The sequence below is a fragment of the Williamsia serinedens genome, from assembly GCF_024171725.1.
Classification (GTDB): domain Bacteria; phylum Actinomycetota; class Actinomycetes; order Mycobacteriales; family Mycobacteriaceae; genus Williamsia_A; species Williamsia_A serinedens.
The window spans coordinates 57,672-115,342 of sequence record NZ_JAMTCG010000007.1 but is presented as its reverse complement, the minus strand read 5'-3'; the positions used below and the strand labels follow the sequence as shown (position 1 = coordinate 115,342).

Annotated in this window: 56 protein-coding genes (2 of these 56 cut by a window edge); 35 read left to right on the top strand and 21 right to left on the bottom strand. The window is 71.3% G+C overall.

Annotated features, from left to right (window positions below):
• Window positions 1–1,478 carry the 3' end of a DNA polymerase III subunit alpha gene (gene dnaE, locus LX12_RS18530; RefSeq protein ID WP_253656070.1) on the top strand. 2,065 nt of this gene lie to the left of the window's left edge, so only the last 1,478 of its 3,543 coding nucleotides appear in the window; the start codon falls outside the window, past its left edge; its stop codon occupies window positions 1,476–1,478.
• Window positions 1,479–1,502: 24 nt separating this feature from the next.
• On the opposite strand, the gene LX12_RS18525 is transcribed toward dnaE, so the two are convergent.
• Entirely contained in the window at window positions 1,503–1,724 is a 222-nt protein-coding gene (locus tag LX12_RS18525) for a hypothetical protein (RefSeq protein WP_253656069.1), read from the bottom strand.
• Window positions 1,725–1,882: 158 nt separating this feature from the next.
• Between LX12_RS18525 and LX12_RS18520 the strand changes: the two genes are divergently transcribed.
• Entirely contained in the window at window positions 1,883–2,326 is a 444-nt protein-coding gene (locus tag LX12_RS18520; RefSeq protein WP_253656068.1) for a nitroreductase family deazaflavin-dependent oxidoreductase, read from the top strand.
• Window positions 2,327–2,356: 30 nt separating this feature from the next.
• On the top strand, window positions 2,357–3,733 hold the full coding sequence (ilvA, locus tag LX12_RS18515) for a threonine ammonia-lyase IlvA (RefSeq protein WP_372505090.1): 1,377 nt from the start codon (window positions 2,357–2,359) through the stop codon (window positions 3,731–3,733).
• A 165-nt stretch (window positions 3,734–3,898) separates the two neighbouring features.
• On the opposite strand, the gene LX12_RS18510 is transcribed toward ilvA, so the two are convergent.
• The 7 genes from LX12_RS18510 to LX12_RS18480 form a co-directional block, all read right to left on the bottom strand.
• A complete protein-coding gene (locus tag LX12_RS18510; RefSeq protein WP_253656067.1) occupies window positions 3,899–4,909 on the bottom strand; it encodes an LLM class flavin-dependent oxidoreductase in 1,011 nt (336 codons plus the stop codon).
• Window positions 4,910–4,949: 40 nt separating this feature from the next.
• A complete protein-coding gene (gene treZ, locus LX12_RS18505) occupies window positions 4,950–6,689 on the bottom strand; it encodes a malto-oligosyltrehalose trehalohydrolase (RefSeq protein ID WP_253656066.1) in 1,740 nt (579 codons plus the stop codon).
• Window positions 6,690–6,770: 81 nt separating this feature from the next.
• Complete coding sequence (locus LX12_RS18500) at window positions 6,771–7,880, bottom strand: ABC transporter ATP-binding protein (RefSeq protein ID WP_253656065.1); 1,110 nt, start codon at window positions 7,878–7,880, stop codon at window positions 6,771–6,773.
• Between the two features lie 40 nt (window positions 7,881–7,920).
• The gene (locus LX12_RS18495; protein ID WP_253656064.1) at window positions 7,921–8,799 is read right to left on the bottom strand and encodes a carbohydrate ABC transporter permease; all 879 of its coding nucleotides are present in this window, start codon (window positions 8,797–8,799) and stop codon (window positions 7,921–7,923) included.
• Window positions 8,799–9,755, bottom strand: a complete 957-nt coding sequence (locus tag LX12_RS18490) for a carbohydrate ABC transporter permease (protein ID WP_372505089.1) — start codon at window positions 9,753–9,755, stop codon at window positions 8,799–8,801. Before LX12_RS18490 ends, LX12_RS18495 begins: the two co-directional genes overlap by 1 nt.
• 3 nt (window positions 9,756–9,758) lie before the next feature.
• Entirely contained in the window at window positions 9,759–11,114 is a 1,356-nt protein-coding gene (locus LX12_RS18485; RefSeq protein ID WP_253656339.1) for an ABC transporter substrate-binding protein, read from the bottom strand.
• On the bottom strand, window positions 11,114–12,115 hold the full coding sequence (locus LX12_RS18480; protein ID WP_308214036.1) for a sugar-binding transcriptional regulator: 1,002 nt from the start codon (window positions 12,113–12,115) through the stop codon (window positions 11,114–11,116). Before LX12_RS18480 ends, LX12_RS18485 begins: the two co-directional genes overlap by 1 nt.
• Before the next feature lie 135 nt (window positions 12,116–12,250).
• Between LX12_RS18480 and LX12_RS18475 the strand changes: the two genes are divergently transcribed.
• Both LX12_RS18475 and LX12_RS18470 read left to right on the top strand, forming a co-directional pair.
• On the top strand, window positions 12,251–13,261 hold the full coding sequence (locus LX12_RS18475; RefSeq protein ID WP_253656063.1) for an NAD(P)-dependent alcohol dehydrogenase: 1,011 nt from the start codon (window positions 12,251–12,253) through the stop codon (window positions 13,259–13,261).
• Window positions 13,258–14,730, top strand: a complete 1,473-nt coding sequence (locus LX12_RS18470) for a mannitol dehydrogenase family protein (protein ID WP_253656062.1) — start codon at window positions 13,258–13,260, stop codon at window positions 14,728–14,730. Before LX12_RS18475 ends, LX12_RS18470 begins: the two co-directional genes overlap by 4 nt.
• Before the next feature lie 275 nt (window positions 14,731–15,005).
• Here the strand turns inward: LX12_RS18470 and LX12_RS18465 are convergent, their stop codons facing one another.
• The 4 genes from LX12_RS18465 to LX12_RS18450 all read right to left on the bottom strand — a co-directional run bounded on the left by LX12_RS18465 (window position 15,006) and on the right by LX12_RS18450 (window position 23,455).
• Complete coding sequence (locus LX12_RS18465; protein ID WP_253656337.1) at window positions 15,006–16,403, bottom strand: xylulokinase; 1,398 nt, start codon at window positions 16,401–16,403, stop codon at window positions 15,006–15,008.
• 7 nt (window positions 16,404–16,410) lie between these two features.
• Window positions 16,411–18,723: a malto-oligosyltrehalose synthase gene (gene treY / locus LX12_RS18460; RefSeq protein ID WP_253656061.1), complete on the bottom strand. Its 2,313-nt coding sequence runs from the start codon at window positions 18,721–18,723 to the stop codon at window positions 16,411–16,413.
• 4 nt (window positions 18,724–18,727) lie between these two features.
• Window positions 18,728–21,097: a glycogen debranching protein GlgX gene (glgX, locus tag LX12_RS18455; protein WP_253656060.1), complete on the bottom strand. Its 2,370-nt coding sequence runs from the start codon at window positions 21,095–21,097 to the stop codon at window positions 18,728–18,730.
• Window positions 21,098–21,202: 105 nt separating this feature from the next.
• Window positions 21,203–23,455, bottom strand: a complete 2,253-nt coding sequence (locus LX12_RS18450) for an acyltransferase family protein (RefSeq protein WP_253656059.1) — start codon at window positions 23,453–23,455, stop codon at window positions 21,203–21,205.
• Window positions 23,456–23,577: 122 nt separating this feature from the next.
• Here LX12_RS18450 and LX12_RS18445 point away from each other — a divergent pair, with 122 nt between their 5' ends.
• From LX12_RS18445 to LX12_RS18420, 6 genes are all read left to right on the top strand, one after another.
• Window positions 23,578–24,900 (top strand): adenosylmethionine--8-amino-7-oxononanoate transaminase, encoded by a 1,323-nt coding sequence (locus LX12_RS18445; protein WP_253656058.1) that lies wholly within the window; start codon window positions 23,578–23,580, stop codon window positions 24,898–24,900.
• A 13-nt stretch (window positions 24,901–24,913) separates the two neighbouring features.
• Window positions 24,914–26,095: an 8-amino-7-oxononanoate synthase gene (locus LX12_RS18440; protein ID WP_253656057.1), complete on the top strand. Its 1,182-nt coding sequence runs from the start codon at window positions 24,914–24,916 to the stop codon at window positions 26,093–26,095.
• Window positions 26,092–26,778, top strand: a complete 687-nt coding sequence (bioD, locus tag LX12_RS18435; protein ID WP_253656056.1) for a dethiobiotin synthase — start codon at window positions 26,092–26,094, stop codon at window positions 26,776–26,778. Before LX12_RS18440 ends, bioD begins: the two co-directional genes overlap by 4 nt.
• A gap of 93 nt (window positions 26,779–26,871) precedes the next feature.
• Window positions 26,872–27,918: a biotin synthase BioB gene (gene bioB / locus LX12_RS18430; RefSeq protein WP_253656055.1), complete on the top strand. Its 1,047-nt coding sequence runs from the start codon at window positions 26,872–26,874 to the stop codon at window positions 27,916–27,918.
• 6 nt (window positions 27,919–27,924) lie between these two features.
• A complete protein-coding gene (bsaP, locus tag LX12_RS18425) occupies window positions 27,925–28,182 on the top strand; it encodes a biotin synthase auxiliary protein BsaP (RefSeq protein ID WP_372505087.1) in 258 nt (85 codons plus the stop codon).
• A complete protein-coding gene (locus LX12_RS18420) occupies window positions 28,179–28,853 on the top strand; it encodes a DUF2567 domain-containing protein (RefSeq protein WP_253656054.1) in 675 nt (224 codons plus the stop codon). The genes bsaP and LX12_RS18420 overlap by 4 nt, the downstream gene beginning before the upstream one ends.
• On the opposite strand, the gene LX12_RS18415 is transcribed toward LX12_RS18420, so the two are convergent.
• Window positions 28,809–29,498, bottom strand: a complete 690-nt coding sequence (locus tag LX12_RS18415; RefSeq protein ID WP_253656053.1) for an NUDIX hydrolase — start codon at window positions 29,496–29,498, stop codon at window positions 28,809–28,811. The two genes, LX12_RS18420 and LX12_RS18415, sit on opposite strands and share 45 nt — an antisense overlap.
• Window positions 29,499–29,613: 115 nt before the next feature.
• Between LX12_RS18415 and nadA the strand changes: the two genes are divergently transcribed.
• The 21 genes from nadA (at window position 29,614) to LX12_RS18310 (ending at window position 48,640) form a co-directional block, all read left to right on the top strand.
• On the top strand, window positions 29,614–30,627 hold the full coding sequence (gene nadA, locus LX12_RS18410; RefSeq protein ID WP_308214035.1) for a quinolinate synthase NadA: 1,014 nt from the start codon (window positions 29,614–29,616) through the stop codon (window positions 30,625–30,627).
• Window positions 30,624–31,520 carry a carboxylating nicotinate-nucleotide diphosphorylase gene (gene nadC / locus LX12_RS18405; RefSeq protein WP_372505086.1) on the top strand — a complete coding sequence of 299 codons (897 nt, stop codon included), beginning with the start codon at window positions 30,624–30,626 and terminating at the stop codon, window positions 31,518–31,520. Before nadA ends, nadC begins: the two co-directional genes overlap by 4 nt.
• Window positions 31,521–31,661: 141 nt before the next feature.
• Complete coding sequence (locus LX12_RS18400; protein ID WP_253656052.1) at window positions 31,662–32,711, top strand: NAD(P)-dependent alcohol dehydrogenase; 1,050 nt, start codon at window positions 31,662–31,664, stop codon at window positions 32,709–32,711.
• A 168-nt stretch (window positions 32,712–32,879) separates the two neighbouring features.
• Window positions 32,880–34,211 (top strand): histidinol dehydrogenase, encoded by a 1,332-nt coding sequence (hisD, locus tag LX12_RS18395; protein WP_253656051.1) that lies wholly within the window; start codon window positions 32,880–32,882, stop codon window positions 34,209–34,211.
• A complete protein-coding gene (locus tag LX12_RS18390; RefSeq protein WP_253656050.1) occupies window positions 34,208–35,353 on the top strand; it encodes a histidinol-phosphate transaminase in 1,146 nt (381 codons plus the stop codon). Before hisD ends, LX12_RS18390 begins: the two co-directional genes overlap by 4 nt.
• Window positions 35,350–35,970, top strand: a complete 621-nt coding sequence (gene hisB / locus LX12_RS18385) for an imidazoleglycerol-phosphate dehydratase HisB (protein WP_253656049.1) — start codon at window positions 35,350–35,352, stop codon at window positions 35,968–35,970. Before LX12_RS18390 ends, hisB begins: the two co-directional genes overlap by 4 nt.
• Window positions 35,967–36,602, top strand: a complete 636-nt coding sequence (hisH, locus tag LX12_RS18380) for an imidazole glycerol phosphate synthase subunit HisH (RefSeq protein WP_253656048.1) — start codon at window positions 35,967–35,969, stop codon at window positions 36,600–36,602. The genes hisB and hisH overlap by 4 nt, the downstream gene beginning before the upstream one ends.
• On the top strand, window positions 36,599–36,853 hold the full coding sequence (locus LX12_RS18375) for a hypothetical protein (protein WP_253656047.1): 255 nt from the start codon (window positions 36,599–36,601) through the stop codon (window positions 36,851–36,853). The genes hisH and LX12_RS18375 overlap by 4 nt, the downstream gene beginning before the upstream one ends.
• Window positions 36,850–37,593, top strand: a complete 744-nt coding sequence (priA, locus tag LX12_RS18370) for a bifunctional 1-(5-phosphoribosyl)-5-((5-phosphoribosylamino)methylideneamino)imidazole-4-carboxamide isomerase/phosphoribosylanthranilate isomerase PriA (protein WP_253656046.1) — start codon at window positions 36,850–36,852, stop codon at window positions 37,591–37,593. Before LX12_RS18375 ends, priA begins: the two co-directional genes overlap by 4 nt.
• Window positions 37,593–38,426 carry an inositol monophosphatase family protein gene (locus tag LX12_RS18365; RefSeq protein WP_253656045.1) on the top strand — a complete coding sequence of 278 codons (834 nt, stop codon included), beginning with the start codon at window positions 37,593–37,595 and terminating at the stop codon, window positions 38,424–38,426. The genes priA and LX12_RS18365 overlap by 1 nt, the downstream gene beginning before the upstream one ends.
• A 22-nt stretch (window positions 38,427–38,448) precedes the next feature.
• Window positions 38,449–39,222, top strand: coding sequence for an imidazole glycerol phosphate synthase subunit HisF (gene hisF / locus LX12_RS18360; RefSeq protein ID WP_253656044.1), 774 nt, complete (start codon window positions 38,449–38,451; stop codon window positions 39,220–39,222).
• Between the two features lie 27 nt (window positions 39,223–39,249).
• Window positions 39,250–39,606 (top strand): phosphoribosyl-AMP cyclohydrolase, encoded by a 357-nt coding sequence (gene hisI, locus LX12_RS18355; protein ID WP_253656043.1) that lies wholly within the window; start codon window positions 39,250–39,252, stop codon window positions 39,604–39,606.
• Window positions 39,607–39,616: 10 nt separating this feature from the next.
• Window positions 39,617–39,799, top strand: a complete 183-nt coding sequence (locus LX12_RS18350; protein ID WP_253648827.1) for a tautomerase family protein — start codon at window positions 39,617–39,619, stop codon at window positions 39,797–39,799.
• A 6-nt stretch (window positions 39,800–39,805) separates the two neighbouring features.
• Window positions 39,806–41,350 carry an anthranilate synthase component I gene (locus LX12_RS18345; RefSeq protein WP_253656042.1) on the top strand — a complete coding sequence of 515 codons (1,545 nt, stop codon included), beginning with the start codon at window positions 39,806–39,808 and terminating at the stop codon, window positions 41,348–41,350.
• Window positions 41,347–42,108, top strand: a complete 762-nt coding sequence (locus LX12_RS18340; RefSeq protein WP_253656041.1) for a TIGR02234 family membrane protein — start codon at window positions 41,347–41,349, stop codon at window positions 42,106–42,108. Before LX12_RS18345 ends, LX12_RS18340 begins: the two co-directional genes overlap by 4 nt.
• A 129-nt stretch (window positions 42,109–42,237) precedes the next feature.
• Window positions 42,238–43,056, top strand: a complete 819-nt coding sequence (gene trpC, locus LX12_RS18335) for an indole-3-glycerol phosphate synthase TrpC (protein WP_253656040.1) — start codon at window positions 42,238–42,240, stop codon at window positions 43,054–43,056.
• Between the two features lie 4 nt (window positions 43,057–43,060).
• Window positions 43,061–44,341 carry a tryptophan synthase subunit beta gene (trpB, locus tag LX12_RS18330; RefSeq protein WP_253656039.1) on the top strand — a complete coding sequence of 427 codons (1,281 nt, stop codon included), beginning with the start codon at window positions 43,061–43,063 and terminating at the stop codon, window positions 44,339–44,341.
• Window positions 44,338–45,132, top strand: a complete 795-nt coding sequence (trpA, locus tag LX12_RS18325; RefSeq protein WP_253656038.1) for a tryptophan synthase subunit alpha — start codon at window positions 44,338–44,340, stop codon at window positions 45,130–45,132. The genes trpB and trpA overlap by 4 nt, the downstream gene beginning before the upstream one ends.
• Complete coding sequence (lgt, locus tag LX12_RS18320) at window positions 45,129–46,202, top strand: prolipoprotein diacylglyceryl transferase (protein WP_308214034.1); 1,074 nt, start codon at window positions 45,129–45,131, stop codon at window positions 46,200–46,202. The genes trpA and lgt overlap by 4 nt, the downstream gene beginning before the upstream one ends.
• A gap of 117 nt (window positions 46,203–46,319) precedes the next feature.
• Window positions 46,320–47,738 carry a pyruvate kinase gene (gene pyk / locus LX12_RS18315; protein ID WP_253656037.1) on the top strand — a complete coding sequence of 473 codons (1,419 nt, stop codon included), beginning with the start codon at window positions 46,320–46,322 and terminating at the stop codon, window positions 47,736–47,738.
• A gap of 35 nt (window positions 47,739–47,773) precedes the next feature.
• Window positions 47,774–48,640 (top strand): acyl-CoA thioesterase, encoded by an 867-nt coding sequence (locus tag LX12_RS18310; protein ID WP_253656036.1) that lies wholly within the window; start codon window positions 47,774–47,776, stop codon window positions 48,638–48,640.
• Here the strand turns inward: LX12_RS18310 and LX12_RS18305 are convergent.
• Window positions 48,615–49,280 carry a hypothetical protein gene (locus tag LX12_RS18305; protein WP_253656035.1) on the bottom strand — a complete coding sequence of 222 codons (666 nt, stop codon included), beginning with the start codon at window positions 49,278–49,280 and terminating at the stop codon, window positions 48,615–48,617. The genes LX12_RS18310 and LX12_RS18305 overlap by 26 nt on opposite strands.
• A 142-nt stretch (window positions 49,281–49,422) precedes the next feature.
• Between LX12_RS18305 and LX12_RS18300 the strand changes: the two genes are divergently transcribed.
• Window positions 49,423–50,289, top strand: a complete 867-nt coding sequence (locus LX12_RS18300; protein ID WP_253656034.1) for a DUF892 family protein — start codon at window positions 49,423–49,425, stop codon at window positions 50,287–50,289.
• Between the two features lie 67 nt (window positions 50,290–50,356).
• Here LX12_RS18300 and LX12_RS18295 read toward each other — a convergent pair whose 3' ends face one another.
• Both LX12_RS18295 and LX12_RS18290 read right to left on the bottom strand, forming a co-directional pair.
• Window positions 50,357–50,791, bottom strand: a complete 435-nt coding sequence (locus LX12_RS18295) for an SRPBCC family protein (protein WP_253656033.1) — start codon at window positions 50,789–50,791, stop codon at window positions 50,357–50,359.
• A gap of 40 nt (window positions 50,792–50,831) precedes the next feature.
• Window positions 50,832–52,445, bottom strand: coding sequence for a phytoene desaturase family protein (locus LX12_RS18290; protein WP_253656032.1), 1,614 nt, complete (start codon window positions 52,443–52,445; stop codon window positions 50,832–50,834).
• A 101-nt stretch (window positions 52,446–52,546) separates the two neighbouring features.
• On the opposite strand from LX12_RS18290, the gene LX12_RS18285 reads away from it, so the two are divergent.
• Both LX12_RS18285 and LX12_RS18280 read left to right on the top strand, forming a co-directional pair.
• Complete coding sequence (locus tag LX12_RS18285) at window positions 52,547–53,425, top strand: SDR family NAD(P)-dependent oxidoreductase (protein WP_253656031.1); 879 nt, start codon at window positions 52,547–52,549, stop codon at window positions 53,423–53,425.
• Window positions 53,426–53,480: 55 nt separating this feature from the next.
• Window positions 53,481–54,497 carry an iron-containing redox enzyme family protein gene (locus tag LX12_RS18280; RefSeq protein WP_253656030.1) on the top strand — a complete coding sequence of 339 codons (1,017 nt, stop codon included), beginning with the start codon at window positions 53,481–53,483 and terminating at the stop codon, window positions 54,495–54,497.
• Window positions 54,498–54,537: 40 nt separating this feature from the next.
• Here LX12_RS18280 and LX12_RS18275 read toward each other — a convergent pair whose 3' ends face one another.
• The 5 genes from LX12_RS18275 to LX12_RS18255 all read right to left on the bottom strand — a co-directional run.
• The gene (locus tag LX12_RS18275) at window positions 54,538–54,705 is read right to left on the bottom strand and encodes a CDGSH iron-sulfur domain-containing protein (protein WP_301284820.1); all 168 of its coding nucleotides are present in this window, start codon (window positions 54,703–54,705) and stop codon (window positions 54,538–54,540) included.
• Between the two features lie 20 nt (window positions 54,706–54,725).
• On the bottom strand, window positions 54,726–55,451 hold the full coding sequence (locus LX12_RS18270) for a HemK2/MTQ2 family protein methyltransferase (protein ID WP_253656028.1): 726 nt from the start codon (window positions 55,449–55,451) through the stop codon (window positions 54,726–54,728).
• A gap of 97 nt (window positions 55,452–55,548) precedes the next feature.
• Entirely contained in the window at window positions 55,549–56,319 is a 771-nt protein-coding gene (locus tag LX12_RS18265) for a TauD/TfdA dioxygenase family protein (RefSeq protein ID WP_253656027.1), read from the bottom strand.
• Window positions 56,316–57,350, bottom strand: coding sequence for a D-alanine--D-alanine ligase family protein (locus LX12_RS18260; protein ID WP_253656026.1), 1,035 nt, complete (start codon window positions 57,348–57,350; stop codon window positions 56,316–56,318). Before LX12_RS18260 ends, LX12_RS18265 begins: the two co-directional genes overlap by 4 nt.
• A gap of 1 nt (window position 57,351) precedes the next feature.
• On the bottom strand, window positions 57,352–57,671 hold the 3' end of the coding sequence (locus tag LX12_RS18255) for an ATP-grasp domain-containing protein (protein ID WP_253656025.1). It continues 991 nt past the right edge of the window; 320 of the gene's 1,311 nt are visible here — the last part of the coding sequence; the start codon falls outside the window, past its right edge — the gene reads right to left on this strand; it ends in the stop codon at window positions 57,352–57,354.

Below are 57,671 nucleotides of genomic sequence, written 5' to 3'. Positions count from 1 at the left end.
ACCCCGAGCTCGCCGAGCCCCTGAAGGAGATCCTGGCCGACACCTACGGCCTGATCGTCTACCAGGAGCAGATCATGCAGATCGCGCAGAAGGTGGCCGGGTACTCGCTCGGACGCGCCGACATCCTGCGCCGCGCGATGGGCAAGAAGAAGGCCGAGGTCCTCGCCGCGGAGTTCGAGGGCTTCGAGGCCGGCATGAAGGCGAACGGGTTCTCCTCGCCCGCGATCAAGGCGCTGTGGGACACCATCCTCCCGTTCGCCGGGTACGCGTTCAACAAGTCGCACGCCGCCGGGTACGGGTTGGTGTCGTTCTGGACGGCGTACCTCAAGGCGAACTTCCCCGCCGAGTACATGGCCGGCCTGCTCACCTCCGTCGGCGACGACAAGGACAAGGCCGCCATCTACCTCGCCGACTGCCGTAAGCTCGGGATCACCGTCCTACCACCGGATGTCAACGAATCGCAGCGCAACTTCGCCGCCGTCGGCACCGACATCCGCTTCGGTCTGGCCGCGGTGCGCAACGTCGGCACCAACGTCGTCTCGGCCATCCTGCGGGCGCGCGACGAACGAGGGAAGTTCACCAGCTTCTCGGACTACCTCGGCAAGATCGACGTGACCGCCTGCAGCAAGAAGGTCACCGAGTCGCTCATCAAGGCAGGGGCGTTCGACTCGCTCGACCACCCGCGCAAGGGCCTGTTCCTCATCCACTCCGACGCCGTCGACGCCGTCCTCGGCACGAAGAAGGCCGAGGCCGTCGGCCAGTTCGACCTCTTCGGCGACGCCGGTGGCGACGACGCCGTCGTCGACGACGTCTTCGCGGTGAAGGTCCCCGACGAGGAGTGGGACACCAAGCACAAGCTCGCCCTCGAGCGGGAGATGCTGGGGCTCTACGTGTCCGGGCATCCGCTGGGCGGGATCGAACACATCATCTCGGCGCAGACCGACACCTCGATCACCAGCCTGCTCGAGGGCAACGTCCCCGACGGCGCGCAGATCGTGATCGGCGGCATCATCTCGGCGGTCACCCGACGCGTGAACAAGAAGGGTGAGCCCTACGCGGTCGTCACACTCGAGGACATGGTCGGTGGTGTGGAGGTGTACTTCTTCCCGCGCGCCTTCCAGGCCTACGGCATGGACATCACGCCCGACGCCGTCGTGCTCGTCAAGGCCCGCATCAACAAGCGCGACGACTCGACGATGATCAGCGCCAACGATCTCGCCGTGCCGGACCTGTCGCACGCGGGCGAGTCCCGTCCTGTGGCCGTCAGCATGTCGACGCGGCTGTGCACGCGGGACCGCGTCGGCGAACTGAAGCGAGTTCTCGCGCGGCACCCGGGTACCGCGGACGTGCACGTACGGCTCATCTCGGGGGACTCGACGACGTTGCTGCGTCTCGACGACACCTACCGGGTCACGCCGAGTTCGGCGCTGATGGGTGATCTCAAGGCGCTGCTCGGTCCGAGCTGCCTGGCCGGCTGACCCGCCCGCGCGGCGGCGCGGGCGTCAGGCGCGCAGGTGCGCGAGCCGCAGGCCCCACCAAGAGACGGTGGCGGAGGCGGTGGTGACCCACACGGTGAGTTCCGGCGACCGGGTGACGGTCAGGACCGCGGCCGCGACCACGAGCGCGACGAGCAGCGCATGGACCTTGTAGGCGGGCCACGGCACGCCTGCGACGTCGACGGACGGGACCGCGCGGACACCCTGCGTCGTCTCGATCGTCGTCATCGTCGCCTCCTGCCGCGTTCGAGGGCCGCCGTCGACGGGTATGGCACCGGAATGCCGGTGTTCCCGCCGCGTTGACCCCAGTGTAGGACAACCCGCGTCGAAAAGTTCGGTGCACCGAACTCTGGTGTCGCGGGCCACCGGACGACGAGAGGACGATCATGCCGTTGCAGGGTGAATATGCGCCGAGCACCAGTGACTGGGCACGCGAGCAGGCCGAGAAGATCGAGGCGTCGGGCGGCACCGAGGGAACCGACATGAACGGCATGCCGGTCGTGCTCCTCACGACCGTCGGCAACAAGAGCGGGAAGCTCCGCAAGACGCCGCTGATGCGCGTGGAGCACGACGGGAAGTACGCGGTCGTGGCGTCGCTCGGCGGCGCGCCCAACCACCCCGTCTGGTACTTCAACGTCGTCGCGAACCCCCACGTCGAGTTGCGCGACGGCGAGCAGGTGTTCGACATGGTCGCGCGCGAGGTGTTCGGCGGCGAGAAGGCGCAGTGGTGGGAGCGGGCTGTCGAGGCCTACCCGCCGTACGAGGACTACCAGAAGAAGACCGACCGGGAGATCCCGGTGTTCGTCCTGGAACCTGCCGTCGCGGAGTGAGGCAGGATCCCACCGTCGACGGATGAGACGATGGGACGCGTGAGCACAGCGACGCGACAGGAGACCGGCGACGGCGTCGACGGCGGCGCCCGGTTGACGGCCGCCGACGTCCGGGCCGCCGCGGTCCGCGTCCGTGACGTCGTCGACCGCACGCCGTTGCAGCGCAACACGCGGCTCTCCCGCGCGACGGGCGCGTCGGTGCTGGTGAAGCGCGAGGACCTGCAGACGGTCCGGTCGTACAAGATCCGGGGCGCCTACAACACGATGGCGCAGTTGTCGGCCGAGGAACTCGCCGCGGGCGTCGTCGCGGCCAGTGCCGGCAACCACGCGCAGGGAGTGGCCTACGCGTGTCAGGCGATGGGCGTGCAAGGTCGCATCTACGTCCCCACCACCACCCCGAAGCAGAAGCGCGACCGTATCGGGTGGCACGGGGGAGACGCCGTCGAGCTGATCCCGGTCGGCGACACCTATGACGCCGCCGCAGCAGCGGCTCAGGCCGACATGCTGCGCACCGGCGCCACGTGGATCCACGCCTTCGACGACGTCCGCACCGCCGCCGGACAGGGCACCATCGCGGCCGATATCCTCGACCAGCTCGGCTCCGCGCCGGACGTCGTCGTCATCCCCGTCGGCGGCGGTGGCTGTCTCGCCGGGATGGCGACGCTGCTGCGCGACGCCCATCCGGATGTCGTGATCGTCGGCGTCGAGCCCGCCGGGGCGGTGTCGTTGTCGGCGGCGCTCGTGCACGGGGGTCCGGTCACCCTCGGTGACATCGACCCGTTCGTCGACGGTGCCGCGGTCAAGCGCGTCGGCAGCGTCGTCGTCGACGCCCTGGCGCCGATGGCCCCCACCGTCGCGGCACATCCCGATCTGCCCGCCTCGGCGACCGTCCAGCCCGCCGAGCGTGTCCTGGCGCCGGGGTCGACACACATCGTCCACGTCGACGAGGGTGCGCTGTGCTCGACGATGCTCGAGCTGTACCAGGACGACGGCATCATCGCCGAGCCCGCAGGCGCGCTGTCCGTCGCCGCGCTCGAACACCTTGCGCTGCAACCGGACTCGACGGTGGTGTGCCTGCTGTCGGGCGGCAACAACGATGTCTCGCGCTACGGCGAGATCATCGAGCGCTCACTGGTGCACAAGGGACTCAAGCACTACTTCCTGGTCGACTTCCCGCAGGAGCCGGGTGCGCTGCGGGGATTCCTCGACGAGGTGCTCGGACCCGATGACGACGTCACCCTGTTCGAGTACGTCAAGCGCAACAACCGGGAGACCGGAGCGGCGCTGGTCGGCATCGAGTTGGGTTCGGCTGACAGCCTGCCGTCGCTGTTGGACCGCATGAACGCGTCCCGGCTCGGCGTCGAGCGGCTTGAACCCGACTCACCGGCCTATCGCTACCTGACCTGACCTGAATCGAGTCTCGACCCGCGTCGAGTGGGCGCTTCCCGACGTTCGTTGGGCGTTTCCGGACGCCGACTGGGCGGTTCCGGACGGGCGGAGCGACCCGACCGCCCACTCGACGTCGGTAACCGCCCACTCGACGAGTGATCATGGGCGGTTCGGCGGGACCCGTCAGGCGTGGGCGGGCGCGAGGATGTCGGCGACGATCTGGTGGGACTCCAACCGCGCATCGAAGTCGGCCAGCATCGAGCTGACCATGATCTCCTGCACGCCGGTCGACTCGACCAGGGCGCCGATGTCGTCGGCGACGCGCTGACGACCGCCGACGATCCACGCCGACGCGGAGTCGCCGATCGCGGCCTCCTGCATCGGGGTGAGCGGCTCGGCGAGGGCCTGCGCGACGGTGGGGTACCGGCCGGGGCGGGAGCCGTCGCGCAGTCGGGCCATCGCCAACCGGTGCGGCGCGGCCTGCTGCCGCGCGGCCTCGTCGTCGGCGGCCGCGACGACGGTGACGGTCAGCATGGCGTACGGCTCGTCGAGGACGCCGGGCCGGAAGCTGTCGCGGTACACCGCGAGCGCGTCGTACGTGGCGGCCGGGGCGAAGTGCCGGGCGAACGCGAACGGCAACCCGAGCAGCCCGGCGACCTGCGCGCTGTAGGTCGACGACCCGAGCATCCACATCTGCACGGCCGCACCCTCGCCGGGGACGGCGGTGATGGCGGAGTAGGGGTGCTCCGGCGGGAACTGGCCCGCGAGGAACGCGCGTAGCTGTGCGAGTTCCTGGGGGAAGTCGTCGGCGGAGAGGTTCGCGGCACGCCGCAGCGCGTGTGCGGTCACCTGGTCGGTACCGGGTGCACGTCCGATGCCGAGGTCGATGCGATCGGGGAACAGCGCGTCGAGGGTGCCGAACTGTTCGGCGACGACGAGCGGGGCGTGGTTCGGGAGCATGATGCCGCCGGAGCCGACGCGGATGGTCTCGGTCGCGCGGGCGACCTGGCCGATCATGACCGCCGGGCTGGAGCTGGCGATGCCCGGCATGTTGTGGTGCTCGGCCAGCCAGAACCGGCGGTACCCCAGCTGTTCGGCCGCGACGGCCAGCGCGATCGACTGGTTCAGGGCTTCCGAGACCGACGACCCGTCGACGACGGGCGCGAGATCGAGGACGGAGAACGACACACTCATACCGGAGACAACACCTCCGCTTGAACCGATATTTCGGTTCTCAGGGTACGAGCCGACGCCCGACGACGACGTTGTGGCCGGGGGAGGAGATGCCGGACTCCGACACCTCGACCGCCTCCCACGCCAGCAGCGGCTCCACCGGGATCGGCACGGACGTCGGGCCGTCGCCGAGGACGCAGATCGTGCTCACCGCACCGCGGTGCAGCGCGAACCACCCGCGTTCGACGTCGTAGGACGCCGAGAGCGTGTCCCACCGGTCGTCGGTGAGGTCGGGCACGGACCGCCGCAGGGCGATCAGCGCGCGGTAGAAGTCGAGCAGGCGAGCCTGGTGCGGCTGCGCGGGCTCCGACCAGTCGAGCTTCGACCGCAGGAACGTCTCGGGGTCCTGCGGGTCGGGGATCTCCGCGGCGTCCCATCCGTGGTCGGCGAACTCGGCCTTGCGGCCCTCGGCGGTGGCCTTCCCCAGCTCCGGCTCGGGATGAGAGGTGAAGAACTGGAACGGCGTCGTCGCGCCCCACTCCTCGCCCATGAACAGCATCGGGGTGTACGCCGACGTGAGGATCAATGCCGCCTTGATCGCCAATTGGCCGTAGTCGAGATATGCCGACGGACGGTCGCCGATCGCGCGGTTGCCGATCTGGTCGTGATCGCACGTGTAGACGACCATCTGCGACGGCGCGACCCGCTCCGGATCGATCGGTCGGCCGTGCCGACGGCGTCGGAACGACGAGTACGTCATCGCGTGGAAGAACCCGCGCGTGAGTGCGGTCGCGAGGCAGTCGAGGCTGCCGAAATCGCCGTAGTAGCCCTGGCGTTCGCCCGACACCGTCGTGTGGACGGCGTGGTGGACGTCGTCGTCCCACTGCGCGGCGAGACCGTAGCCGCCGTCGCGCCGCGACGTGACCAGCCTCGGGTCGTTCAGGTCGCTCTCGGCGATGAGCGACAACGGACGTCCCAGCGCGGTCGCCAGGGCGTCCGTCGCGACCGCGAGCTCCTCCAGCAGGTGGATCGCGGTGTGGTCGACGAGGGCGTGCACGGCGTCGAGCCGGAGACCGTCGACGTGGAAGTCGCGCATCCACCGCAGCGCGTTGTCGATGATGTGGGCGCGCACGGCGTCGGAGTCGGCCTGGTCGAGGTTGAGCGACTGACCCCAGGTGTTGGCGCCCTCGGTGAGGTAGGGGCCGAAGCGGGGCAGGTAGTTCCCCGACGGCCCGAGGTGGTTGTAGACGACGTCGAGGATCACGCCGATGCCGGCGGCGTGCGCGGCGTCGACGAACCGCCGGAAACCGTCCGGCCCGCCGTAGGGTTCGTGCACCGCGTACCAGGCGACGCCGTCGTAGCCCCAGTTGTGCACGCCGTTGAACCCGTTGATCGGCATCACCTCGACGAACTCGACGCCGAGGTCGACGAGGTGGCCCAGGCGGTCGATCGCGGCGTCGAACGTGCCGTCGGGGGTGAACGTCCCGATGTGCATCTCGTAGATCACCGCGCCGGCGATCGGCCGGCCCGCCCACGCCTGGTCGCTCCATCCGAACGCGGTGGGGTCGTCGAGCGCGCCCGCGGAGTGCACCCCCTCGGGGAGTCGGGGTGCACGAGGGTCGGGGAGGACGTCGTCGTCGGAACCGTCGAGGACGTAGCCGTATCGGCCGGAGCCCGGTTCGACGTCGGCGACGGCGCTCCACCACTGGCCGTCGCGCGCCATCGGGGTGACGGTGCCGTCGTGCCACAGCCCGACGCTCTCCGCCGTAGGTGCCCACACCGAGAACGTCTGCTGCGTCACCAGCTCAGCCTACGGAGCGGTGGGTACCCCCGCGCGGCGGGACGTGGGCACGCCGCGCGGGGGTGGTCGGGTCCGGGGCGCTCAGTCGCCGAGGCGCGCGCCGGTGTCCGCCGCGAACATGTGCACGGTGGGATCGGTCTGCCGGAACCGCACCTGCTCACCGAGTTTCGCCGGCGCGCGATGCGGCGTGCGTGCCACGAGGGTGACGGGTCCACCGTCGAGCGTGCGGACCGCGTGGTCGTCGACGGTGGCGTACACGTAGGTCTCGCTGCCCAGTTCCTCGAGCAGGGCGACGGTCGCGGGAATGCCCTGACCGTCGTCGGACAGGCCCAACGCCTCCGGCCGCACACCGACCAGGACCTCGGTCGCGCCGGCGCGGTCGGCGGCGGCGAGGGCGGTCCGCTCGATCGCGAGGGTGGCCCCGCCGACGGAGACACCGCCGTCGGTCAGCGGCGCCGAGAACAGGTTCATCGCCGGGGAGCCGATGAAGCCCGCCACGAACGCGTTGACGGGGCGGTCGTAGAGCTCGGTGGGGGTGCTGAACTGCTGAAGCTTGCCGTCGCGCAGCACGGCGACGCGGTCGCCCATCGTCATCGCCTCGACCTGGTCGTGGGTGACGTAGACGGTCGTCGTACCGAGTCGCCGTTGAAGAGCGGCGATCTGGGTGCGGGTCTGCACGCGCAGCTTGGCGTCGAGGTTGCTCAGCGGCTCGTCCATGCAGAACACCTGCGGCTCACGGACGATCGCGCGGCCCATGGCCACGCGCTGGCGCTGACCACCGGACAGCTTGCCGGGCTTGCGGTCGAGATAGTCGGTGAGGTCGAGCAGCTTGGCCGCCTCGGCGACCTTCTGCTTGCGCTCCTCGACGCCGAAACCGCGCATCTTCAGCGCGAAACCCATGTTCTCGCCGACGGTCTTGTTCGGGTACAGCGCGTAGTTCTGGAACACCATCGCGATGTCCCGGTCCTTGGGTGCGACGCCGACCATGTTCGTGCCGCCGATCGTGATCGCGCCGCTGTCGATCTCCTCGAGGCCGGCGAGCATGCGCAGGGCGGTGGACTTGCCCGAGCCGGACGGGCCGACGAGGACGACGAACTCGCCGTCGGCGATGTCGAGGTCGAGGGAGTCGACGGCGAGTCGGTCGGCGCCGGGGTAGACGCAGCAGGCCTTGTCGTAGGTGATGGAAGCCATGGTGTTCTCCTGTGTGCGTGAGGGTCTGGGGTGTGTGGGGCTACTTGATGGCGCCGAAGGACAGGCCGCGGACCAACTTGTTCTGCGCGATCCAACCGGCGATCACGACGGGGAGTGCGGCGAGCACCGAGGCGGCGGACAGTTGGGCCCAGAACAGTCCCTGTCCGGACATGAAGCCGGTCAGGAACACCGGCATCGTCTGCGCGTTGACCGCGGTCATGTTGACCGCGAAGAAGAACTCGTTCCACGAGAAGATGACGCAGATCAGTGCGGTGGCGGCGATCCCGGGGGAGATCAGCGGGAGGATCACCTCGCGGACCGACGTCCACAGGCTCGCACCGTCGATGCTCGCCGCCTCGAGGAGTTCCTTGGGTACCTCGAGGAAGAACGACCGCATCATCCACACCGCGATGGGCAGGTTCATCGCCGTGTACAGGATCACCAGCGTCCAGATGTTGTCGAGCATCCCGATCTTCCCGACGATCACGTAGAGCGGGATGATCGCGGCGACGATCGGGAGCATCTTCGTGCTGAGGAAGAAGAACAGCGCGTCGGAGGTCTTGCGGACCGGACGCAGCGACAGCGCGAACGCCGCCGGGACGCCGAGCAGCAACACCAGGATCGTCGACGCGACCGTCGCGAACACCGAGTTGAGCAGCGGCGTGGCGATCCCGGCATCGAAGACGTTGCGGAACTGTTCGAGCGTCGGGGTGAAGAGGAACGTCGGCGGGTTGGTGTTGGCGTCGGCCTCTTTCTTGAACGCGGTCAACACCATCCACAGCACCGGGAAGAAGAACCCGATCGAGATGATCCACGTGAAGGCGGTCAACAGTCCGCCCCGTGGGTTGCGTCGGCGGCGGATGACCGGCGTCGGCGCGCTGTCGGTGGTGACCGGGCGGGTCGGGGTCGTGGTGGCCATCAGACCGCCTCCTGCGTTCCGTCGAAGGACTTGAAGATGAGTCGCAGGGCGAGCGTCGCGACGACGATCGTCCCGATGACGGTGACGACGCCCATGGCGGCGGCCTGGCCGATGTCGAAGCCGAGGAACGCGCGCTGGTAGATGTAGAACGGCAGGTTCGAGCTCGCGACACCCGGTCCGCCCGAGGTCATCATGTAGACCGCGTCGAAGGTGTTGACGAGGTAGATGGCGCCGAGGACGGTGCCGAGCTCGATGAACCGGCGCAGGTGCGGCAACGTCAGCTCGCGGAACAGTCGGAAGCTGGTGGCGCCGTCCACCTTCGCGGCCTCCGCGATGTCCTTGGGCATCGACTGCAGGCCGGCGAGGATGAGCAACATCATGAACGGCGTCCACTGCCACACCAGTTCACCCATCACGCTGGCCAGCGGGTGCTCGCTGAGCCAGTCGGTCTGGACACCGAACGGGCTGAGGAAGTAGTTGAGCAGGCCGCTGGTGGGGGAGAGGAGGCTGGTCTTGAACAGCAGCGCCGAGGCGACCGGTGTGACCAGGAACGGCGTGATCAGCAGTGTGCGGACGACGCTGCGGCCGACGAACTTCCGGTCCAGCAGCAGCGCGAAGACCAGCCCGAGGACGACCGAGATGATCACCGTGCCCACGATGAGGAACACCGTGTTGAGGGTGACCGTCCAGAACTGCCTGTCCTTGAAGACCTCGACGTAGTTGTTCAGCCAGTTGAACTGTCGCGAGCCGGGGCGCACCAGGTTCCACGACTGGGTCGAGTAGTACAGCGTCACCAGGAAGGGGATCTGGGTGACGACGACCATGAAGATCAGTGCCGGCAGCAGCGGTCCCCGTCGTCGCCATCCCTCGGCGCGCGAGATGTGGTCGCGACCGGAGGTGATCGGTGCCCGGTCGCTGGGCGCCGGGGCGTCAGGGTCGACGAGTGCGGTGGCCACGGGTCACCTCTCCTTCTTGTAGGTGTCGCCGACTGCCTCGGCGTACGTCTGGGACTGCTTCAGCGCGTCGTCGACGCTGATCTGACCGGCGATCGCGGCGCTGATCTGTTGGCTGACGCGGGTTCCGAGGTCCTGGAACTCCGGGATCGCCAGGAACTGGACCCCGGTGTAGGGCACCGGTTGCAGCGACGGCTTCAGCTGGTTCGCGGCGGTCATCGCCGACAGTGTGGGCTCGGCGTAGGCCTGCGACACCGCCGTGTAGGCGGGCAGCTGGTAGGTCGAGAGCCGGCTGCCGGGTGGGACGTGGCTGGCACCGAGGGCGTCGGCGACGTGGGCGATGTACTTCTTGTCCGTCATCCAGTTGATGAACTTCCAGGCGTCGTCCTTCTTCGTGCTGCTGGACGGGATGCCGAGCGACCAGGTGTACAGCCATCCGTTGTCGCCCTTGGCCATGCTCGGCGCCTGTGCATAGCCGACGTCGCCGGCGATCGTCGACGTGTCGGGGCTCTCCAGCACCGAGACGGCCGAGGTGGCGTCGTACCACATCGCGGTCTGCCCCTGCGACAACAGGTTCCCGCACTCCTGGAAGCCCGACGACGCCGCGCCGGGCTCGCCGACCTGTCGGACGGTGTCGACGTAGAACTGCACTGCGGCCTTCACCTGCGGGCTGGTGAGCTGCGCGTTCCAGTTCTCGTCGTACCAGCGGCCGCCGAAGGCGTTGATGACGGTGTCGAGCGGTGCGAGGACCTCGCCCCAGCCGGGCTTGCCGCGCAGGCAGATCCCCGAGACACCGGGCTTGTCGAGCTTGCGGGCGGCCTCGGCGACCTGCGGCCAGGTGGGCTTGTCGGGCATGGTGACGCCGGCCGCGGCCAGCATCTTCTTGTTGTACATGAGGAACGACGACTCACCGTAGAACGGCGCCGAGTACATCCCGCCCCTGTAGGACAGGGCGTCCTTGAGGGTCGGGATGAAGTCGTCGGCGTCGTAGCCCGGGGTGCGGTCCATGTAGGGCGACAGGTTCACCAGCCACCCGTTCTGCGCCCACATCTGCGTCTCGTAGTTGCTGATCATCACCACGTCGAACTCGCCGCCGCCGGTCGACACCGATGCGGTGATCTTGGCGCGGGCCTCGTTCTCCGACAGCGTGACGAACTTGAGCTTCACGCCGGGGTTCTGTTGCTCGAACTGCCCGGACAGCGAGATCGCGTCCTTCATCTGCGAGTTCGAGACCAGCGCGATGGTGACGGCGTCACCGCCGCCGTCGGTGAACGACCCTGCGCCGGCGCAGGCCGTCGCGGTCAGCGCCGTGGTGACCAGCGCGGTGATGCCGGCGAGCAGACGCCGGCGGGGGGAGCGGATCACTGGTCCGCCTTTCTCTTCGGGGTGGTGGCGAGGGCGGGTTCCTGACCCGCGAGCCAGGTGGCGCAACCGATGTCGGTGACGAGGACGGTCGCCAGACCGCCACGCAGTGCGCCGAGGATCGACTCGTACCGGGGCGGCCCGCCGGACAGCAGGATGGTGGTGGGGCAGGCGCGGACGACGTCGAGTCCCACCGAGACGGTGCGCCCGGTGAGGCTGGAGACGACGGGACGACCTCCGGCGTCGTAGAAGTGGCCACCGATCTCCCCGACGGCCCCGAGGTCGGCGAGCTCGTCGAGGACGGCGGCGTCGACGAACGCACCGGCGAACAGCGTCCCCGACGTGGAGACGGTGCCGACGCCGAACATCATCACGTCGGATTCCCGTGCGGCGGTGAGTGCCTGGGACACGATGGAGTCCGCCTCGAGCGCGGAGACCGTGCCGGTGTCGGCGTAGAGCGGTGCGGTCAGCCGCAGGGGCCGGGCCGAGAGTCGTTGTGCGCAGCCGGTGAGGATGCGTTCGACACCGGTCTGGTAGTCGGTGGTCGAGACCGAGCCGTCCATCTGCACCACCCGCAGACACGACGCCGACCGTCCGCCGAGGGCGTCGGCGACGGCGACCGTCTCGGGTCCCCAGGTGAACCCGAGCGTGTCCGGCGGGGTGAGGCGTCGGGTGAGCACGGACGCGCCGGCGCGGCCCAGGGCCGCGTACCCACCCCGTGAGCCGTCGACCTCGTCGTCGATGACGAGCACCTCGTCGAGGGAGAAGCGCCGCTCGAGTTCGCGCTCGAGCTCGGTGTGCACCGAGTCCGACAGGTGCGGGGGCACCTCGACGACGATCCGCACCAGACCCTGCGCCCGGGCGCGGGCGACGAGACGTCCCGCGGTCGGTCGGGAGACCCCCAGGCGTGCGGCGATCTCGGCCTGGGTCGCGCCCTCGAGGTGGTACATCGTGGCGGCACGCACGAGCAGACGCAGGTCCTGTGCGGAGTCGTCCGGCACGGTGCCTCCTCGTCGTCGAGGTGTGAGCAGATGCTCACTGGTCGGGCATGTGCTCAGTACGCTAGCATCCTGAGTGTGACGCAGACAACAGTTGGCCCGTCGCAGTCGACGGGCTCACAGAGCACCCGGAGCACGATGCGAGCAGCGGTGCTCACGGAACCGGGCCGGATCGCCGTGGAGGACCGCCCGGTGCCGACGCCCGCGGCGGGTGACGTGCTCGTCGAGGTGACGGCGGTGGGGGTGTGCGGGTCGGACGCGCACTACTACCGCGAGGGACGCATCGGGGACTTCGTCGTGGAGGCGCCGCTCGTCCTCGGCCACGAGGCGGCCGGGCGCATCGTCGCCGTCGGGGCGGGGGTGGACGGCGGCCGCGTCGGTGAACGCGTCTCGATCGAGCCGCAACGCCCGGATCCGTCGTCGGCGGAGACCCTGCGCGGCGACTACAACCTCTGCCCGCACATGCGCTTCTACGCGACACCGCCGGTCGACGGCGCCCTCTGCGACTACGTGACGATCGGGTCCGCGTTCGCCCACCCCGTGCCGGACTCCGTGTCGGACACCGCTGCAGCACTGTTGGAGCCGACCTCGGTCGCGGTCGCGACGTTGCGCAAGGCGGGCGTCGGTGCGGGGTCGTCGCTGCTGATCGCCGGCGCCGGACCGATCGGCCTGATGTGCGCGCAGGTCGCCCGCGCGATGGGTGCGACGCGGATCGTCGTCTCGGACCCCGACGACCGACGCCGGGGGAACGCCCCGCGCTTCGGTGCCACCGAGGCCATCGCGCCGGACGCCGTACGCGAGGTCGACCCGGTCGACGCCTTCGTCGACGCCTCGGGCGCACCGCCGGCGATCGTCGACGGGATGCGTCGGGTGCGTCCGGCGGGCCGCGTCGTGCTGGTGGGCATGGGGCCCGACACCGTCGCTCTGCCCCTCGGGGTGATCCAGAACCGCGAGCTCGTCGTGACCGGCGTGTTCCGCTACGCAAACACCTGGCCCGCGGCGATCGCCCTCGCCGCCTCCGGCCGGATCGATCTCGACGGCATGGTCACGGGACGGTTCCGGTTGGCGGAGACGGCGCAGGCGCTCGACGCCGACCGCGTCCCGGGCAGCATCAAGGCCGTGATCGACGTGGCAGGAGACCGGGGATGAGCGAGACGACCACGCAGACGGCCCGCGGGTGGGCGGATTCGACGCCGCCGTACCCCCGCCACGACGTCGCGCCCGGTATCGTGCACATCGGCGTCGGCGGGTTCCACCGCGCACACCAGGCCATGTACGTCGATCGCCTGCTCCGGGCGGATCCGCAGGCCCCGTGGACGATCTGCGGGGTGGGTGTCCTGCCGGGGGATCGTCGCATGCGGGACGCCCTCGCCTCGCAGGACCACCTGTACACGCTGACGCTGAAGCATCCCGACGGTGCGGTCGAGACCCACACCATGGGCGCGATCGTCGACTTGCTCGTCGCCCCCGACGATCCCGCCGCGGTGATCGAGGCGATGGCCGCGCCGACGACGAAGATCGTGTCGCTCACGATCACCGAGGGCGGGTACAACATCTCCTCGACGACCGGGGAGTTCGCCCTCGACGACCCCGCCGTCGTCGCGGACCTCGCACCGAACGCCGTGCCCCGTACGGTGTTCGGACTCGTCGTCGAGGCGCTGCGACGACGTCGGGAGCGGGGCGCCACGTCGTTCACGCTGATGTCGTGCGACAACATCCCCGGCAACGGCGACATGGCGCGGGGCGTGTTCACCACGTTCGCGCGGGCGGTCGACCCGGGCCTCGCCGAGTGGATCGACCTGCACACCACCTTCCCCAACAGCATGGTCGACCGGATCACGCCCGCCACGCCGCCGGACCTCGCGGCCGAGGTGCGTGGGCGGACCGGCATCGTCGATGCCTGGCCGGTGGTGGCCGAGCCGTTCACCCAGTGGGTGCTCGAGGACGACTTCGTCGACGGTCGACCGGCGTTCGAGGACGTCGGGGTGCAGATGGTCGCCGACGTCGAACCGTACGAGCTGATGAAGCTGCGACTGCTCAACGCCGGACACCAGACCCTGTGCTACGCCGGGTATCTGCTCGGATACCGGGCCGTCGCCGACGCGACCCGAGACCCGCTGATCGCGGGTCTGCTGCGGGCCTACATGCAGACCGAGGGGCGGCCGAGCCTCCCGCCGGTGCCCGGTGTCGACCTCGACGAGTACATCGACACGCTGATCGAGCGGTTCTCCAACGACGCGATCGGGGACACCGTCGCCCGACTGTGCGCCGAGTCGTCAGATCGCATCCCCCAGTGGATGGTCCCGGTCGTCCGGGAGAGGCTCGCCGCGGGCGGCTCGGTCGACATCAGCGCCGCGGTCATCGCGACCTGGACGCGATACGCGGAAGGCGTCGACGAGGACGGTACGCCTATCGACGTCGTCGACCGGCGTGCGGAGCAGCTGACCCCGCTCGCGCGGGACAGCCGCGACGACCCGCGGGCGTTCGTCGGCGTGCGTGACCTCTTCGGTGACCTCGTCGACGATCCGCGCTTCATGGATCCCTACACGCGGGTTCTGACGTCGTTGCGCCAGAACGGAACCCGAGCGACCCTCGAGGGGCTCCTTCGCGACCGCTGACCCGGGGCACTCCGCCGACCGTGCCGAAACTCCCCGCCGAGTGGGCCGATGATCGCCGCCGAGTGTGCTCACAACCCCTCGCCGAGTGTGCGAAAACCCCTCGCCGAGCGTGCACCAGATGCCGCCGAGCGGGCAGAACATGCACACCGAGCGTGCACATCGTCATGTGGGCGAACGATCTGATGCACGCTGCGCGCGATCTACTGCACGCTCGGCGAGTCGTTTTGGCACGCTCGGCGAGGGGTTGTGAGCACGCTCGGCGAGGTGGGCGCCCGTCAGATGCCGTAGAGCGTGGCGCGCGCCTCGCGGTAGCGCTCGATGACGGCGGGGTCCTCGTCGGCCTCGACGGTCTCGGTGACGGGCGCGGCCCACTCCGGCGGGTTCTCGGCACCCGACAGTGCCCACGCGGCCTGACGGGCGGCACCGTCGGCGACGTACTCGCCGGGTGCCGGCACCGCGACGGGCAGGCCGAACACGACGGGCGCGATCGCCCGCACCGCCTCCGATCGCACGCCCCCGCCGACGAGCAGGATGCGACGTGCCTGGACCCCGCAGCCGCGGATGTAGTCCAGGCCGTCGCGCAGGGAGCACAGCAGGCCCTCGACGGCCGCCCGGGCGATGAGGTCCGGTCGCGCGGTCCGCAGGGTCAGCCCGCTCAGACTCGCCTGTGCGGTGGGCAGATTCGGCGACCGCTCGCCCTCGAAGTAGGGGACCATCACGACGCCCTCCGCCCCCGACGGTGCGCCGAGGGCCAACGCGGCGAGGCGATCGAGGTCGACGCCCAGCATCGCGGCGGTCGAGGAGAGGACAGGTGCACCGTTGAGCGTGCACACCAACGGCAGGTGGCGTCCGGTGGCGTCGGCGAAGCCTGCCACGTAGCCGGATCCGTCGTGCGTCGGCGTCCCCGACACCGCCGACACCACCCCCGACGTGCCGAGGGACACGACGATGTCGCCGGGTCGCGCCCCGACGGCCAGTGCCGCGGCCGCGTTGTCGCCGGCGCCCGGCGCGATCCGCGCGCCCGCCGACGTCTCGCCGACGACCTCGGTGGGACCCGCCACCCGGGGCAGCCTGGGGTCGCGATCGCGGAACGCCATCCGCAGCAGCTCACGGTCGTAGTCGCCGCTCGCTGCCGCGAAATATCCGGTGCCGCTGGCGTCACTGCGATCGGTGGTCACCGCGGCGACGTCGTCGCCGCCGCCCAGTCGCCACGACAACCAGTCGTGCGGCAGGCAGACGGCGGCGGTCCTGTCCGCGGAGTCCGGCTCGGCATCGGCCAGCCACCGCAGCTTCGACGCGGTGATCGACGCGACCGGCACAACCCCCACGCGATCGGCCCAGGCCTGACCGCCGCCGAGCTCGTCGACGAGTGCGGACGCGGCGTCGGCCGAGCGGGTGTCGTTCCACAGCAGCGCATCCCGCACGACGGCACCGCCCTCGTCCAGGCACACCATCCCGTGCTGCTGCGCGCCGACCGCGAGAGCGGCGACGTCGTCGAGGCCACCGGCGTCGCCGATCGCGGTCTGCAGTGCATCCCACCAGCGGTCGGGGTGGATCTCGGTCCCGTCGGGGTGCGACGCCCGCCCGGACCGGATCAGCGTGCCGTCGTCGGCGTCGCGGACCACCACCTTGCACGACTGGGTCGACGAGTCGATCCCTGCCACCAGCGTCATCGCCGGGTCACCTCGCTGCGTCACGCTCCAGCACGGTCACCGGAACTGCTCCGACCGCCAGTGTGCCCGAGACGATCTCGCCCGTGTCCCGATCGCGCCACTCGGCCGAGCCGAGATCGACCGTCGCGTCCGACCCGGGCCGTGTGGCCACGACGACCGCGACCCGCGGGACGTCGTCGTCGGTGGCCGTGAACGCGACGACGCGACGTGCGTCGGGGCCGGTCACCGGCAGCGGGTTGTGGCCGTGCGCGCACACGAATGCGCCGGCGTTGGCGCGTCGTGCCGCGAGCGCCTGCCGCACGACGGCGACCTTCGGATGATCCGTGGACGCCGACCAGTCGATCGCCCGACGGTTGTCGGGATCGACGAGGGAGTCCTCGAACCACTCGGTGCCCTGGTAGACGTCGGGGATCCCGGGCGTCAGCAGCGACAACCCCTTGTGGGCGAGCAGCATCCACTCCGTCTCGTCCCGGGTGTCCGCGACCAGCTGCGCGATCTCGGCGCCGACCGGTCCGTCGACCACGGCGTCGATCCACCGGTGCACGGCGCCCTCCGCGTCGCTGTCGACCGACGTCCACGTCGTGATGAGCGAGGCCTCGCGGATCGCCTTCGTGGCGTACTCGTGCAACCGTGTGCGCACGGACTCGTCGGGGGATCCCGAGGCCGGCCAGACGCCGATGATGTTCTGCAGCAGGAACAGTCCGGTCACCCCGTCGGGTGGCGGCGTCTGCGACCGCATCGTCGCCACCAGGCCGCGCCACCGACCTGGATGGGCGGTGAGCGCGATGATGCGCGTGCGGACGTCCTCACCGCGCTTCGTGTCGTGGGTCGACGACGTCGTCATCGACCGCGGGAAGTCCGCCGATCGCGTCGCCACGCGGGAGTGGTACTCGTCGACGGTCACCCCGAACCGTCCGGGGTCGCCACCCACCTCCTGCAGCGCGACGAGACGTGCGGTCCGGTAGAAGAGGTTGTCCTCCACGCTCTTCGCGGTCGTCGCCCCGCACACCTGCGCCAGCCGGATCGCCGGTTCGCCGTCCTCGAGGACCGTCGCGCGCAGCAGTCCGACCGCGGCGGCGAGATCCGGGCGCGCAGCACGCACGGCGTCGAGCGTCTCCGACAGCAGCCCCGCGAGGATCGGGTAGTCGGCGCGGTAGACCCCCAGCTGCCCGATCACCTCCGCGAGCGTGTCGTCGAGTTCGGCCTGGGGCACCGCGGTGGGATCGACCTCGCCGGCGTCGCGCGCCGCCAGCCGGATCGCGCGCGACAACCGCGCCCGCTCGGCCGGGAAGAGCTCGTCCAGCGTCGCCCGCTTCCGGTCGTGTTCGGCGTCGTGCAACCAGGCCGCGTCCCCGGTGTTCCCGGTGACGTCGCGGTGCACGGAGGTGAACACGTCCTCGGACGAGGGATCCACGAAAACCCCGTCGATCCACCGCAGTGCGTCGTACCCGGTGGTGCCGTCGACGGGCAGGACGGGGTCGAGGGCCTCGTCGGTGCCGAGGATCTTCTCGACCCACAGGAAACGCTCGTCACCGATGTCGGCGCGGAGGCGTGTCAGGTACCCCACGGGGTCGACGAGACCGTCGGGATGGTCGACGCGGATGCCGTCGACGAGGTCCTCGGCGACGAGCTGGTGCACCATGGCGTGCGTCGCGGCGTAGACGGAATCGTCCTCCTGCCGGAGGCCGGCGAGGCCGTTCACCGCGAAGAACCGTCGGTAGCCGATGATCCCGGAATCCCAGGGCACCAGTCGATATGCCTGTGCGGCGTGCGCCGCGGCGGGATCGTCGGTCGGCGTGCCCGGCGCCAGTGGGAAACGGTGTTCGTAGAAGACCAGTTCCTCTGCACGCGCGTCGATCTCGAGTGCGGCCACGTCATCGGCCGAGCCGAGCACGGGGAGGGCGATCTTCCCGTCGGCGCCGTTGTCGGTGTCCCAGTCGATGTCGAAGAAGTGCGCGAACTCCGACGCCGCACCCTGGGCCAGCACGTCCCACCACCAGGCGTTCTGACGCGGGTCCTCGACGCCGGTGTGGTTGGGCACGATGTCGACGACGACGCCCAGACCCCGCTCGGCGGCCGCGCGGCGCAGGCTGCGAAGACCGTCGATCCCTCCCAGCACCGGTGCGACGGCGACCGGCGGGATCCAGTCGTAGCCGTGCGTCGAGCCCGCGGCGGCCGTGTTGATGGGTGAGAGGTACAGGTGACTGACCCCCAGCGAGGCGATGTGGTCGAGCACCGATTCGGCGTCGGCGAACGTGAAGTCCGCGGTCAGCTGCAGGCGGTAGGTGGCGACGAGCGGTGGGCGGATGGGTGCGTCCACCCCGTCACGCGACCTTGCGGAGCACGAGCACCGACCGGTCACGCACCACGACGGTGCCACCCGAGTCCGCGGTCACGTCCGTGTCGCCGACGGGACTCGCGGTGTCCAGCACGCCCTCCCACTGCGAGCCGTAGTAGCTCGACGGGAGCACGAAGTCGAGCGGCTCGTAGTGGGCGTTGAAACAGAGCAGGAACGTGTCATCGACGACGAGCCGCCCGCGGATGTCCTTCTCGTTGATGCCGTCGCCGTTGAGGTACACCGCGAGGCTCTTGCCGAACCCGGAATCCCAGTCGGCGGGCGTCATCTCGGTCCCGCCCGGCGTCAGCCACGCGATGTCGCGGGCCTCCTCGCCGGTCCGGATCGGGCGGCCCACGAAGAAGCGGCGGCGACGGAACACCGGGTGCTTGCCCCGCAGGGCGAACACACGACGGGTGAAGGTGAGCAGGTCGGCGTTCTTCTCCGCCCGCGTCCAGTCCATCCACGACAGCGGGGAGTCCTGGCAATAGACGTTGTTGTTGCCGAGCTGCGTCCGGCCGATCTCGTCGCCGTGGGCGATCATCGGGGTGCCCTGGCTCAGCGCGAGCGTCGCGAGGATGTTGCGCTGCTGGCGCTGCCGCAGGGCCTCGATCTGCGGGTCGTCCGTCGGACCCTCGACACCGCAGTTCCACGACCGGTTGTGGCTCTCGCCGTCCCGGTTGTCCTCACCGTTGGCGTCGTTGTGCTTGTCGTTGTAGGACACCAGGTCCCGCAGGGTGAACCCGTCGTGGGCGATGACGAAGTTGATGCTCGCGCCCGGCCGGCGGCCGGTCGCCTCGTACAGGTCCGACGACCCGGTGAAGCGGGATGCGAACTCGCCCAGGGTCGACGGCTCGCCGCGCCAGTAGTCGCGGACCGTGTCGCGGTACTTGCCGTTCCACTCCGTCCACAGCCCCGGGAAGTTGCCGACCTGGTAGCCGCCCTCGCCGACGTCCCACGGTTCGGCGATCAGCTTGACCTGACTGACGACCGGGTCCTGCTGGACGAGGTCGAAGAAGGCCGACAGCTTGTCGACGTCGTGCAGCTCGCGCGCGAGGGTCGACGCGAGGTCGAAGCGGAACCCGTCGACGTGCATCTCGAGCACCCAGTACCGCAGCGAGTCCATGATCAGCTGCAGCGTGTGCGGGTGGCGCACGTTGAGGCTGTTGCCGGTGCCCGTGTAGTCCATGTACATCTCGGGCTGGCCGTCGACGAGCCGGTAGTACGCGGCGTTGTCGATGCCGCGCATGCAGATCGTCGGACCGAGGTGGTTGCCCTCGGCGGTGTGGTTGTAGACGACGTCGAGGATGACCTCGATGCCGGCCTCGTGGAACGTGCGCACCATCGCCTTGAACTCGGTCACCGCGCTGCCGGCACGTCCGGTCGAGGAGTAGTCGGCGTGCGGCGCGAGGAACCCGAAGCTGTTGTACCCCCAGTAGTTCCGCAGCCCCTTGTCGAGCAGGGTCTGGTCCTGCAGGAACTGATGCACCGGCATCAGCTCGATCGCGGTCACGCCCAGCTCGGTGAGGTGGTCGATGATCGCCGGGTGCGCGAGACCGGCGTAGGTGCCGCGCAGGTGCTCGGGCACCTCGGGGTGCGTGGCGGTCATGCCCTTGACGTGGGCCTCGTAGATCACCGTCTCGTGGTACGGCCGGTTCGGCGCACGGTCGTGCTGCCAGTCGAAGAACGGGTTGATGACGACCGACGACATCGTGTGGCCCAGCGAGTCGAGCCCGGGCATGCCCGGGACCGTCGCGTCGTCGGAGGAGTCGATCGCGGCGAGCTCGGCCGACAGGTCCTCCTCCTCGGCGCTGCGCACCAGGGGCTCGTCGGGATGCACGACCGCCTCGACCTCGGCCGCGTCGGCGGACTCGGTCGGGGCCGGCTCCGCGACCGGCGTGGGGGCGGCCGGTTCCGCGTCGGCGGGCTCGTCGCCGGGCAGCTCGATCGGGTAGGAGTACAGCGACCGGTCGCCGTCGAACTCACCGGCGAACGCCTTGCCGTAGGGGTCGACGAGGAGCTTCGACGGATCGCACCGCAGACCCCGGGCGGGGTCGTAGGGGCCGTGGACGCGGAACCCGTAGCGCTGGCCGGGCGCGACCGACGGCAGGTAGCAGTGCCACACGAACCCGTCGACCTCGTCCATCCGCACGCGGGTCTCGCTGCCGTCCTTGCCGATCAGGCAGAGGTCGACGCCGTCGGCCACCTCGGAGAACACCGAGAAGTTGGTCCCCGCCCCGTCGTAGGTCGCGCCGAGGGGGTAGGGCGTGCCGGGCCACACCTCGAGCGTCTCCGGTGCGATGGCAGGGGTGGTGTCGTCGACGGGGTCGCCGCCGGTGGTGTCGGGATCCGTCGTCATTCCCGCGCTCGAGACGTCATGGGACGACCCTATCGGCAGCGGGGGCTGCGCTCATCCCGACCGCGCGGCGTCACAGCCCTCCGGCGACCGCGCACGCGGGAGCGATCAGGCCCAGGGGAGGGCGAGCTGCATCTGCCGCTGCAGCTCGGGGGCCAGGCTGCGGACGAACGTCGCGCTCAGGTGGTGCCAGTCGTGGTAGACGGTGATGTTGCCGATGACCGCCGGGCAGAACGTGTCGGTGCACCAGCCCCGCGACAGGTCGATCGGGTGCAGGTTCGGGAACTGCGCGACGAGGTCGTCGGTCAGGTTCCTCGGCCCGTAGCTCGAGGCGCGGTCACTGCCGCACGACTTCGCGTCGCCGCCGTCGGCCAGACACGTCGGCGTGTCGATCGGCCCCTTCGCGTTGTGCGGCCACACCGAGTCGCGGACCCCGAGGACGGGGATGTTCGCGTCGTGGAAGCGCTGGAAGATGCCGATGTAGTCCGGCGGCACCCAGTCGTCGGTGATCCCGTACCGCGGTCGCGTCGAGTTCGTGAACACCGCGTCGGGACGGGTCGCGACGATGCGGTCCATCACGCGACGCACCCAGTCGGCGCACTGCGGATAGGGCACGCCGTCGGACGTCGGGTTGGGGTCCGTCGACAGCGGGCAGCCCATCTTCAGGTAGGTGACGACCTTGAAGTCGTTCTGCTTCCCCAGGATGTCCAGCGCGGAGATCCAGTACTCGGCGTGCGACCCGCCGGCCAGCGCGATGGTGCGCGTGGCGTTCGGGTTGCCGTACACCCCGACGTGGATCGCGGGGTCGGTGAAGCTCGAGATGTGCCCGTTGTACGACGTCTCGGGGAGGTCCTTCAGGACCTCGAGCGCGCTCGGCACGGCGTCGACCTTGGGCACCGGGGCGCCGTCGAGGAAGGCCCGCGCACCGGGGTAGATCTTCGGGTCCAGGTTCGTCGTGTCGACGACGATGCCGTCGACGTGACGTTGCCAGGCGGTGATCCCCACGCCGGTGGCCAGCGAGCCGACGATGAGCAGGATGGTGAGCACGCCGGCGTAGCCGGGGGCGGCGAACCGCGGTCGCGGACGACGCCGCGGCAGCGCGGGGTCGCCGAGGGTCTCGGCGGTCGCGGCACCGTCGGCGTGAGAGTGGTCGGCGACGCGGTGCCGACCACCGGACGGGGCGGCTGCAGCCGACCGTGGCGCCCGCAGCGGGTCCTCGACGTACCGCTTGGTCAGCCACGCCAGCGCGAGGGACACCGCGATCAGCCCGACGCCCTCCACGAACGCGGCGTGGTTCTTGTCCCGCCAGGCCAGATAGAAGATCAACAGCGGCCAGTGCCACAGGTACAGCGCGTAGGAGACCGACCCGAGCCACACCGGGAAGCGGCCGGCCAGGGCACGGTTCACGACCGGTTGGGGGACCTCGTCCCCGCGCTGCGTCGCGGTGGCGCCCGCCCAGATCAGCGCCAGCGTCGCCAGCACGGGGACGAGTGCCATCGGCCCGGGGTACTCCTCGACGCCGACGATCCACCACCCGCAGGTGACGATCAGCGCGAGGGCGACCAGTCCCACCAGCGCACGGATCGCGTTCGGCACGCGGACCTTCGGCATCCACACCGCGAGCAGTCCGCCGGCCAGCGGCTCCCAGGTGCGGGAGATCGTGTCGTAGTAGTTGAACTGCTGGTTGACGCCCATGCGCATCTGCGCCCAGTAGAACGAGACGGCGGCGACACCGAGGATCGCGATCGACACGAGCGCGCGCAGCACGGTAGGACGGGTCAGCGCCGGGACCCAGCGCGACGCCAGCTTGACCACGCCGCAGAAGGCCAGCGCGGTGAGCATCGTGACGACGAAGAACTGACCCTGCACCGACATCGACCAGAGGTGCTGCAGCGGGCTGTTCGCGGAGCTCGCGGCCGTGTAGTCCTGGCTGTTGAAGGCCAGATGCCAGTTCTGGTAGTACAGCGCGCTCGCGATCACCTCGCGGCCGACCGAGACCCACCGGGTCTGGGGGAGCACGACGATCGTGAGAACCGTGATGGCCAGCAGCACGGTGACGAGCGCGGGCAGGAGGCGGCGGACGAGGCGCGTGAGCCGGGTCCGCGGGTCGACCGCCGCCCACAGCGACACCGTCGGCGTCTGGCTGAGAAGGACGTGCTTGAGCAGCGAGCCGACGAAGAAGTACCCCGACAGCGTGAGGAAGACGTCGACACCGCCGGAGACCCGGCCGAACCAGATGTGGAAACAGGCGACGAGGGCGATCGCGACGCCGCGGAGACCGTCGAGATCGACGCGGTAGGCGCCCGCGCGCTGTGCCCGAGGGGGCTGTGTCCGCTCCGTCGAGCGGGTCGGGGCGGTCACCACGTGCACGTAATCTACCGGCCATCTCCGGGAATTCCACGTTCACCACGCGTGCGCCGGTTCGACGACGGGCCGCGACCGACCCGATCGCGACCCCTGCGGCACCGGCTAGCGTTGCCCAGATGGCCACTCCCGCCCCGCCGACCCCCCGTCTGCGCGCCGACGAGATCGCCGCGATCGACGCGGCCGCCATCTGGCACCCCTACGGTTCGGCGCGACCGGGGACACCACCGGTCGTCGTCGAGTCGGCGGCGGGGACCCGACTGCACCTCGCCGACGGGCGGTCGGTGGTCGACGGCATGAGCTCGTGGTGGGCGGCGGTCCACGGGTACGCCCACCCCGTCCTCGACGCCGCGGTGACCGAGCAGCTGGGGTCGATGGCGCACGTCATGTTCGGTGGCCTCACCCACGAACCCGCGGCCCGGCTCGCGCAGACCCTCGTCGACATCACGCCCGACCCGCTGCGTCGGGTGTTCTTCTGCGACTCCGGGTCGGTGGCCGTCGAGGTGGCCGCGAAGATGGCGCTGCAGTACTGGCGCGGACAGGGCATCCACGGACGCACCCGGATGCTGACATGGCGCGGCGGCTACCACGGCGACACCGTCACCCCGATGAGCGTCTGCGATCCCGACGGCGGCATGCACGCCCAGTGGAGCGGGGTGCTGCCCGAGCAGGTGTTCGTCCCGGCGCCGCCGGTCGAACACGACCCCGCCTACGTCGCCGTGCTCGAGGAGACGGTCGCCGCCCACCGCGACGAGCTGGCCGCCGTGATCGTCGAACCGGTCGTCCAGGGCGCCGGCGGGATGCGCTTCCACGACTCCGCGTATCTGCGGGATCTGCGGCGCATCTGCGACGACCACGGCCTGCTGCTGATCTTCGACGAGATCGCCACCGGCTTCGGCCGGACGGGTGAGATGTTCGCCGCCGACCACGCCGGTGTCGCCCCCGACATCCTGTGTCTCGGCAAGGCGCTCACCGGCGGCTACCTGACGATGGCCGCGACCCTGTGCACCGACCACGTCGCGCAGGTCATCAGCGACGGCGAGATGGGCGTGCTCGCGCACGGCCCGACCTTCATGGCCAACCCGCTGGCGTGTGCGGTGTCCTCGGCGTCGCTGTCGCTGCTGGCGTCGGGCGACTGGCGTGGCCAGGTCGCCGGCATCGGCGAGCACCTGCGCGACGGGCTCGCCGACCTGCGGGATCTGCCCCAGGTCGCCGACGTGCGGGTGCTCGGCGCGATCGGGGTGGTGCAGCTGACCCGACCGGTCGACATGGACGTCGCCACCACCGCGGCGCTCGACTCGGGCGCATGGCTGCGCCCGTTCCGCGACCTCGTCTACACGATGCCGCCGTACGTCTGCAGCCCCGACGACCTCGACACGATCGTCGCGGGGATCCGCGCGGTCGTCACCGCGCACGGCGACGGGGGTCCGCCGTCCGTGTGAGACGCTGACCGCGATGACCGACACGCCCGACGCCCGTCCCGACGCCGCCCGTCGCCCCGTGGCGCTGGCGTGGATGCGGGAGGCCGCGCGGGTCCGCGAGGCCGAGGGACTGCACCGCGAGCTCCGCCCCCGTGCCGCCGTCCGCGACCGACTCGACCTCGCCTCCAACGACTACCTGGGGCTGGCGCGCGACCCGCGCGTCACGGCGGCGGCCGCTCGCGCCGCACAGGAGTGGGGTGGCGGCGCGACGGCCTCCCGGCTGGTCGTCGGGACCACGCAGGCCCACGACGCGTTCGAGCGGGACCTCGCCGCATTCCTCGGCCTGCCGGCGTCGTTGGTGTTCAGCTCCGGCTACATGGCGAACATGGGTGCGGTGTCGGCGCTCATGGGCCGCGGCGACCTGATCGTCAGCGACGGTGGCGCGCACGCCTCGCTCATCGACGGGTGCCGGCTGTCCCGGGCCCGCGTGGTCGTCGTCGACCGGGGCGACCACGACGCGGTCCGCGCCGTCCTCGCCGCCCGCGACGAGGAGCGGGCGCTCGTCGTCACGGACTCGGTGTACAGCATCGACGGCGCCGTCGCGCCGATCCGCGAGCTGTATGCGGCCGCCCGCGACCACGGCGCCGCGCTGCTCGTCGACGAGGCCCACGCGATCGGCGTCCGTGGCCCGGGCGGTCGCGGGGTGGTCGCCGAGGTCGGTCTCACCGGTGCACCCGATCTCGTCGTGACCGGGGTGCTGTCGAAGTCGTTGGCCGCGCAGGGTGGGTTCGTCGCCGGTTCCGACCTGCTGCGCGACCACCTCGTCGACCGCGCACGCACGTTCATCTTCGACACAGGTCTCGCCCCCGCCGCGGTGGGTGCCGCGCACGCCGCCCTGGCGATCCTGCGCGACGAGCCGCATCTGGCCGACCGCGTCCGCGAGGTCGCGCGACGCCTCGCCGCGGCGTGCGGCGGCGACGCGCCCGACTCCGCCGTCGTGTCGCTGATCGTGGGGGAGCCCGGACCCGCGCTCGCGGCGTCCCTGCGCTGCCGGGACGAGGGCGTCGACGTCGGGTGCTTCCGCCCGCCGTCGGTGCCACCGGGCACCGCGCGCCTGCGACTGACCGCCCGAGCCGACCTCACCGACACCGAGATCGCCCGCGCGGCGGACGTGGTCACCGCGGCGCGGACGGCCGCGATGGCGGGGGCCGTGTGACCGGGCTCGTCGTCACCGGGACCTCCACCGACGTCGGCAAGACGGTCGCGACCGCCGCGCTCACAGTCGCCGCGGAGGCCGCCGGGATGACGGTCGGGGTGTGCAAGCCCGCGCAGACCGGTGTCGTCGGCGACGAGCCGGGGGACATCGCCGAGGTGGTCCGCCTGACCGGGGCCCACTCGGTCGCGGAGGGCATCCGCTACCCCGATCCGCTCGCGCCGGAGACCGCCGCCGCGCGCGCGGGCATGCCGCCGCTGACCCTGTCGGACGCGCTCGACGTGGTGGCGCGGGTGTCCGACAACGACCTCGTGCTCGTCGAGGGCGCCGGCGGCGTGCTCGTCCGCCTCGGCCCCGACCTCACCGCGCTCGACGTCGCCGAGGCGCTGTCGGCGCCGCTCGTCGTGGTCGCCGCAGCCGGACTCGGCACGCTCAACCACACCGAGCTGACGGTCGCCGCGGCACGCGCCCGGGGTGTCGCCGTCGCGGGCGTCGTCCTCGGGTCGTGGCCCGACGACCCCGACCTCGCCACCCGCTGCAACCGCGACGACCTGCCGCGCCTGACCGGCGTGCCGATCGTCGGTGTCGTGCCCGCCGGGGCCGGGCGACTCCCGCGGGAGGCGTTCCGCGATCGGGCACCGTCCTGGTTCTCCGCGGAGTGGGTGGCCGCACTGCGCCGCGGATAGGGCACACTGATCCCCGGCCCACGGCCGTCGACCGAGCGATCGGACGGTGGCCGCGGCGCCACGGATGACCACATCTCGACCCGAGGAGTTCGCGTGACCCAGGCCCCAGTCCGACCGGAGGAGACCGACGCGCAGGACGCGCAGGGGTCCGACATCCTGGAACTGGCGCGCGAGAAGGTCCTCGAGCGGGGCGTCCCGCTCGCCCGCGACGAGGTGCTGCGCGTGCTGCAGCTCGGCGACGACCGCCTCACCGAACTGCTGCAGCTCGCCCACGACGTGCGCATGAGGCACTGCGGTCCCGAGGTCGAGGTCGAGGGCATCATCTCGCTGAAGACCGGCGGCTGCCCCGAGGACTGCCACTTCTGCTCGCAGTCGGGCCTGTTCACCTCCCCGGTCCGCAGCGCGTGGATCGACATCCCCTCGCTGGTCGAGGCGGCCAAGCAGACCGCGAAGACCGGGGCGACGGAGTTCTGCATCGTCGCCGCCGTCCGTGGCCCCGACAAGCGCCTGATGAGTCAGGTCGCCGCGGGCATCGAGGCCATCCGCGACGAGGTCGACATCCAGATCGCCTGCTCGCTGGGCATGCTCACGCAGGAGCAGGTCGACGAGCTCGCCGCGATGGGCGTGCACCGCTACAACCACAACCTCGAGACCGCGCGCAGCCACTTCCCGAACGTGGTCACCACCCACACCTACGAGGAGCGGTGGGAGACGCTGCGCATGGTGCGCGACGCCGGCATGGAGGTCTGCTGCGGCGGCATCCTCGGCATGGGCGAGTCGCTCGAGCAGCGCGCCGAGTTCGCGACGGATCTCGCCGCCCTCGAGCCCGACGAGGTCCCGCTGAACTTCCTCAACCCGCGCCCCGGCACCCCGTTCGGGGACCTCGAGGTGCTCTCGGCGTCGGACGCTCTACGCGCGGTCGCCGCGTTCCGCCTCGCGTTGCCGCGGACCATCCTCCGGTTCGCCGGTGGCCGCGAGATCACCCTCGGTGACCTCGGCGCCAAGCAGGGCATCCTCGGCGGCATCAACGCCGTCATCGTCGGCAACTACCTGACGACGCTGGGCCGTCCGGCCGAGGACGATCTCGATCTCCTGGCCGACCTGCAGATGCCGATCAAGGCGCTCAACGACAGCATCTGATCGACCGTGGTCCTCGAGTCCGTGACGTCGGCGTCGGCGGAGACCCCGCTGACCGAACCGCTGGTCTACAGCGTGTACACCGGCACCCCCGTCGCCGAGGGTGGCGACACCGACGTGCCGACCGCGGCCCGACTGGGCCTCGAACCGCCGCGATATTGCGGACGCTGCGGACGCCGCATGGTCGTCCAGGTGGTCCCGACGGGCTGGACGGCGAAGTGCTCGCGGCACGGATCCGTCGACTCGTCCGACCCGACCCGCCGATGACCGCTCCCGACGTGCCCACGGTCGCCGACCGCGTGGTCGTGCGTCGTGACCCGCGGGCGCTGGTGCGTCCCGCCGTCGTCGCCCTCGGCATCCTGCTGGTGCTCGGTGTGGCCGGCGGGGTCGTGTGGGGTCTGGTCGTCCCCGGGGTCACCGGGGTCGTCGTCGCCCCCGGCCGGGCAGGTGCGCTCGGTGCCGACACCGGCCATCGCTTCGACGCGATCGCCCTCTTCGCCTGCATCTCGGCGGTCGTCGGTGTGCTCGCCGGCGTCGTCGTGTGGACGGTGCGCTCCCTGCGCGGGCCCCTCGGTGCCGTACTCGTCACCGTCGGCACCATCGCCGGCGGCGCCCTCGGCGCCTGGCTCGGCGGGCTCGTCGCCCACGTCCGGCACCCCGGCCCGGGCGACACCGCCGTCGGGCGGTACTTCACCAGTGCGCCGGGTCTGCGGTTGTCGGGCGCTCAGCTCGATCTGACCGGTGGTCTCGACGTCTCGGTCGGCGTGGGGATGTCGTGGGCGGTGCTGGTGGTCGCGCCGGCCGTGGGCCTCGTCGTGGTGCTGATCCGGATCCTCGCGGCGCGCTCGCCCGATCTCGACGTCCCCGCCGAGACCGCTGCCGCGCAGCCGGGTTCAGGGCGGCGGCCGGAGGGTCGCGAACTCGTCGGTGACCCGTAACCCGGTGTCGGTGAAGCGGTAGAGCGCGGGCGGACGCCCGCCCGACCGCCCCGTCGGTCCCGTGGTGCCCGTGGCCACCACGACCCCGCGGCGCGACAGGATCCGCAGCAGGTTGGTCGCGTCGACCGGGTACCCCAGTGCGGCGCCGTAGATGTCGGACAGCGTCGACATCGAGAACTCGGTCGGCGCCAGCGCGAACGCGATGTTGGTGTACGACAACTTGGCGGCGAGCCGGCGCCGCGCGCTCTCCACCACCGCCCCGTGGTCGAAACTCGTCGGCGGCAGGTCGTCGACCGGGTGCCACCGCGTGTCCGACGGGGGAGTGCTCACCGACTCGGGACGCACCAACGCGAGATAGGTCGACGCGACGACCCGCGGGCCGGGGACACGGTCGGGTGCGGAGAACACCGACAGCTGCTCGATGTGCGCCACCTCGCGCAGGTCCACCTTCTCGGCGAGTTGGCGACGGGCGGAGGTGCGCAGATCCTCGTCGGCCCCGAGAAGACCGCCCGGGAGCGACCACGTCCCCGCCTGCGGGTCGAGACCGCGTTCCCACAGCAGGACCGACAGGTGAGGGGTGCCCTCGGCGAGACCGCGGACGCCGAAGACGGCGGTGAGCACCTCGTGCAGGATGCTCGGTGGCATGGCTGGAGTGTAGGGCCCGCGGCGTGCGGTGTTACGCTGGCGGCACGTTTTCGACCGACAGTCGAAAACCTCTCGGCGCAGCCCCGTCGAGGACCCCACCGAAAGGAGGGCGGTCGTGTCGATCACCACCGCCGTCACCCCCGACGTCGTCGACGCGAACGACCCCGGCCCCGAGTGGGCCGCCGAGGTCCGCCGTCTCGCGGAGCTGCGGGGAGCCACGCTGCTCGCGCACAACTACCAGCTCCCGGCCATCCAGGACGTCGCCGACCACGTCGGTGACTCGCTCGCCCTGTCGCGGATCGCGGCGTCGGCGCCGGAGGACACCATCGTCTTCTGCGGCGTGCACTTCATGGCCGAGACTGCGAAGATCCTCGCGCCGGAGAAGACCGTGCTCATCCCCGACGCCCGCGCCGGGTGCTCCCTGGCCGACTCGATCACGGCCGACGAGCTGCGGGCCTGGAAGGCCGAGTTCCCCGACGCCGTCGTCGTCTCCTACGTCAACACGACCGCCGAGGTGAAGGCGCTCACCGACATCTGCTGCACGTCGTCGAACGCCGTCGAGGTCGTCGCCTCCATCGACCCCGACCGCACGGTCCTGTTCCTGCCCGACCAGTTCCTCGGTGCCCACGTCAAGCGCGTGACGGGTCGGCAGAACATGCACATCTGGGCCGGCGAGTGCCACGTACACGCCGGGATCAACGGCGACGAGCTGAGCGCGCAGGCCACCGCCCACCCCGACGCCGACCTCTTCGTCCACCCCGAGTGCGGGTGCGCGACCTCTGCGCTCTACCTCGCCGGGGAGGGCGCCGTCCCCGCGGAGAAGGTGAAGATCCTGTCCACCGGCGGCATGCTCGACGCCGCCCGCGAGACCGGCGCCCGCGAGGTCCTCGTGGCCACCGAGATCGGCATGCTGCACCAGTTGCGCCGTGCGGCACCGGGAGTCGACTTCCAGCCGGTCAACGCCAAGGCGTCGTGCCGATACATGAAGATGATCACGCCGGAGGCGCTGCTGCGCAGCCTGCGCGACGGTACCGACGAGGTCCATCTCGACCGCGCCGTCGCCGACGCCGCCCGCGCGAGCGTCGAGGCGATGATCGCGATCGGCACGCCCGGCGGCGGCGGGGAGTGACCGCGAGCGGGGCCGTCGGCCAGACGCAGCGCCGTGGACACGTCCTCACCCCGCCCCCGGACGACGACGTGCGCCGCGTCGTCGCCGAGGGGCTGGCGGAGGACCTGCGGTACGGCCCCGACGTGACCACCGCCGCGACGGTCCCCGCCGGGGCCACGACCACCGCGGTGGTGGCCAGTCGGGCGGCCGGCGTCGTCGCAGGTGTCGACGTGGCGCTCGCCGTCTTCACCGAGGTGATGGGCGACGCGGTCGCTGTCGACGACCGCGTCGACGACGGCACCCGCGTCGGCCCGGGCGACGTCGTCCTGCGGCTCACCGGTCCGACGGCCGGGCTGCTCACCGCCGAGCGCACCGCGCTGAACCTGCTGTGTCACCTGTCGGGGATCGCCACGGCGACCGCGGCATGGGTCGACGCGATCGACGGCACGGGCGCCGCGGTGCGGGACAGCCGCAAGACCCTGCCGGGCCTGCGGGCGCTGCAGAAGTACGCCGTCCGCGCCGGCGGTGGGCTCAACCACCGCATGGGTCTCGGCGACGCCGCGCTGATCAAGGACAACCACATCGCCGCGGCCGGGTCGGTCGAGGCGGCGTGGCGCGCGGTCCGGGCGGCAGCCCCCGACATCGCCGTGGAGATCGAGGTCGACTCGCTGGCGCAGCTCGACGAGGCGCTCGCACTGGACGCGCAGCTGATCCTCCTCGACAACTTCGAGCTGTGGGAGACGCAGATGGCGGTGGCCCGGCGTACCCGGGCGGGATCGTCGACGCTGCTCGAGAGCTCCGGTGGTCTGTCGCTGGCCGACGCCCACGACTACGCCCGGACCGGCGTCGACTTCCTCGCCGTCGGCGGACTCACCCACTCGGTGACGGCGCTGGACCTCGGCCTGGACCTCTGAGGGGCGCTTTGTCCGACCCCACCTGGCCTGTACGGACGTTCATGCGCATACGGGCATAGTTTCGCGCCACGGTGAGTTGAACCCGCTCGTACTACGCGTGAGCTTCACGCGTGCCACGACGTACGAGAGGAAACCGATTTCGTGACGACCACCGTCAACGCCGTCGCCGCTGTCTCCGCGACCGATCCGCTGGAGATCACCACCATCGAGCGCCGCGATCTGGGTCCCAAGGACATCCGGATCGACATCAAGTACGCCGGCATCTGCCACTCCGACATCCACACCGCGCGCAACGAGTGGAAGGGCACGAAGTATCCCGTCGTGCCGGGCCATGAGATCGCGGGTGTCGTCGCCGAGGTCGGTTCCGAGGTCACCCTGCACAAGGTCGGCGACCGCGTCGGCGTCGGCTGCTTCGTCGACTCGTGTGGCGAGTGCGCCCCCTGCAAGAACGGCGACGAGCAGTACTGCGAGAAGGGCGTCGTCCAGACCTACAACTCGACGACCTACGAGGGCGAGTTCACCCACGGCGGGTACTCGCAGCAGGTCGTCGTGACGGAGAAGTTCGTCCTGAAGATCCCGGACGGCATCGAGCTCGACGTCGCCGCGCCGCTGCTGTGCGCGGGCATCACCCTGTACGCGCCGCTCAAGCACTGGGGAGCGGGCCCGGGCAAGCAGGTCGCCATCATCGGCATGGGTGGCCTCGGTCACGTCGGCGTCAAGATCGCCCACGCGCTCGGCGCCGAGGTCACGGTGCTCAGCCAGACGCTGAGCAAGGAGGAGGACGGCAAGAAGTTCGGTGCCGACCACTACTACGCGACCAAGGACAACGACTCGGTCTTCGACGACCTCGCGAACCGCTTCGACCTCATCATCAACACGGTCTCGGTGAACCTGCCGCTGGACAAGTACATCGGCATGCTGGCCGTCGACGGCACGATCGTGGAGCTCGGTGTCCCTGAGAACGCGCTCGAGGTGGCGGCGTTCTCGCTGCTCACCAACCGTCGGTCGCTGGCGGGTTCGATGGTCGGTGGCATCGCGCTCACCCAGGAGATGCTCGACTTCTGCGCCGAGCACGACATCGCCGCCGAGATCGAGACGATCAACGCCGACCAGGTGAACGAGGCCTACGACCGCGCCGTCGCCTCCGACGTGCGGTACCGCTTCGTCATCGACACGGCCTCGCTGGCCTGACCCGGCGCGTCCGCGCATCCGGCGGCCGTCGACCCCTCGGGGGGTCGGCGGCCGCCGTCGTGTGTCCGTCGGGCCGGCTCCCGACGGTCGCGATTCGAAAACATCTCGCACCACCGAATACGCTCAGGGGACCGGTCCCCGAACCCCACCGACGAGGAGATCCACCCCATGCTCGCCCGAACCGACCTGCGTGGCGCGACCCTGTCGACGGCACAGTTGCGGCGTGCACTGCCGCGGGGCGGGACCGACGTCGACGCTGTGCTGTCGACCGTCGCCCCGGTGGTGTCGGCGGTGCGCGAGCACGGTGCGGCTGCTGCGCTCGACGCGGGAGAGCGGTTCGACGGGATCCGGCCGGAGTCCGTCCGAGTCCCTGCGGCGGTGCTCGAGCGGGCACTCGCCGGCGTCGACCCCGACGTGCGCGCAGCTCTCACCGAGTCGATCCGTCGCGCGCGGATCGTCCACGCCGACCAGCGTCGCGGCGCCACCCGTACCGAGGTCGCCCCCGGCGGGTCGGTCACCGAGAAGTGGGTCCCTGTCGGCCGCGTGGGGCTCTACGTGCCGGGCGGCAACGCGGTCTACCCGTCGAGCGTCGTGATGAACGTCGTCCCGGCCCAGGAGGCCGGGGTCGGATCGCTCGTGGTGGCCTCGCCCCCGCAGAGCGCGTTCGGCGGATGGCCGCACCCGACGATCCTCGCCGCGTGCGCGCTGCTCGGCGTCGACGAGGTGTGGGCCGTCGGCGGTGCGCAGGCCGTCGCCCTGCTCACGTACGGCGGCACCGACACCGACGACTCCGAGCTGGAGCCGGTCGACCTCATCACCGGGCCCGGCAACATCTACGTGACCGCGGCCAAGCGGCTCTGTCGTGGGCTCGTCGGCATCGACTCGGAGGCCGGGCCGACCGAGATCGCGATCCTCGCCGACGGCGAGGCCGACCCCGTCGCCGTCGCGGCCGACCTCATCAGCCAGGCCGAGCACGACGTGCTCGCCGCGTCGGTGCTCGTCACCGACAGCACCGCCCTCGCCGACGCCGTCGACGCCGAGGTGGACCGTCAGGTCGAGCAGACCAAGCACCACGAGCGTGTCCGGACCGCACTGTCGGGGACGCAGTCGGGCATCGTGCTCGTCGACGACATCGACGCAGGCCTCGCGGTCGTCGACGCCTACGCCGCCGAGCACCTCGAGATCCAGACCGCCGACGCTCCCGCCGTCGCCGACCGTGTGCGCAACGCCGGCGCGATCTTCGTCGGCCGGTACGCGCCGGTGAGCCTCGGCGACTACTGCGCCGGCTCGAACCACGTCCTGCCGACGTCCGGCTCGGCCCGCCACACTTCGGGGTTGTCGGTGCAGACGTTCCTGCGAGGCATACACGTCGTCGAATACGACCGTGATGCGCTCGCCGAGGTCGCCCCGCACGTCGTGAACCTCGCTGCGGCCGAGGACCTCCCGGCGCACGGCGACGCCGTCCGCGTGCGGTTCGCCGATGCCGGGGGACCGTCGTGAGCACGCCCGGATCACGGTTCGGCGTCGCCGACCTGCCGCTGCGCGACGTGCTCCGCGGTCGATCTGCGTACGGCGCACCACAACTCGACGTGCCTGTCGCCGTGAACACCAACGAGAACCCCCACCCGCCCTCGCAGGCGCTCGTCGACGACGTCGCGGAGTCCGTGCGTGCGGCGGCGCAGAGACTGCACCGCTACCCCGACCGCGACGCGGTCGCGCTGCGCACCGATCTCGCCGCGTACGTGACCACCGCGACGGGCGTGCCCGTCACCGTCGACAACCTGTGGGCGGCCAACGGCTCCAACGAGATCCTGCAGCAGCTGCTGCAGGCCTTCGGCGGTCCGGGCCGCAGTGCACTGGGCTTCGAGCCGTCCTACTCGATGCACCCGATCATCGCGACCGGGACCGACACCGCCTGGATCGCCGCACCCCGGCGCGCCGATTTCTCGCTCGACGTCGACGCCGCGGTCGCCGAGATCACGCGCCGTACACCGGACGTCGTCTTCGTGACGTCGCCGAACAACCCGACCGGTCAGTCGCTGCACCCGGAGGAGATCCGCGCGATCGCGGCGGCCGCCCCCGGGATCGTCGTGGTCGACGAGGCCTACGCCGAGTTCTCCGACCGACCCAGCGCGGTGGCCCTGCTCGACGAGCTCGGCGACCGCGTCGTCGTGAGCCGCACCATGAGCAAGGCGTTCGCGTTCGCGGGCGGGCGGCTCGGCTACCTCGTCGCGGCGCCCGCGATGATCGAGGCCCTGCTGCTGGTCCGTCTCCCGTACCACCTGTCGGTGCTGACCCAGGCCGCGGCCCGCGCCGCGCTGCGGCACGCCGACGAGACGCTCGCCGGTGTCGCCCACATCGTGGAGGAGCGTCGACGGGTCGTGGCGGCCCTGCGCGACCGCGGTCTCGTCACCGTCGAGTCCGACGCCAACTTCGTGCTGTTCGGTCACTTCGACGACGCCCACACCGCGTGGCAGGGCTTCCTCGACCGCGGTGTGCTGATCCGCGACGTCGGGATCGCCGGCCACCTGCGGGTGACGATCGGCCTGCCCGACGAGAACGACGCCTTCCTCGCCGCCGCAGCCGATCTCGCCCCCACCGGCACCGCCGCGGCCACCACGTCCTCAGGAGCACCCCAGTGAGCGAGCACCGCACCGCCCGCATCGACCGCACGACCCGCGAGTCCTCGGTCACCGTCGAGCTCGACCTCGACGGCACCGGCGCGACCGACATCAGCACGGGCGTCCCGTTCTACGACCACATGCTCACCGCCTTCGGCGCGCACGGCAGCTTCGACCTCACCGTGCGGGCGCAGGGCGACGTGGAGATCGAGTCGCACCACACCGTCGAGGACACCGCCATCGTCCTCGGCCAGGCGTTCGCCGAGGCGCTCGGCGACAAGGTCGGCATCCGTCGCTTCGGCGACGCGTGGATCCCGATGGACGAGACCCTCGCCCACGCCGCGGTCGACGTGTCCGGCCGGCCGTATTTCGTGCACACCGGCGAGCCCGATCATCTGCTCACCGCGGTGATCGGCGGCAACCCCGGCGTCGCCTACAACACGGTCATCAACCGGCACGTGTTCGAGTCGTTCGCGATCAACGCGCGCATCGCACTGCACGTGCGCGTCGAGTACGGCCGCGACCAACACCACGTCACCGAGGCGCAGTACAAGGCGGTGGCCCGTGCGCTGCGCGAGGCCTGCGAGACCGATCCGCGTCGGACCGGCGCGGTCCCGTCGACGAAGGGCGCCCTGTGACGGCATCCGTCACCATCCTCGACTACGGGTCGGGCAACCTGCGGTCCGCGCAACGGGCGCTCGAACGCACCGGCGCGGAGGTCACCGTCACCGCCGACCGCGACGCCGCGCTCGAGGCCGACGGACTCGTGGTGCCCGGCGTCGGCGCGTTCGCCGCGTGCATGGCCGGTCTCACCGCGGTGGGCGGCGAGCGCATCATCGGCCGACGGCTGGCCGGGGGGCGTCCCGTCCTGGGCATCTGCGTGGGCATGCAGATCCTGTTCGAGCACGGCGTCGAGTTCGGCGTGGACGCGGAGGGCTGCGGCGAGTGGCCGGGCACCGTCCGACAGCTGCCCGCGCCCGTCCTGCCGCACATGGGGTGGAACACCGTCCAGGCGGGGGAGGGGTCGGTGCTGTTCGACGGCCTCGACGCCGACACCCGCTTCTACTTCGTGCACTCCTACGCGGTGCAGGAGTGGGAGATGCACTCCGACGGCAGCCGTCTGAAGCCGGCGACGCTGACGTGGGCCGAGCACGGGGGTCCGTTCCTCGCCGCGGTGGAGAACGGTCCGTTGTCGGCGACGCAGTTCCACCCGGAGAAGTCCGGCGACGCCGGGGCGGCGCTGCTGTCGAACTGGGTGCGCAGTCTGTGAGCGGTGACGCAGGGTTCTCGGTCGCGCGGCTCGCGGTGATCGTCATGGGCGCCGGCGTGGTCGGTCTCGCGATAGTGGCTGCGGTGACCGTCGCCGTGGCGCAGGCATCTGCCGGTGCCGCGCTCGTCGTGGCGCTGGTCGGGATCCTCGCGGTGATCGGGGTGATGGGATTCGTGGCGCGACGCAGCGTGGACCGGGCGATCCGCGAACAGGAGGACGGCGAGAGCCGACGGGAAGGGCATATCGGATGAGCACCACGCTGGAACTGCTGCCGGCGGTCGACGTCGCCGACGGGCAGGCGGTCCGCCTCGTGCAGGGCGCGGCCGGGTCGGAGACGACCTACGGGTCGCCGCGCGACGCCGCGATGGCCTGGCAGGCCGACGGCGCCGAATGGATCCACCTCGTCGACCTCGACGCCGCGTTCGGACGCGGCGACAACCGTGAGCTGCTCGCGGCGGTTGTCGGCGAGCTCGACGTGAAGGTCGAGCTGTCCGGCGGCATCCGCGACGACGACTCGCTCCGTGCCGCCCTGGCCACCGGCTGCACCCGGGTCAACCTCGGGACCGCCGCGCTGGAGAACCCGGAGTGGTGTGCACGGATCGTGTCCGAGTACGGCGACCGCATCGCCATCGGACTCGACGCCGTCCACGAGGACCGCGGGTGGCGGCTGCGCGGGCGGGGCTGGGTGTCCGACGGCGGCGACCTCTGGGAGGTCCTCGAGCGACTCGAGCGCGACGGCTGCGCGCGGTACGTGGTGACCGACGTGAGCAAGGACGGCACGCTGACCGGCCCCAACCTCGATCTCCTGCGCGAGGTCGCCGAGGCGGCGTCGGCGCCGGTGGTCGCGTCGGGTGGTGTCTCCACCGTCGACGACCTCACCGCCATCGCGGGACTCGTCGACGTCGGTGTCGAGGGCGCGATCGTCGGCAAGGCGCTCTACGCCGGGCGTTTCACGCTGCGCGAGGCGCTGACGGCGGTGGCCGCGGTCTGATGGCACTGCCCCCGGGACTCCCGTCCGATCTCGACCCCCCGCGACTGCTCTCGATCGCCGCGGACCTCCTCGACGCCGCCGAGCCGCGCTTCGTCGAGGGCGTCGGCGCACCGAGCGCGGTCGACAAGGGCGGCAACGACTTCGCCACCGAGCTCGACCTCGAGCTCGAACGCACCCTGTCCGCGCAGCTGTCGGACGCCACGGGGATCGGTGTGCACGGGGAGGAGTTCGGCGGGCCCGATCCCACCGAGGGCACGGTGTGGGTGGTCGACCCCGTCGACGGAACCTTCAACTACTCGGCGGGGCTGCCGTTGGCGGGCATGCTGCTCGCGCTCCTGCACGACGGGCACCCGGTGCTGGGTCTCACCTGGCTCCCCCTGCTCGACCGGCGGTACGCCGCATCCGTCGACGGTCCCGTCACCTGTAACGGCGAGCCCCTGCCGCCGTTGCGCCACACCGCGCTGAACGACACCGTGATCGCCGTCGGTGCGTTCAACCTCGACAGCCGTGGACGGTTCCCCGGGCGGTGGCGCGTCGACGTGCTCGGCGAGGCCTCGCGTCGGGTGTCGCGGCTGCGACTGCTCGGCAGCACCGGCATCGACATGGCGTTCACCGCGGCCGGGAACCTCGGCGGCGCCGTGTGTTTCGGTCACCATCCCTGGGACAACGCGCCGGGCGCGGCGCTGGTCACCGGCGCGGGCGGCACCGTCACCGACCTCACCGGCGCACCCTGGACCGCGTCGTCGTCGTCGATGCTCGCCGCGTCCCCGGGGGTGCACGAGGAGTTGCTCGAGATCATCGCCGGTGTCGGGGATCCGGAGGACTTCCGATGACCACCGATCCGGAGGATCGACGATGACCGTCGCGGTCCGTGTCATCCCGTGCCTGGACGTCGACGCCGGCCGGGTGGTCAAGGGCGTCAACTTCGTCGACCTGCGCGACGCGGGCGATCCGGTCGAGCTCGCCGCCGCCTACGACGCCGCGGGCGCCGACGAGCTGACCTTCCTCGACGTCACCGCGTCGAGCTCGGGCCGGTCGACGATGCTCGACGTCGTCGCCCGCACCGCCGATCAGGTGTTCATCCCGCTGACGGTCGGCGGTGGTGTGCGGACCGTCGCCGACGTCGACCAGCTGCTGCGCGCCGGTGCCGACAAGGTCGGCGTGAACACCGCGGCGATCGCGCGCCCCGAGGTGCTCGCGGAGATGAGCCGGCACTTCGGGTCGCAGTGCATCGTGCTGTCGGTCGACGCGCGGACCGTGCCGGAGGGGTCGCCGCGCACCCCGTCGGGCTGGGAGGTCACCACCCACGGCGGTCGGCGGGGGACGGGGATCGACGCGGTCGAGTGGGCCCGACGCGGCCAGGACCTCGGCGTGGGCGAGATCCTGCTGAACTCGATGGACGCCGACGGCACCAAGAACGGCTTCGACCTGGCGATGATCGCGGCGGTCCGCGCCGCGGTGGGCGTCCCCGTCATCGCCAGCGGCGGCGCCGGGAAGGTCGACCACTTCGCGCCGGCCGTCCGCGAGGGCGCCGACGCGGTCCTCGCCGCGTCGGTGTTCCATTTCGGCGAGCTGCGGATCGGCGAGGTCAAGGACGCGATGCGCCGCGACGGGATCACCGTCCGCTGAGCGGGCGCGGTCCGTGAGGAGGAACTGATGGCACTGCCTGCCGACATCGCCGGGCGACTCAGCCTGTCCGCGGACGGGCTGATCGCGGCGATCGCCCAGGAGCGGGGCACCGGCGAGGTGCTCATGCTCGCGTGGATGGATGCCGAGGCCCTCGACCGCACGTTGCGCACAGGACGCGCGACGTACTGGTCGCGGTCGCGTCGCGAGTACTGGGTGAAGGGCGAGACGAGTGGCCATGTCCAGCGCGTCGTCGACGTCCGCCTCGACTGCGACGGGGACGCCGTACTGCTCACCGTCGAGCAGACCGGGCCCGCCTGCCACACCGGCACCCACAGTTGTTTCGACGTCAGCCGGACCCTGCCGCTGACGACCCCGGCCGGATGAGGAGCTGCCGATGCCGTTGATCCAGATCAGTCAGACACCGGGCCTGAGCGACCGGGTGAAGCGCGAGACCATCGCCGCGGTCACCGAGGCGTACGCCAAGGCCACGGGCAAGAACCCCGACTCGGTGTGGGTCACCATCACCGAGGTGCCGCGGTCCCACTGGGGCGTCGGCGGCGAACCGCTGGGACACTAGGCAACCGTGAGCACCACCGACGGGACCACCACCCGCGAGCAGTTCGTCGACCTCGCGCGCGACCACCGCGTCGTGCCGGTGACCCGCAAGGTCGTCGCCGACTCGGAGACGCCGCTGTCGGCCTACCGCAAGCTCGCCGGTGACCGCCCCGGCACGTTCCTGCTGGAGTCGGCGGAGAACGGCCGGTCGTGGTCGCGGTGGTCGTTCATCGGTGCCGGGGCGCCCGCCGCGCTGACCGTCGTCGAGGGGGAGGCGCACTGGTGGGGGACCGTGCCCGACGGCGCACCCCGTGACGGTGACCCGCTCGCCGCGCTCGCCGAGTCGCTGCGACTGCTCGCCACCGACCGCCTGCCGGGTATGCCGCCGCTGACCGGCGGGTTCGTCGGGTACCTGGCCTATGACGCGGTCCGTCGGCTCGAACGTCTGCCCGACACCTGCGTCGACGACCTGCACCTGCCCGAGATGATGATGTTGCTCGCGGCCGATCTCGCGGCGGTCGACCACCACGAGGGTTCGATCACCCTCATCGCCAACGCGATCAACTGGGACGGCACCGACGAACGCGTCGACGAGGCCTACGACGACGCGGTCGCGCGTCTGGACCGGATGACCGCCGCGCTCGCGGCCCCCGCGCCGTCCACCGTGTCGACCTACCACCGGCCCGACCCGGAGTACCGCGCGCAGCGCACCCGCGACGAGTACGCCACCGTCGTCACCTCGCTCGTCGGCGAGATCGAGGCCGGTGAGGCGTTCCAGGTGGTGCCGTCGATGCGCTTCGAGATGACCACCGACGCCGACCCCGTCGATGTGTACCGGGTGCTGCGGTCGTCGAACCCCAGCCCGTACATGTACCTGCTGCGGATGCCCGGGATGGGACGTGAGCCGTTCACGATCGTCGGGTCGTCGCCGGAGGCGCTGGTCACCGTGTCGCAGGGCACCGCGACCACGCACCCGATCGCGGGCACCCGCTGGCGCGGTGCGACCGAGGACGAGGACCACCTGTTGGCCAAGGACCTCCTCGCCGACGAGAAGGAGAACGCCGAGCACCTCATGCTCGTCGACCTCGGACGCAACGACCTCGGGCGCGTGTGCGAACCGGGCAGCGTCGCGGTGCACGACTACCGGCACATCGAGCGGTACAGCCACGTCATGCACCTGGTGTCGACGGTGACCGGTCGTCTGCGCGACGAGGCCACCGCGTTGGACGCGGTCGCCGCGTGTTTCCCGGCCGGCACGCTCACCGGCGCCCCGAAGGTGCGGGCGATGGAGCTCATCGACGAGCACGAGATCACCCGACGCGGCCTCTACGGCGGCGTGGTGGGATACCTCGACTTCGCCGGCGACGCCGACACGGCCATCGCGATCCGCACCGCCGTCATGTCCGGCGACACCGCCTACGTCCAGGCGGGCGGGGGAGTCGTCGCCGACAGCGACGCCGACTACGAGTACAACGAGGCCCGCAACAAGGCCCGGACGGTCCTCACCGCCATCGCGGCGGCGGAGACGATGACCCCGGCCGTCGCCTCGGGAACGGCAGGAGTCCACCCATGACCGACGCCGCGGCCGACGCCGCCCTGATCCGCCGCCGCAACGTCCGGACCGCCGCCGTCCTCCTGGTGCTCGCCGCGGCCGCGCTGTGGGGGGCGTCGCGACTGCCCTGGGCGACGCTCACCGCGCAGGACGGTCTGAGCCCGGCCCGCGACTTCACCGTGCACGGCTCGGACTGGAGTCCCTGGCTCACCCCGGTCGCCATCGTGCTGGTCGCGGCGGTCGCGGCCACCGTCGCGCTGAAGGGGTGGGCGCTGCGTCTCACCGCCCTCGTCGTCGCGGTGATCGGGATCGTCTCGGTGCTGCCGGTGATCTCCCTGCTCACCGGCGACGACCCGGGTGCGTACGCGGCCCGGTCCATCGACCTGGCCGGGCGCTACCAGGTCGCCTCGGTGGACACCCGGCCGTGGGTGGCGATCGTGGTCGTCCTCGGTGCGGTGCTCGCGGTGTCCGCCGCGACGGTCCTGCTGCGGGTGGCGCGCGGCGCCACGTCGATGTCGTCGCGGTACCGGTCACCGGCCGCCCGCCGCGCCGAACTGGAGGAGACCGTGTTCGCGGAGCGTGCCGCGGCGGAACGACAGGTCCCGTCCGCGACCACGACGGGCGACGCCCCCGACGGCCCGTCGGAGCAGGTCACCGAACGCATGCTGTGGGATGCCCTCGACACCGGTGCCGACCCCACCGATCCGTCCACGACCAGGCCCGCCGCCCCGGACGGGCGACCGGACGACGATCCGCCGCGCGACGCGACGGCGCGGTGACGGCTCACGCGTGACACACCGACCCCGGGACGGGTGGGTCCCCGCCGCCCGGCTACCCTGGATCCACATCACAGGTCACACCGAGACGGTGTCGCCGATCGATCTCGAGACGCCGGAAGGGGACCGCGCATGAGTTCGCCCACCGTCCTCGACTCGATCATCGACGGCGTCCGCGCCGACGTCGCCGCCCGGGAGGCCGTGCTCGACTTCGCGGCCGTCAAGGCGGCCGCAACGAAGGCGGCGGACCCGATCGACGCGACCGCCGCGCTGCGGGAGCCCGGGATCGCCGTCATCGCCGAGTGCAAGCGGTCGAGCCCGTCGAAGGGCCCGCTCGCCGACATCCCGGATCCCGCCGAACTCGCCCGCGCCTACGAGGCGGGCGGCGCCCGGATCATCAGCGTGCTCACCGAGGAGCGCCGGTTCGGCGGCTCCCTGGCCGATCTCGACGCGGTCCGCGCGGCCGTCGGGATCCCCGTGCTGCGCAAGGACTTCATCATCGGGCCGTACCAGATCCACGAGGCCCGGGCCCACGGCGCGGACGTCGTGCTCCTCATCGTCGCCGCGCTCGAGCAGAACGTGCTCGCCTCCCTGCTCGACCGCACCGAGTCGCTGGGCATGACGGCCCTCGTCGAGGTCCACACCGAGGCCGAGGCCGACCGTGCGCTGTCGGCGGGCGCGACCGTCGTGGGCGTGAACGCGCGCAACCTCAAGACCCTCGAGGTCGACCGCGACGTGTTCGCCCGCATCGCCCCCGGCCTGCCGACCGAGACCATCCGCGTCGCCGAGAGCGGCGTCAACGGCACCGCCGACCTGCTCGCCTACGCGGGGGCCGGGGCCGACGCCGTCCTGGTCGGCGAGGCGCTGGTCACGCGCGGCGACCCGCGTGCCGCCGTCGCGGAGCTGGTCACCGCCGGCACCCACCCGTCCTGCCCCAAGCCGGTCCGGTGATCCGATGACCACGCACGATCGGTCACCCTTCGACACCGAGTTCCCCACCGCCAGTGCGGGACTGGCCCAGCGAACCTCGTCCGACCCCGACGCCCGTGGCTATTTCGGGTCCTACGGCGGACGGCATGTGCCCGAGGCGCTCATGGCGGTCATCGACGAGGTGACGACGAGCTACGAGAAGGCCCGTGTCGACGACGACTTCCTCGCCGAACTCGACCGCCTGCAGCGGGACTACAGCGGTCGCCCGTCGCCGCTGTTCGAGGCGACCCGACTGCGCGAGCACGCCGGCGGCGCCCGTGTCTTCCTGAAGCGGGAGGACCTGAACCACACCGGCTCGCACAAGATCAACAACGTGCTCGGGCAGGCGATGCTGGCCCGGCGGATGGGCAAGACCCGCGTCATCGCCGAGACCGGCGCCGGACAGCACGGCGTCGCCACCGCGACCGCCTGCGCGCTCTTCGGCCTCGAGTGCATCGTCTACATGGGTCGCGTCGACACCGAGCGGCAGGCGCTCAACGTCGCCCGCATGCGGCTGCTCGGTGCCGAGGTCGTCGCCGTCGAGGCCGGTTCGGCGACGCTGAAGGACGCCATCAACGAGGCGATGCGCGACTGGGTCACCAACGCGCACAACACCTACTACTGCTTCGGCACCGCGGCCGGTCCGCACCCGTTCCCGCTGATGGTGCGCGATCTGCAGCGCATCGTCGGGCTCGAGGCGCGCGCGCAGATGCTGTCGTCGCTGGGACGTCTGCCCGACGCGGTGACGGCGTGCGTCGGCGGCGGCTCGAACGCGATCGGCATCTTCCACCCGTTCATCGAGGACGCGGGCGTGCGGCTCGTCGGCTTCGAGGCCGCGGGCGACGGTGTCGAGTCGGGTCGGCACGCCGCGACGTTCTCGGGCGGGACGCCGGGTGCGTTCCAGGGCGCCTACTCCTACCTGCTGCAGGACGACGACGGTCAGACGATCGAGTCGCACTCCATCTCCGCCGGGCTGGACTACCCGGGTGTCGGACCGGAGCACGCGCACCTGCTCGAGACGGGTCGGGCCGAGTACCGCCCGGTCACCGACGTCGAGGCGATGGACGCGCTGTCGCTGCTGAGTCGCACCGAGGGCATCATCCCCGCGATCGAGTCGGCCCATGCCGTCGCGGGTGCGCTGACGCTGGGTCGCGAACTGGGCGACGGGGCCGCGATCCTGGTGAACCTGTCCGGGCGCGGTGACAAGGACGTCGACACCGCCGCGCGGTGGTTCGGCCTGTTCGACGCGCCGGACGCCGCGTCGTGAGCGATCGGCTCGCCGACGTCTTCGCGCGGTGCCGCTCCGAGGGCCGCGCCGCCCTGATCGGATACCTGCCCGTCGGCTTCCCCGACCCCGCACGCTCACGGGAGCTGCTGCGTGTCCTCGTCGAATCCGGCTGCGACATCGTCGAACTCGGCATCCCCTACTCCGACCCGGTCATGGACGGACCCACCATCCAGGCCGCGGCCGACACCGCGCTCGCCGCCGGTGCGCGTGTTCGTGACGTGTTCGCCGCCGCCGAGGTCGTCGCCGACGCGGGGGGCTCACCGGTGGTCATGTCCTACTGGAACCCGGTGCTGCGCTACGGCATCGACGCGTTCGCGCGGGACCTGGCCGCGGCGGGTGGCCAGGGGATCATCACGCCGAACCTCATCCCCGACGAGGCCGACGAGTGGGTCGTCGCGTCCGACGCCCACGGTCTCGACCGCATCTTCCTCGTCGCTCCGTCCTCGACCGAGGAACGTCTCGCGATGACCGTCGAGGCCAGCTCCGGGTTCGTGTACGCGGCCTCCACGATGGGTGTCACGGGTGCCCGCGACGCCGTCTCCGACGCGGCCCCCGAGTTGTGCGGCCGGATCCGTGAACACTCCGACATCCCGATCGGGGTCGGCCTGGGCGTGCGCAGCGGTGCGCAGGCCGCGGAGATCGCCGCCTACGCCGACGGCGTCATCGTCGGGTCCGCGCTCGTCACTGCCGCCGACGAGGGTGACGCCGCGCTTGCCGCGATCGTCGGCGAACTGGCCGACGGCGTCCGCGCCGCGGGTGTGCGCCGGTGACCGCATCGACCACGGTGCTCGCGTACATCCCGAGCCCCCCGCAGGGTGTCTGGTACCTCGGCGACTTCCCGCTGCGCGCCTACGCGCTGTGCATCATCGTCGGGATCGTCGTCGCCGTGTTCTGGGGCAACCGCCGGTGGGTCGCCCGGGGTGGCGGCGAGGGCGAGGTCCTCGACGTGGCGATCTGGGCGGTGCCGTTCGGTCTGGTCGGCGGTCGGCTCTACCACCTCGCGACGGACTGGCGGACCTACTTCGGCGACGGCCCGAAGACACCGATCGACGCGCTGAAGATCTGGGACGGTGGGCTCGGCATCTGGGGCGCGGTGCTCCTGGGAGCGGTCGGTGCCTGGATCGGCACCCGACGCGCCGGGATCTCCCTGCCGGCCTTCGGCGACGCGATCGCCCCGCCGATCCTGCTGGCACAGGCCATCGGTCGGCTCGGCAACTACTTCAACCAGGAGCTCTACGGGGGGCACACGTCGCTGCCGTGGGGCCTGGAGATCTACGAACGCGTCGACGCCAACGGCAACGTCGGGCCGGGCCTCATCGACGGCCGCTCCACCGGCACCGTCGTCGACGTCGTGCAGCCGACGTTCCTCTACGAGCTGCTCTGGAACGTCCTCGTGGTGATCGTGCTCGTCGTCCTCGACCGACGACTGCGCATCGGTCACGGCCGCCTGTTCGCCGGCTACGTCGCCGGGTACTGCCTGGGACGCTTCGTCATCGAACTCCTCCGGGAGGACACGGCCACACACGTGTTCGGCATCCGGATCAACGTGTTCACCGCGGCCATCGTGTTCCTGTGCGCCGTCGCCTACATCGTGCTCGCGACGAAGGGCCGTGAGACACCGGACGAGGTCTATCGCGCCGGTGCCCGTCCCGCGACCGTCGACGATCAGCATGACCACGACGCGGACCGCGACAACGCCGGCCACGACAACGCCGAGCACGACGACGCCCCGGTCGACTCCGACGACGCCGCGCCCGCCGACGAGCCCACCGACGTCGAGGGCTCCGCGTCGGACAGCACCGACGGCGGTACGGACTCGCCGGTCCACCCCGCCCGCTGACGTTCCCGCCCGACATCCGCGGCGCGACAACCCCGTTGGAGAACCGGCGGGTGGACGGCGGATGACAGCTCGGCGCGGTCGTGGTGGCGCCCCCTGGGGAGGACTAGGCTCACCGTCGTGAATCGCCGCACCAAGATCGTCTGCACGCTGGGCCCTGCGACCGACAGCGCCGAGCGCGTGCGGGAGCTCGTCGAGAGCGGGATGGACGTCGCGCGGCTGAACTTCAGCCACGGCAGCCACGCCGACCACCAGGCGATGTACGAGCGCGTGCGTGCCGCGTCGGACACCACGGGGCGGGCGGTCGGTGTGCTCGCCGACCTGCAGGGCCCCAAGATCCGGCTCGGCCGTTTCGAGCAGGGTCGCACCGAGTGGGCCACCGGCGAGCAGGTCCGCATCACCGTCGACGAGATCGAGGGCACGCACGACCGCGTGTCGACCACGTACAAGGAACTCGCCCTCGACGCGCAGCCCGGTGACCGCCTGCTCGTCGACGACGGCAAGGTCGGCCTTACGGTCACCGACGTCGACGGAAACGACGTCGTCTGCCGGGTGACCGAGGGCGGACCGGTCAGCAACAACAAGGGGGTGTCCCTGCCCGGCATGAACGTGTCCGTGCCGGCGCTGTCGGAGAAGGACATCGCCGACCTCGAGTTCGCGCTCCGGCTCGGTGTCGACCTCATCGCCCTGTCGTTCGTGCGCTCACCGTCGGACATCGAGCTCGTCCACGACGTGATGGACCGCGTCGGCCGACGCGTGCCGGTCATCGCCAAGCTCGAGAAGCCCGAGGCGATCGACAACCTCGAGGCCGTGGTGCTGGCGTTCGACGCGGTGATGGTGGCCCGCGGTGATCTCGGCGTCGAGCTGCCGCTCGAGGAGGTGCCGCTCGTGCAGAAGCGGGCCATCCAGATGGCGCGGGAGAACGCCAAGCCCGTCATCGTCGCGACCCAGATGCTCGAGTCGATGATCGAGAACTCGCGGCCGACCCGCGCGGAGGCCTCCGACGTCGCGAACGCCGTCCTCGACGGTGCCGACGCGGTGATGCTGTCGGGGGAGACCTCCGTCGGCAAGTACGTGATGGAGACCGTGCGGACGATGGCCCGCATCGTCAACGCCGTGGAGAACGGCACCCGCGACGTCCCGCCGCTCAGCCACGTCCCGCGCACCAAGCGCGGCATCATCTCCTACGCCGCTCGCGACATCGGGGAGCGACTCGACGCCAAGGCGCTCGTCGCGTTCACCCAGTCCGGCGACACGGTGCGGCGCCTGGCCCGACTGCACACCCGGCTGCCGCTGCTGGCGTTCACCCCGCTGCCCGAGGTGCGCAGCCAGTTGGCGTTGAGCTGGGGGACCGAGACGTTCCTGGTCGACTCGGTCGAGACCACCGACGCGATGATCCGTCAGGTCGACCAGTCGCTGCTGCAGATCGGTCGCCTCGTCGCGGGCGATCAGGTCGTCATCGTCGCCGGTGCCCCTCCCGGTACGGTGGGGTCCACCAACCTGATCCACGTGCACCGGATCGGGGAAGAGGATCACTAGCGGACCGACCGGGGGGCGGACGTGTGGACCTGACGATGCAGTCTGACCTGGACAAGCTGCTCGACCTGTTCGACCTGACCGATGCCGGCGACGACGTGTTCGTCGGTCGGCACCCCGAGCAGAAGACGCCGCGGACGTTCGGCGGGCAACTGCTCGCGCAGGGCGTGATCGCCGCCGGGCACACCATCACCAAGGGGTCGCCGCCCGTCCACGCGGTGCACGCACACTTCATCCGCGGTGGGGACACGTCGAAGCCGCTCGAGTACCACGTGCACCGGTCCCGCGACGCGCGCAGCTTCGCCAACCGCCAGGTCACCGCGATGCAGGGCGACGCCGAGATCGTCACCATGCTCGTCGCGTTCCAGGACAACGCGGCGGGTCTGGAGCACGCCGTCGAGATCCCCGAGGTGCCCTACCCGGAGCATCTGCCGCCGCTCGGCGAGCACTTCAAGGGCTACGAGGACCGCATCGCGGCGTTCGTCGACGCCATCCACCCGGTCGACATCCGCTTCGCCAACGACCCGACGTGGAAGGCGCGCGAGACCGGTGAGCGGATCGAGAAGAACCGGGTGTGGATGCGCGCCGACGGCACCCTGCCCGACGACCCGCTGATGCACGTCGCGACCATGTGTTACGCCTCGGACACGACCGTGCTCGACTCCGTCATCAGCACCCACGGGTTGTCGTGGGGGATCGACCGACTGTTCGCGGCGACCGTCAACCACTCGATGTGGTTCCACCGCGAGTTCCGGTTCGACGACTGGATGCTCTACGCGACCGAGTCGCCGGTCGCGGCCGGGTCCCGGGGCCTCGCGTCGGGTCGGTTCTTCACCCGTGACGGCGTCCTGGCGACGACGGTCGCGCAGGAGGCGTTGATCAAGGTCTTCCCGACCCGCGACTGATCCGGCGTCCCGCGCGGCTGTTGTCGTAGGCGGCCGCGCGCACCCGGGCGAGCGGGCGCGGCGCCATGGTCACGCCCGGTGGGAGGTTCCGCACGGGGTCCATGTCGACGTCGGCCACGGTCCGCGTGTCCGTGTCCACACGGGCGAACGGTCGGAACGACGATCCCCCGCGCGCGTGGGACAGGACGATGTGGACCGGCCCGTCGGGGAGATCCGCGGTCCGCGAGTCGGTGACGGTCTCCGCCCGGACCCACCACAGCGCGTCGTCACAGGCGAACGGCGTGAGGGAGGAGAACGTCGTCCGGGACCAGGTCGCGGCCGGCACCGGGACGGGCAGGCGTGTGGTCCACCGGGTCGACGAGGCCAGCAACAGGTCCCAGGGCGCGCCGTCGGCGACCGACAACCGGATCGCGACGCCGAGGATGTCGGGGACACCGCCGGGCAGTCCGACGCCCTTCGACAGGCGCACGGTCACCGACGGGCCCGGGCGGACCGCACCGAACGCGGGTTCGACCACGTCGAGGGCGCCGGTGACGGTGCGACCGGTCGGATGGAACGCCCTCGCGTGACGCAGGACGCCCGCGGCGCGGAACGGGACACCGACCAGCCCGGAGAGCAGCGGCGAGGAGTCCGAACCCATGCGGGCGGGCTTCCCGGTCCCGCACCCGGCGAAACGCCACCGCGGGGATGCGACGCACATCACCGGTTTGCGGCCCCCGCGCGCCGGATATCCCTGTCCTCGTCCCCGAGATCCATGCCGACGAGGCAGGAAGGACGTCGAGATGACCGTGTCGACCACGACCATCACCCACCAACTGCGAGCACTGCTCGCCCTCACCAACACCGAGATCCAGGTGGCCACCACCCGGATCGCGCAGGCCCGCACCGAGGCCGTGCGCACCGAACTGGGCGAGAACGCCGAGAACGCCCGGCGTCGCGCCCTCGAGATCGAGGGCGCCATCCGTGCGATCGGCGCCGCACCGGATGTGGTCCGGCCGTTGCTGGGCCGGCTCACCGCACTCGGCAAGGCGCTCGCCGAGCAGGTCGCGCCGCTCGACGAGGCGCTCCTCGGCGACCTCGCGCTCGAACACCAGCTGCTCGACCGGTCCCGTTACCTCCTCGCGCTGGCCACGGCCGCGGGCGACGACGGGGTGAAGGACCTCGCGGAGCGGCTCGTGGAGGCCCACGAGGCCACCGTCGAGTGGCTGACGACCGTCCTCGCCGAGGAGGCCATCGGCGGACCGGTCGCCCTGCGCCGCGGTCCCGGTCAGTGGGGTGCGGGCGTCGCGCTGCGCGCCGCCGCCGTTCCGGCGAACGTCGCGATGCGCACGATCGACAAGGTCGTCGAGTCGGTCCGGCGCGCGCCGGACACCGCCGCGGCGGTCGTCGAGGAGGGCCAGAAGGAGGCGCAGAAGGTCCGTGACGAGGTGGCCGGTGAGGACGTCGACGTCGACACCCTCCCGATCGCCGACTACGACGCGAAGACGGTCACCGACATCGTGGCGCGCATCAAGGAGATCGACGACCCGTCCGACATCCGGACCGTCGTCGCCTACGAAGAGACCCACCGCAACCGCAGTGGCATCGTCTCGGCCGCGCAGACGCGGCTCGCGGGCATCGCGCAGGACATCGTCGGCATCGAGAACTGACGCCGACACACGACGGCGCCGACGCGATCATCGCGTCGACGCCGTTCTCGTCTCGGGGCGCGGTGGGTCAGCCGGCCCCGTTCTCCGCGAGCAGGGCCAGACGGTGCAGGCATTCACGCAGTCGGGGCGCCATCGCGATCCGCTGCACCTCGTCCGGCGCCCACGCGAAGGGCGGGGTCTCGGCGTGCTCGTCCATCACCAGGCGGGACCCCCCGTCGGTCTTCTCGACGGTGAGGGCGATCCGCGCGCTGCCGAAAGGCCATGCGTGCGCGGACAACTCGAGATGGCCGGCGCTGGACTCGAGTGACCGGGTCTCGTCGTCGAGCAGCACGGGCCACGCTCCGACCGAGTGGTGGATGCGTGCGCCGGCGCGGGGCCACTCGGGGTCGACGTCACGGATGCGTGACGTGCCGACCACCCAGGAGGAGTAGAGCCATCCGTTCGACAGCACCGACCACACCTGGGCGGGCGTCGCGGAGGTCTCGTAGGTCACTGCGGGCATGGTGGCACCTTCCTGTGGTCGGGGGTCGATGGTGGATGGATCAGGTGGAGAAGCGTCGGACCAGCGATCGGGTCAGGCGTCGTCGTGGTGCGCCGCGCAGGCCGTCGGCCCGCAGCGCCGCCAGGGCGGCGTTGTTGCCGCAGGCACCGTGCACGCCGCCGCCCGGATGCGCCGACGCACTCGCGAGGTAGAGCCGTTCGATCGGCGTCTCCGGCCGACCGAGGCCGGCGGTGGGACGGAACACCAGCTGCTGGTGCAGTTGCGAGGTGCCGCCGTTCACCGCGCCGCCCTCGAGGTTGTCGTCGGACGCGGCGAGCTCGGCCGGTGTCTGCACGTGACGCCCGACCACCGCGTCGAGGAAGCCCGGAGCGTGTGCCTCGATGGTCTCGTCGACCCGTGCGGCCAGCGACAGGGCGGAGTCGTCGTCGACCACCCCACGTGGCAGATGCGTGTAGGCCCAGGCACTCTCGGTCCCCGCCGGTGAGCGGGTCGGATCCGCCGTCGTCATCTGGCCCATCAGCAGGAAGGGGTGTCGCGGGACCTCGCCGGTGGTCAGGTCGGCCATCCAGCGGACCATCTCGTGCTGGTCGGCGCCGAGGTGGACGGTTCCGGCCCCGGCCAACGACGCACTGCGCCAGGGGATCGCGCTGCCGACGGCGTAGTCGATCTTGACCACCGGCATGTCCCACTCGAAGTGGTCGAGGTCGGCCGCGATCCGTGCGGGCACGACGGCCGGGTCGAGCAGGCGCCGGTACAGCGCGGGCGCGGACACGTCGGCGAGCACCGCGCGGCGCGCCGACCGGTGCCGGCCGTCGCGGGTCATCACCCCGGTCGCCCGCGTGCCGCTCGTCGTGATCCTCTCGACCGGGGCCGACGTCACGATCTCGACGCCCGCCGCACGTGCCCGGGCCACCAGGGCGTCGGTGAGTCCGCCGGACCCGCCCTCGGGCACCGGGAACCCGCCGTCCTGCGCGAGCATCGTCAGCAGCAGTCCCATCAGACCGCTGCCCGGTGCGTCGAGCGGGATGTCGGCGTGCATCGCGTTGCCCAGGAACAGGATCCGCGCGTGGTCGCTGTGGAACAGCTCCGACACCATCCGCGCAGCCGGCAGGATGAGGAACCGGGCGAGGCGGAGCAGGTCGGCGGCGTCGAGCGCGCGCAGCAGCTGAACCGGTCCACGCACCGGCGGGAACGGACGGAACAGGGTGTCCAGCAGAGCCGGCCCGATCGTCTGCCACCGCTCGACCAGTTCGATCCACGTGCGGCCGTCACGGGGATCGTGCGCGGCCAGTCCGGCGGCGGTCGCCGCCGGGTCACGCAGGACGACGGCTGCGTCGGTGTCGTCGGGGGAGAGCGGGTGGCCGTACACGGTGGGGGCGTGGCGCCACCGCAACCCGTGCGACTCCAGGTCCAGGCCGGCGAAGGCGGGCGAGGCCACCACGAGCGGATAGAACGCGCTGTAGAGGTCGGTGACGTATCCCGGTGTGAGCTCGGCGCTGCGTACCGCCCCGCCCGGGGTGTCCTGGCCCTCGAGGAGGGTCACATCCCACCCGGCGTCGGCGAGGCGGATGGCCGCCACCAGGCCGTTGTGTCCCGCACCGATCACCACGGCGTCGGAGACGGTGCCGGATCGAGGTCGTGGTGTCGTCGTCATCGCGGCAGGGTCTACCCCTCGCGTCCTCGGGGTAAACGCCGGGACCGGCGTCATGATTGGAACCGCTCCCGGCGGGGTACACGCATCGCGTGCTGGATGTCATGAGGTCGAGGTCGTCGCAGAGAGCGGTCCTCCCGGCGCTGCGCACCCTTGCCTCCGCCGGTCCGGCGGTCGTGACCGGCGCCGGTTCCGGGATCGGGCGCGCGATCGCCGTCGCCGCGGCGGACGCGGGGTTCGACGTCGCGCTCGTCGACATCGACGACGAGCGTCTCGCCGTCACCGCGGCCCGGTGTCGTGACCGGGGCGGCCGGGTCGTCGTCGACCGTCTGGACGTCGCCGACCGACCCGCCGTACTGGCCCACGCCGAGCGGGTCGAGGCCGACCTGGGCGCACCGGCGCTCGCCGCCACCGCGGCCGGGACCACGATGGTCGCCCTGGTCGAGAACGAGGACGACGACGCCGCGCGTCGAGTGCTGGCGGTCAACTGGTACGGGGTCGAGGCGTATCTGCCGCGGATGGAGAGACGAGGTCGCGGGTCGCTGGTCACGATCGGCAGCGCGTTCGGTCTCCGCGCGTCGCCGCTGCAGAGCGCCTACAGCGCGTCGAAGTTCGCCGTGCGCGGGTACACCGAGGCGCTGCAGACCGAGCTGATCCGGCGGTCCTCACCCGTGCGCGTGCACTGTGTCCATCCCGGTGCGGTCCGTACCGCGATCGCCGACGACGCGGTCTACACCGACGACGCGGTCCGGCGACGGACCACGCTCGTCTTCGACCGTCTGCTCCCCGCCACCTCGCCGTCGTCGGCAGCGGAGACCGTCCTGACCGGGGTCGCCCGCGGCCGCAGGCGCATCCTGGTGGGAGCAGATGCGCGACTGATCGACGTCGCCGCCCGCGTGACGGGCGGTCCCGGACGGCACCGACTCCTGACCGCTTGCACGCGGGCTCTCCGCCGCGCCCGCCATCCGTCACCCACCACCTGATCCCCCAGGAGGAATCATCACCGACACACTCGCACCCGCACCGTCGACCGACACCGTGGGCCTCGCTCCGCAGCTACCCGCCCCTCGCGGACCCGTCTCGCGGGCGGTCGTGACGCTGCTCGCCTCCGACGCCGACGCGATCGACCCCACCGCGACCGTCGTCGACGACGTCGCTGTGGTCGAGGCCGCCGATCCGTACGGTGACGATCTGCACCTCGCGCTCCACGTCTGCTACGAGCTGCACTACCGCGGGTTCGCGGGCGTCGACCCCGAATGGGAGTGGAGTCCCGCGCTGCTCGCGCTGCGCGCACAGCTCGAGCAGGTCTTCCGCACCGCGGTCGTCGCTGACGCCGGCGTTCCGTCGGACACCGGCGCCGCCGAGGTCGAGGCGGAGATGGACGCGCTGTCGACCGAGCCGATCGACGGCGAGGGGCCGTCCTGGTTCCTGCGCCACGAGGGGACCTGGGAGGAGATGCGGGAGATGTTCGCCCTGCGCTCGATCTACCATCTCAAGGAGGCCGATCCGCACGCCTGGGCCATCCCGCGGCTGTCGGGTCAGGCCAAGGCGTCGTTCGTCGCGGTCGAGTTCGACGAGTTCGGCGGGGGACGGGGAGACCGTGTGCACCAGCAGCTCTTCGCCGATCTCCTGCGGGCCGCCGACCTAGACACCACCTACCTGGGCTACCTCGACCGGGCACCGGCCGCGGCTCTGGTCCCGGTGAACCTGATGACGATGTTCGGCCTGCACCGCTCCTCGCGCGGCGCGACCGTCGGGCACCTCGCCGCCACCGAGATCACGTCGTCGCCGGGGTCACGACGACTGGCCGAGGCTCTGGCGCGGTTGGACGCACCGCATGCCTGTCGGGCCTTCTACCTCGAACACGTCGAGGCCGACGCCGTCCACGAGCAGGTGCTCCGCACCGACGTGGTCGGTGACCTGCTCGCTCGGGAGCCGGAGACGGCACCCGACGTCCTGTTCGGCATGCGGGCCTTCGGCGTCGTCGAGGATCGGCTCGCCGCCCACATGATGGACGCCTGGACGGCGGGGCGCCCCGCCATCGCGCTCGACTGAGCCCCGCGGGGTGTCGGCGACGACACCCCACGGGGACCGCTCAGCCCGCCCGCACCCGTCGTCGGTGACTGGTGTCGCAGAGCGGGAACGTCTTGCTGCGCTTGCACGCGCACAGCGCCACCATGAACCGGTCGGACTCGACGACCTCGCCGCTGGGCATCTCCACGCGGACCGGTCCCTCGACCATGATCGGTCCGTTGGTCACCATCCGGACGGTCCGTCGCTCGGTCACCGGGACGCCCGGATCACGGCGAGTTCCTCGGTGTCGGCGTCGGCGGGCAGCAGTCCCCGCTCCACCAGCCAGTCGCGGCGTTCACGCATGACCGGGCCGAGCGGGATCCGGGTGCGGCTGAGCACGTCTGCCGTGAGGCCGGCGTCCCGGCACGCCTCGACGGTCGTGTCGATGCCCGCGACCTCGGAGTGCACGATGAGTGCGACACCGCCCGCACCCAGCAGGTCGGGCAGCGTGCGGCACAGCGGGTCCAGGACCGACCGTCCGTCGTTCCCGGCGTCCCAGGCGGATTCGGCCGACGCGTGGTCGACGTCGTCGCGCGGGGCCGGGACGTACGGCGGGTTGCAGACCACGACGTCGAAGGGGCCGTGTTCGATCGCGTCGGTGAGGCAGCCACGACGCGCGTGCATCGCCGGGGCATGGCGGGCGGCGTTGGCCGCCGCACTGCGGACCGCGGCGGGGTTGAGATCCAGCGCCAGGACCTCCGCGGCGCGCTGCCGGGCGGCGGTGACGGCCGCGATCCCGGTGCCGCAGCACAGGTCCAGGACGCGTGCACCGGCGATCCGGTCCCCGAGGCCCCGGATGGCCTCGACGAGCAGGTACGAATCACTCTGTGGCGCATAGACGGACAGGTCGACGACGAGGTCGTCGGCATGCGGGGGTGTGGGGAGAACGGGGGCGGGCGCACCGGCCGGGGCCGGGAACGGGGACTGCAGGAGCACGGGTCACCTCGCGACGTCGATGTCGATCGGTGCCGTGGCGGTCGACACCTCATCGGTGACATACCCAGTGGGCCGACGGGTCAAACCTTGACGGACGTCAGACGGATTCGAGCACCATCCCGCGGTGCATCACCCGGTCCCCGACGACCCCCGAGTGGTCGGCGCGGTGCAGCACGCAGCGGTTGTCCCACATCACCACGTCGCCCGGCGACCACGCGTGTGCCAGGACGTTGTCGTCGCGTGTGCTGTGCTCGAGCAGGGACAGGATCGTGTCCTGCGCCTCCTCGGCGCTCAGACCCGAGATCGCCGCGCAGCGTTGCGGAGTCGAGAGGTAGAGGGCGACCCGGCCGGACCGCGGGTGCGGGGCGGCCAGGGGGTGGTCGGCGGAGGTCTCGGCGTCGTCGTCGAGCTCGAGGCCGGTGACGACATGGGTGACCGTGCGCTGGGTGAGGTCCTCGCGGACCACGTCCGGGAGGGTCTCGAACGCGCGGTACTGGTCGGCGAAGAGGGTCTGTCCGCCCTGATCCGGGACCTCGACGGCGCGCAGCGCGGTGTACGCGGGCGGATGGGCCACGTAGCTGGTGTCGGTGTGGAACTGCGATCGCGGCGGTGTGGTGCGTCCGACGTTCGAGATCACGTTCAGTTCCGGGAAGTCCGGCACCGGCGTCTCGCCCTGCGTGAACGTGGTCTCGCCGAACGCGTGCAGGAAGTCGAGGAACGCGGCGTCGTCGACGTCCTGGCCCGGGAACACCGCGACGCCGTGCTCGGCGAGCAGCCCCCGCAGGGCGTCGACGGTGTCGGGATCCAGTGCGCCGACGGTGATGTCGGTGACCCGTACGCCGAACGGGTGCATCGGGGTGGCTTTCACAGGGTGGCCCTCTCGCGGTCGAGTTCGTGCAGCACGGTGTCGAAGAGTGTGGTGACGTCGATGCCGGCGGCCGCGGCCATCACGGCGATCACGCTGCCCGCCGAGAAGGAGCAGTAGGGCCCGGCCTCGAGGAAGAACGGTGTGCCGTCCGGGTCGATGCGGAAGTCGAAGAGGCTGTAGTGCCGACACCCGAGTGCGGTGTGGGCCCGCCGCGCCGCGTCGTGCACGGCGGCGACCACGGGGTCGTCGTCGGGGACGATCCAGGCGCGGTCGGCGGTTTTCGCCACCAGGAACAGGTCGCCGTCGTCACCGCGCGACAGTTTGTCCTGCGGTGTGCGGATCGGCGCGGTGTCCGCGTCGACCGCGTACTCCTCGAGGGGGAGGCACACGAGTTCGCCGTCGCGGACGACGATGCCGCAGCGGACCTCTCGTCCGAGCGGCACGAACTCCTCCACGAGTGCCGACGTGCCGTGTGCGAAGGCCTCGTCGAGTGCGGACGGCAGTTCGGCTGTGTCGGTGACCAGCGTGACGCCCACGGAGTTGTCGGCGTCGACGGGCTTGACGACGAGCGGCGGTGCGATGTGCGGCGTGTCGCCACGGGTCACGACCTCCCCGGCGGGGACCGCGACCCCGGCGGCCGCGACGACGGCTCGCGCCTGTGCCTTGTCGGCGGCGACGGCCATGACCTCGGCGCTGTTGCCGACGACGTCGATGCCGAGCACCGCGAACAGCGACCGGTAGGCGGTCATGCCGGGACGGCAGAACATCTGGGGGACGACGGCATCGATGTCGAGCGACCGGATGTGGGCGATGGCCGCGGACACGTCGTGCTGTTCGGCGGCGGCGATCGTCGCCGGGTCGAGGTCGGTCGGGAAGGTCCACGCGCGGTCGGGGGAGACGTGCGCGATGACGTGCTCGTACCGGTCGTCACCCGCAAGAGCCTCGAGACACCCGCCGGCGTAGAGCCGCGACAGGTCGGCGAAGAACTCGTCGACGGGGGAGCCCACCAGGTGCAGCAGACGACGCGGCATGTCAGTCACCGCCGTTCTCGACCAGCTTGCCGATGTTGAGATCGATGCGCGCCCAACCCCTGCGCGCCCGCAGGTTCGCGAGCAGGAGCGACGGGATGTGGACGTGGTGGACCATGAAGAACGGCACGGGGTCGTCGGGCGTGAAGATCGCGTCGGTGCTGCGTCGGATGCTCGCCCATCGCGCCCGCCGGCCGGGTCCGGTGAGCAGGCGCCACAGTTCGTGGTAGATCCAGTGCGTCGGTCTCGACGTCGCCGTCGGCACGATGGTCGGGTGCCCGTCCTCGAGGTAGGCCGCGGCCAGTTCGGGGTGGTCGTAGAACA

Coding starts and splice junctions, on each gene's coding strand:
- LX12_RS18510 (WP_253656067.1), bottom strand. CDS start 4,909: ATGAGTGTGTCGTTCTCCGTCCTCGATCTCGCGCCCGTCGTCGACGGG.
- LX12_RS18350 (WP_253648827.1), top strand. CDS start 39,617: ATGCCGTTGATCCAGATCAGTCAGACACCGGGCCTGAGCGACCGGGTG.
- trpB (WP_253656039.1), top strand. CDS start 43,061: ATGACCACGCACGATCGGTCACCCTTCGACACCGAGTTCCCCACCGCC.
- LX12_RS18305 (WP_253656035.1), bottom strand. CDS start 49,280: ATGGGTTCGGACTCCTCGCCGCTGCTCTCCGGGCTGGTCGGTGTCCCG.
- priA (WP_253656046.1), top strand. CDS start 36,850: ATGAGCACCACGCTGGAACTGCTGCCGGCGGTCGACGTCGCCGACGGG.
- LX12_RS18440 (WP_253656057.1), top strand. CDS start 24,914: ATGACCGACACGCCCGACGCCCGTCCCGACGCCGCCCGTCGCCCCGTG.
- LX12_RS18495 (WP_253656064.1), bottom strand. CDS start 8,799: ATGGCCACCACGACCCCGACCCGCCCGGTCACCACCGACAGCGCGCCG.
- LX12_RS18520 (WP_253656068.1), top strand. CDS start 1,883: ATGCCGTTGCAGGGTGAATATGCGCCGAGCACCAGTGACTGGGCACGC.
- hisD (WP_253656051.1), top strand. CDS start 32,880: ATGCTCGCCCGAACCGACCTGCGTGGCGCGACCCTGTCGACGGCACAG.
- ilvA (WP_372505090.1), top strand. CDS start 2,357: ATGGGACGCGTGAGCACAGCGACGCGACAGGAGACCGGCGACGGCGTC.
- LX12_RS18295 (WP_253656033.1), bottom strand. CDS start 50,791: ATGCCCGCAGTGACCTACGAGACCTCCGCGACGCCCGCCCAGGTGTGG.
- LX12_RS18420 (WP_253656054.1), top strand. CDS start 28,179: ATGACCGCTCCCGACGTGCCCACGGTCGCCGACCGCGTGGTCGTGCGT.
- LX12_RS18500 (WP_253656065.1), bottom strand. CDS start 7,880: ATGGCTTCCATCACCTACGACAAGGCCTGCTGCGTCTACCCCGGCGCC.
- LX12_RS18365 (WP_253656045.1), top strand. CDS start 37,593: ATGGCACTGCCCCCGGGACTCCCGTCCGATCTCGACCCCCCGCGACTG.
- LX12_RS18285 (WP_253656031.1), top strand. CDS start 52,547: ATGAGGTCGAGGTCGTCGCAGAGAGCGGTCCTCCCGGCGCTGCGCACC.
- LX12_RS18310 (WP_253656036.1), top strand. CDS start 47,774: ATGCAGTCTGACCTGGACAAGCTGCTCGACCTGTTCGACCTGACCGAT.
- LX12_RS18415 (WP_253656053.1), bottom strand. CDS start 29,498: ATGCCACCGAGCATCCTGCACGAGGTGCTCACCGCCGTCTTCGGCGTC.
- LX12_RS18525 (WP_253656069.1), bottom strand. CDS start 1,724: ATGACGACGATCGAGACGACGCAGGGTGTCCGCGCGGTCCCGTCCGTC.
- LX12_RS18465 (WP_253656337.1), bottom strand. CDS start 16,403: ATGACGCTGGTGGCAGGGATCGACTCGTCGACCCAGTCGTGCAAGGTG.
- LX12_RS18275 (WP_301284820.1), bottom strand. CDS start 54,705: ATGGTGACCAACGGACCGATCATGGTCGAGGGACCGGTCCGCGTGGAG.
- hisI (WP_253656043.1), top strand. CDS start 39,250: ATGGCACTGCCTGCCGACATCGCCGGGCGACTCAGCCTGTCCGCGGAC.
- LX12_RS18470 (WP_253656062.1), top strand. CDS start 13,258: ATGAGCGAGACGACCACGCAGACGGCCCGCGGGTGGGCGGATTCGACG.
- hisF (WP_253656044.1), top strand. CDS start 38,449: ATGACCGTCGCGGTCCGTGTCATCCCGTGCCTGGACGTCGACGCCGGC.
- trpC (WP_253656040.1), top strand. CDS start 42,238: ATGAGTTCGCCCACCGTCCTCGACTCGATCATCGACGGCGTCCGCGCC.
- LX12_RS18300 (WP_253656034.1), top strand. CDS start 49,423: ATGACCGTGTCGACCACGACCATCACCCACCAACTGCGAGCACTGCTC.
- LX12_RS18290 (WP_253656032.1), bottom strand. CDS start 52,445: ATGACGACGACACCACGACCTCGATCCGGCACCGTCTCCGACGCCGTG.
- LX12_RS18340 (WP_253656041.1), top strand. CDS start 41,347: ATGACCGACGCCGCGGCCGACGCCGCCCTGATCCGCCGCCGCAACGTC.
- LX12_RS18260 (WP_253656026.1), bottom strand. CDS start 57,350: ATGCCGCGTCGTCTGCTGCACCTGGTGGGCTCCCCCGTCGACGAGTTC.
- glgX (WP_253656060.1), bottom strand. CDS start 21,097: ATGACGACGGATCCCGACACCACCGGCGGCGACCCCGTCGACGACACC.
- LX12_RS18475 (WP_253656063.1), top strand. CDS start 12,251: ATGCGAGCAGCGGTGCTCACGGAACCGGGCCGGATCGCCGTGGAGGAC.
- LX12_RS18445 (WP_253656058.1), top strand. CDS start 23,578: ATGGCCACTCCCGCCCCGCCGACCCCCCGTCTGCGCGCCGACGAGATC.